This window comes from Gallibacterium genomosp. 2 (assembly GCF_000771895.1).
Taxonomy (GTDB): Bacteria; Pseudomonadota; Gammaproteobacteria; order Enterobacterales; family Pasteurellaceae; genus Gallibacterium.
Genome location: NZ_JPXY01000016.1, coordinates 1 through 57671 on the forward strand (window position 1 = coordinate 1; position 57671 = coordinate 57671).

Annotated in this window: 48 protein-coding genes, 3 pseudogenes and 1 riboswitch (1 of these 52 running past the window's edge); of the genes and pseudogenes, 23 read left to right on the forward strand and 28 right to left on the reverse strand. The window is 39.0% G+C overall.

Annotated elements, in window-relative coordinates:
- The first annotated feature begins 167 nt into the window (after positions 1-167).
- The 4 genes from P375_RS03345 (at position 168) to P375_RS03360 (ending at position 3985) form a co-directional block, all read left to right on the forward strand.
- Positions 168-692: a hypothetical protein gene (locus tag P375_RS03345; protein WP_039134368.1), complete on the forward strand. Its 525-nt coding sequence runs from the start codon at positions 168-170 to the stop codon at positions 690-692.
- Between the two features lie 100 nt (positions 693-792).
- Positions 793-2241 carry a porin family protein gene (locus P375_RS03350; protein ID WP_039134370.1) on the forward strand — a complete coding sequence of 483 codons (1449 nt, stop codon included), beginning with the start codon at positions 793-795 and terminating at the stop codon, positions 2239-2241.
- A 121-nt stretch (positions 2242-2362) separates the two neighbouring features.
- Positions 2363-3376 carry a porphobilinogen synthase gene (gene hemB / locus P375_RS03355; RefSeq protein WP_039134373.1) on the forward strand — a complete coding sequence of 338 codons (1014 nt, stop codon included), beginning with the start codon at positions 2363-2365 and terminating at the stop codon, positions 3374-3376.
- Between the two features lie 69 nt (positions 3377-3445).
- Positions 3446-3985, forward strand: coding sequence for a uracil-DNA glycosylase (locus P375_RS03360; RefSeq protein WP_039134376.1), 540 nt, complete (start codon positions 3446-3448; stop codon positions 3983-3985).
- Here the strand turns inward: P375_RS03360 and aphA are convergent.
- The 8 genes and pseudogenes from aphA to gloA form a co-directional block, all read right to left on the reverse strand.
- On the reverse strand, positions 3982-4689 hold the full coding sequence (aphA, locus tag P375_RS03365; RefSeq protein WP_039134378.1) for an acid phosphatase AphA: 708 nt from the start codon (positions 4687-4689) through the stop codon (positions 3982-3984). The two genes, P375_RS03360 and aphA, sit on opposite strands and share 4 nt — an antisense overlap.
- Positions 4690-4702: 13 nt before the next feature.
- Entirely contained in the window at positions 4703-5761 is a 1059-nt protein-coding gene (fbpC, locus tag P375_RS03370; RefSeq protein ID WP_039134381.1) for a ferric ABC transporter ATP-binding protein, read from the reverse strand.
- Between the two features lie 14 nt (positions 5762-5775).
- Positions 5776-7830, reverse strand: coding sequence for an ABC transporter permease (locus P375_RS03375; RefSeq protein WP_039134383.1), 2055 nt, complete (start codon positions 7828-7830; stop codon positions 5776-5778).
- A 234-nt stretch (positions 7831-8064) separates the two neighbouring features.
- A pseudogene (locus tag P375_RS03380) lies at positions 8065-9080 on the reverse strand (ABC transporter substrate-binding protein).
- A gap of 218 nt (positions 9081-9298) precedes the next feature.
- Positions 9299-9451: pseudogene (locus tag P375_RS12960) on the reverse strand (winged helix-turn-helix transcriptional regulator); the annotation flags it as partial.
- A 314-nt stretch (positions 9452-9765) separates the two neighbouring features.
- Positions 9766-11124, reverse strand: a complete 1359-nt coding sequence (locus tag P375_RS03385) for a Na+/H+ antiporter family protein (protein WP_039134386.1) — start codon at positions 11122-11124, stop codon at positions 9766-9768.
- 79 nt (positions 11125-11203) lie between these two features.
- Entirely contained in the window at positions 11204-11827 is a 624-nt protein-coding gene (gene rnt / locus P375_RS03390; RefSeq protein ID WP_026211128.1) for a ribonuclease T, read from the reverse strand.
- Between the two features lie 123 nt (positions 11828-11950).
- Positions 11951-12361, reverse strand: a complete 411-nt coding sequence (gene gloA, locus P375_RS03395) for a lactoylglutathione lyase (protein ID WP_013746868.1) — start codon at positions 12359-12361, stop codon at positions 11951-11953.
- A gap of 93 nt (positions 12362-12454) precedes the next feature.
- Between gloA and P375_RS03400 the strand changes: the two genes are divergently transcribed.
- Positions 12455-13258 (forward strand): hypothetical protein, encoded by an 804-nt coding sequence (locus P375_RS03400; RefSeq protein WP_039134389.1) that lies wholly within the window; start codon positions 12455-12457, stop codon positions 13256-13258.
- On the opposite strand, the gene P375_RS03405 is transcribed toward P375_RS03400, so the two are convergent.
- A complete protein-coding gene (locus P375_RS03405) occupies positions 13255-13764 on the reverse strand; it encodes a hypothetical protein (protein ID WP_039083525.1) in 510 nt (169 codons plus the stop codon). The genes P375_RS03400 and P375_RS03405 overlap by 4 nt on opposite strands.
- A gap of 177 nt (positions 13765-13941) precedes the next feature.
- Between P375_RS03405 and mpl the strand changes: the two genes are divergently transcribed.
- Positions 13942-15318 (forward strand): UDP-N-acetylmuramate:L-alanyl-gamma-D-glutamyl-meso-diaminopimelate ligase, encoded by a 1377-nt coding sequence (gene mpl, locus P375_RS03410; RefSeq protein WP_039134392.1) that lies wholly within the window; start codon positions 13942-13944, stop codon positions 15316-15318.
- Positions 15319-15420: 102 nt separating this feature from the next.
- Here the strand turns inward: mpl and sodA are convergent, their stop codons facing one another.
- On the reverse strand, positions 15421-16050 hold the full coding sequence (gene sodA, locus P375_RS03415) for a superoxide dismutase [Mn] (RefSeq protein ID WP_013746872.1): 630 nt from the start codon (positions 16048-16050) through the stop codon (positions 15421-15423).
- 113 nt (positions 16051-16163) lie between these two features.
- Positions 16164-16694 (reverse strand): ribosome biogenesis factor YjgA, encoded by a 531-nt coding sequence (gene yjgA, locus P375_RS03420; protein ID WP_039134395.1) that lies wholly within the window; start codon positions 16692-16694, stop codon positions 16164-16166.
- Between the two features lie 94 nt (positions 16695-16788).
- On the opposite strand from yjgA, the gene pmbA reads away from it, so the two are divergent.
- The 5 genes from pmbA (at position 16789) to tilS (ending at position 22567) form a co-directional block, all read left to right on the forward strand.
- Positions 16789-18138 carry a metalloprotease PmbA gene (gene pmbA / locus P375_RS03425; protein WP_039134399.1) on the forward strand — a complete coding sequence of 450 codons (1350 nt, stop codon included), beginning with the start codon at positions 16789-16791 and terminating at the stop codon, positions 18136-18138.
- A gap of 265 nt (positions 18139-18403) precedes the next feature.
- Entirely contained in the window at positions 18404-19348 is a 945-nt protein-coding gene (locus P375_RS03430; protein ID WP_039134401.1) for a bile acid:sodium symporter family protein, read from the forward strand.
- 83 nt (positions 19349-19431) lie between these two features.
- On the forward strand, positions 19432-20385 hold the full coding sequence (gene accA / locus P375_RS03435) for an acetyl-CoA carboxylase carboxyl transferase subunit alpha (RefSeq protein ID WP_039085678.1): 954 nt from the start codon (positions 19432-19434) through the stop codon (positions 20383-20385).
- 30 nt (positions 20386-20415) lie between these two features.
- A complete protein-coding gene (pdxY, locus tag P375_RS03440) occupies positions 20416-21279 on the forward strand; it encodes a pyridoxal kinase PdxY (protein WP_039134404.1) in 864 nt (287 codons plus the stop codon).
- 1 nt (position 21280) lies between these two features.
- Complete coding sequence (gene tilS, locus P375_RS03445) at positions 21281-22567, forward strand: tRNA lysidine(34) synthetase TilS (RefSeq protein ID WP_039134407.1); 1287 nt, start codon at positions 21281-21283, stop codon at positions 22565-22567.
- 121 nt (positions 22568-22688) lie between these two features.
- On the opposite strand, the gene P375_RS03450 is transcribed toward tilS, so the two are convergent.
- Positions 22689-23513 (reverse strand): glycerophosphodiester phosphodiesterase, encoded by an 825-nt coding sequence (locus P375_RS03450; RefSeq protein WP_039134410.1) that lies wholly within the window; start codon positions 23511-23513, stop codon positions 22689-22691.
- Between the two features lie 236 nt (positions 23514-23749).
- Between P375_RS03450 and P375_RS03455 the strand changes: the two genes are divergently transcribed.
- From P375_RS03455 to P375_RS03470, 4 genes are read left to right on the forward strand one after another with little or no spacing between them, the layout of a single operon-like run.
- The gene (locus tag P375_RS03455) at positions 23750-24823 is read left to right on the forward strand and encodes an ABC transporter ATP-binding protein (protein WP_039134413.1); all 1074 of its coding nucleotides are present in this window, start codon (positions 23750-23752) and stop codon (positions 24821-24823) included.
- The gene (locus P375_RS03460; protein ID WP_039134415.1) at positions 24820-25689 is read left to right on the forward strand and encodes an ABC transporter permease; all 870 of its coding nucleotides are present in this window, start codon (positions 24820-24822) and stop codon (positions 25687-25689) included. Before P375_RS03455 ends, P375_RS03460 begins: the two co-directional genes overlap by 4 nt.
- Positions 25686-26528, forward strand: coding sequence for an ABC transporter permease (locus P375_RS03465; RefSeq protein ID WP_039134417.1), 843 nt, complete (start codon positions 25686-25688; stop codon positions 26526-26528). The genes P375_RS03460 and P375_RS03465 overlap by 4 nt, the downstream gene beginning before the upstream one ends.
- A 23-nt stretch (positions 26529-26551) precedes the next feature.
- On the forward strand, positions 26552-27634 hold the full coding sequence (locus P375_RS03470; RefSeq protein WP_039134494.1) for an extracellular solute-binding protein: 1083 nt from the start codon (positions 26552-26554) through the stop codon (positions 27632-27634).
- A 564-nt stretch (positions 27635-28198) separates the two neighbouring features.
- Here P375_RS03470 and P375_RS03475 read toward each other — a convergent pair.
- From P375_RS03475 to malK, 3 genes and pseudogenes are all read right to left on the reverse strand, one after another.
- The gene (locus P375_RS03475) at positions 28199-29077 is read right to left on the reverse strand and encodes a MalM family protein (RefSeq protein ID WP_039134419.1); all 879 of its coding nucleotides are present in this window, start codon (positions 29075-29077) and stop codon (positions 28199-28201) included.
- A 150-nt stretch (positions 29078-29227) separates the two neighbouring features.
- Positions 29228-30498, reverse strand: a pseudogene (locus P375_RS03480) (maltoporin).
- Positions 30499-30552: 54 nt separating this feature from the next.
- Entirely contained in the window at positions 30553-31671 is a 1119-nt protein-coding gene (gene malK / locus P375_RS03485) for a maltose/maltodextrin ABC transporter ATP-binding protein MalK (RefSeq protein ID WP_039134422.1), read from the reverse strand.
- Positions 31672-32036: 365 nt separating this feature from the next.
- Between malK and malE the strand changes: the two genes are divergently transcribed.
- From malE to malG, 3 genes are all read left to right on the forward strand, one after another.
- Complete coding sequence (gene malE, locus P375_RS03490; protein ID WP_039134496.1) at positions 32037-33227, forward strand: maltose/maltodextrin ABC transporter substrate-binding protein MalE; 1191 nt, start codon at positions 32037-32039, stop codon at positions 33225-33227.
- 75 nt (positions 33228-33302) lie between these two features.
- On the forward strand, positions 33303-34859 hold the full coding sequence (gene malF, locus P375_RS03495) for a maltose ABC transporter permease MalF (RefSeq protein WP_052121782.1): 1557 nt from the start codon (positions 33303-33305) through the stop codon (positions 34857-34859).
- Positions 34860-34867: 8 nt separating this feature from the next.
- Positions 34868-35758: a maltose ABC transporter permease MalG gene (gene malG / locus P375_RS03500; RefSeq protein ID WP_039093719.1), complete on the forward strand. Its 891-nt coding sequence runs from the start codon at positions 34868-34870 to the stop codon at positions 35756-35758.
- Positions 35759-35948: 190 nt separating this feature from the next.
- On the opposite strand, the gene P375_RS03505 is transcribed toward malG, so the two are convergent.
- Positions 35949-36431 (reverse strand): type III toxin-antitoxin system ToxN/AbiQ family toxin, encoded by a 483-nt coding sequence (locus P375_RS03505; RefSeq protein WP_017806059.1) that lies wholly within the window; start codon positions 36429-36431, stop codon positions 35949-35951.
- A 227-nt stretch (positions 36432-36658) separates the two neighbouring features.
- Positions 36659-39337 (reverse strand): HTH-type transcriptional regulator MalT, encoded by a 2679-nt coding sequence (malT, locus tag P375_RS03510; protein ID WP_039134427.1) that lies wholly within the window; start codon positions 39335-39337, stop codon positions 36659-36661.
- Between the two features lie 175 nt (positions 39338-39512).
- Here malT and glgP point away from each other — a divergent pair, with 175 nt between their 5' ends.
- Together glgP and malQ are read left to right on the forward strand one after the other, a co-directional pair.
- The gene (gene glgP / locus P375_RS03515; RefSeq protein WP_039134430.1) at positions 39513-41909 is read left to right on the forward strand and encodes a glycogen/starch/alpha-glucan family phosphorylase; all 2397 of its coding nucleotides are present in this window, start codon (positions 39513-39515) and stop codon (positions 41907-41909) included.
- Positions 41910-41931: 22 nt separating this feature from the next.
- Entirely contained in the window at positions 41932-44004 is a 2073-nt protein-coding gene (gene malQ, locus P375_RS03520; RefSeq protein ID WP_039134433.1) for a 4-alpha-glucanotransferase, read from the forward strand.
- 43 nt (positions 44005-44047) lie between these two features.
- On the opposite strand, the gene P375_RS12100 is transcribed toward malQ, so the two are convergent.
- Positions 44048-44221 (reverse strand): YtfJ family protein, encoded by a 174-nt coding sequence (locus tag P375_RS12100; RefSeq protein WP_230588054.1) that lies wholly within the window; start codon positions 44219-44221, stop codon positions 44048-44050.
- 203 nt (positions 44222-44424) lie between these two features.
- Here P375_RS12100 and P375_RS12105 point away from each other — a divergent pair, with 203 nt between their 5' ends.
- Entirely contained in the window at positions 44425-44598 is a 174-nt protein-coding gene (locus P375_RS12105) for a hypothetical protein (protein ID WP_167333060.1), read from the forward strand.
- A 209-nt stretch (positions 44599-44807) separates the two neighbouring features.
- Positions 44808-45896 carry an ROK family protein gene (locus tag P375_RS03530; protein WP_039134436.1) on the forward strand — a complete coding sequence of 363 codons (1089 nt, stop codon included), beginning with the start codon at positions 44808-44810 and terminating at the stop codon, positions 45894-45896.
- Between the two features lie 138 nt (positions 45897-46034).
- Here P375_RS03530 and bioB read toward each other — a convergent pair whose 3' ends face one another.
- The 6 genes from bioB to metG form a co-directional block, all read right to left on the reverse strand.
- A complete protein-coding gene (bioB, locus tag P375_RS03535) occupies positions 46035-47045 on the reverse strand; it encodes a biotin synthase BioB (protein WP_039134438.1) in 1011 nt (336 codons plus the stop codon).
- Between the two features lie 39 nt (positions 47046-47084).
- Positions 47085-47747 (reverse strand): thiamine ABC transporter ATP-binding protein, encoded by a 663-nt coding sequence (gene thiQ, locus P375_RS03540; protein WP_039134440.1) that lies wholly within the window; start codon positions 47745-47747, stop codon positions 47085-47087.
- Complete coding sequence (gene thiP / locus P375_RS03545) at positions 47734-49356, reverse strand: thiamine/thiamine pyrophosphate ABC transporter permease (RefSeq protein WP_039134443.1); 1623 nt, start codon at positions 49354-49356, stop codon at positions 47734-47736. Before thiP ends, thiQ begins: the two co-directional genes overlap by 14 nt.
- Positions 49332-50327, reverse strand: a complete 996-nt coding sequence (thiB, locus tag P375_RS03550; protein ID WP_039134446.1) for a thiamine ABC transporter substrate binding subunit — start codon at positions 50325-50327, stop codon at positions 49332-49334. Before thiB ends, thiP begins: the two co-directional genes overlap by 25 nt.
- Before the next feature lie 47 nt (positions 50328-50374).
- Positions 50375-50474, reverse strand: a riboswitch (TPP riboswitch).
- 69 nt (positions 50475-50543) lie between these two features.
- Entirely contained in the window at positions 50544-51548 is a 1005-nt protein-coding gene (gene rsmC / locus P375_RS03555) for a 16S rRNA (guanine(1207)-N(2))-methyltransferase RsmC (protein ID WP_039134449.1), read from the reverse strand.
- An 80-nt stretch (positions 51549-51628) separates the two neighbouring features.
- Positions 51629-53671 carry a methionine--tRNA ligase gene (gene metG, locus P375_RS03560; protein WP_084598483.1) on the reverse strand — a complete coding sequence of 681 codons (2043 nt, stop codon included), beginning with the start codon at positions 53669-53671 and terminating at the stop codon, positions 51629-51631.
- Positions 53672-53871: 200 nt separating this feature from the next.
- Between metG and apbC the strand changes: the two genes are divergently transcribed.
- Positions 53872-54990, forward strand: coding sequence for an iron-sulfur cluster carrier protein ApbC (apbC, locus tag P375_RS03565; protein ID WP_039134454.1), 1119 nt, complete (start codon positions 53872-53874; stop codon positions 54988-54990).
- 99 nt (positions 54991-55089) lie between these two features.
- Here the strand turns inward: apbC and P375_RS03570 are convergent, their stop codons facing one another.
- From P375_RS03570 to P375_RS03585, 4 genes are all read right to left on the reverse strand, one after another.
- The gene (locus tag P375_RS03570; RefSeq protein WP_039134457.1) at positions 55090-55830 is read right to left on the reverse strand and encodes a glycosyltransferase family 25 protein; all 741 of its coding nucleotides are present in this window, start codon (positions 55828-55830) and stop codon (positions 55090-55092) included.
- Positions 55831-57060, reverse strand: a complete 1230-nt coding sequence (locus P375_RS03575; RefSeq protein WP_039134460.1) for an O-antigen ligase family protein — start codon at positions 57058-57060, stop codon at positions 55831-55833. It abuts the gene before it with no gap.
- Between the two features lie 73 nt (positions 57061-57133).
- Positions 57134-57352, reverse strand: coding sequence for a translation initiation factor IF-1 (gene infA, locus P375_RS03580; RefSeq protein ID WP_013746899.1), 219 nt, complete (start codon positions 57350-57352; stop codon positions 57134-57136).
- 121 nt (positions 57353-57473) lie between these two features.
- On the reverse strand, positions 57474-57671 hold the 3' end of the coding sequence (locus P375_RS03585; protein WP_039134463.1) for a hypothetical protein. Its footprint extends 378 nt past the window's final position; only the last 198 of its 576 coding nucleotides appear in the window; the start codon falls outside the window, past its right edge — the gene reads right to left on this strand; it ends in the stop codon at positions 57474-57476.

Below are 57671 nucleotides of genomic sequence, written 5' to 3' on the forward strand. Positions count from 1 at the left end.
AAAGAAAGGCTTTCCTCGTGTTGAAAGTAGAAATCTACCACTTGTTGTTTAAATGTTTGGTTATATTTAGTCATAAAAAATCTGCACCTCTGTATGTTGTTGGATAATAAGTCCAATTTTTGGGGTGCAGATCAAAAGCTGAAGGGGATGTTTTCACTTTCGTTGGAATGGATGGGGATTTTCGTCAAGAACGTCAAAAGAATACTGTACTCAGTTTTGATAAAACAGCAAATCCTGTAAGTGATATTGGTTATTATGGTTATTTTACTATGCCAGAAATGCCTTACCCTTACAATAATCATAAATATTATTTTTATGAAGTAGATCAGAAATATGTTTTAGAAAATCCTGCTCAAGCTGTTAATGCAATTTATAAAGGTTTGGCAAAAATGACAATTGATGGGCAAGAAAAAGATGGTTCATTAACGTTAGAATTAAAAGATCAGACAGTTTCAGGTAATATTGAGGTACAGGCTAATAATATTAAGCAAATTGAATTGAAAAATGTGACCTTAAAAGAGAAGCAATACTACTATGAAGGTAATGCTGTTGCTGCAGAATATGAGGGCAAGTATACAGGGGTGTTTGCAGGAAAAGAAGATAAAGCAGAGAATACACTAGGCGTATTTTATTTGAAGAACAAGGAAGGAGAATCTGTTATTTCTGGGGCATATCAGGCAAAAAAACAATAAACTTATTTTCATTTTTAAACGCCCAGTATGGGCGTTTTTTATTTATCATTAAAAAGACTAACGTAATAGGCAGAGTATTTAAATTTCTTATTGTTTTCTTATGATTTACAAGACATTAATTTTAATTTTCTGTGGCTTATTCACATTTTCTGCGATAGCAACAGCAAGTGATAATATTGCTCTTCAAACTTATAAAACAGAGCTACACTCACCTGTATTCAATGCAACATTAGATCACTTGGACAATAAAATAGCTAAAGTGATACAAGGTAAAATATCTATTTCTTTAAAAGATGTGGAGAAAGATCCTATCTTAGTAAAGAAATTGTTATATCAAGCGGTAATATATCGACATTTTAAAATAATTAAGATGTTATTGCCTATTTATCAGAAATATCAACAACAAGATAAAATACTCATCTTATTTGCTGAAGGTGCTTTAGCTGAATCACAGCAAAATTATTCACAAGCGATTGCAAAGTTTCGACAACTGTTAGCTATAAATCCTAAAATGAATCCTGCAAGAATTGCATTAGCAATAGCATTATTTAATGATAAGCAGCTTAGTTCTGCAAAGCAACAATTTGAAAAAGTGAAATCTGATGAAAATTTACCAATAGCAGTGGCGAAAATGGTAGAACAATATTTACGTTTAATTGACGATAATAGTGCTTGGCAAATTAGTTTCTCTGCAAATTATGAACAAGATAATAATGTAAATGATGCCTCTTCTGATCGTAATATTGAACAAACAGGATTTGTGAAATCTGATTCAATGTTGCCACAATCTGCTCATGGTATTGCTTATTCATTGATATTAGCAAAAGAGAAAAATATTAAAGATTCACACTATTTCTTTTTTGAAACTAATTTGTTTGGTAAGTTTTATTGGGATAATCGTGATTATAATGATACATATAACCGTAGTTATTTAGGTTATGTAAATAAAAACTCAAAACAGAGTGTGCGTTTATTATCTCTTTATGAAAGGCGTTGGATTGGGAATAAGCGTTATCAACAAGGAACGGGAATACGTGCAGAATATAATCGCTGGTTATCTATAAATTGGCAAATTTCTTCTGCTTTGGAGTATGTTAAGCAACGTTATAATGATTATGATTATTTAAATGGAGCAAATAAATTATTTTCGACAACATTATTTTGGATAAGAAATCCACAACAAACTTTTCATATAGGATTTAATCTAGAGCAAGAAAATACCAGAATCAAACAGTATAGCAATAATAGTTATACTTTACGTTTTGGTTGGGGGCAAGAGTGGGGAAAAGGCATTTCTTCACATATGAATTTTTCTATTAGTAAAAGACAGTATCAAGATCAATTCAAATTAGCTAACCGGTTTCCATTGGGTAAAAATCGAAGAGATCACATATATCATACTTATTTTGCTCTTTGGAAACGTGATTGGCATTTGTTTGGTATTACACCTAAATTACAGCTGATATGGAAGAAACAACAGAGTAATTTTCCATCACTTTATTCTTATCAGGAAAAACAATTTAATATTGTTTTTGAAAAAAATTTTTAAAAGAATAAGATATTCTCAGCCTTTAAAAAGAGGATAACGTATTTTAAGCATATATTCACTAATGTTAATTCATTATAATAGCTATCCTAACAGTATTTTTGATGAGTAAAGGAGCTAATGAATGACTCAACAAATTTTTTCACAATTTCCTGAACGTCGTATGCGCCGTATGCGTAAACAAGATTTCAGTCGTCGTTTAATGGCGGAAAATAAATTAAGTGTCGATGATTTGATTTATCCAGTATTTGTGATTGAAGGTGAAAATCAGCGTGAAGCAGTGCCTTCGATGCCGGGTGTGGAGCGTCTGACTATCGATCAATTATTGATTGAAGCAGCAGAATTAGTGAAATATGGTGTACCGATGGTTGCTTTATTTCCAGTTGTGCCACAAGAGAAAAAATCATTAATGGCGGAAGAGGCTTATAATCCGGATGGCTTAGTTCAACGTACCGTACGTGCATTGAAACAGGCTTATCCTGAGCTGGGGGTAATGACTGATGTGGCACTTGATCCTTTTACTACTCACGGTCAGGATGGAATTATTGATCAAAATGGTTATGTTTTGAATGATATTACTACTGAAGTATTGGTTAAACAGGCGCTTTCCCACGCTGAAGTTGGAGCTGATGTGGTTGCACCTAGTGATATGATGGATGGACGTATTGGAGCAATTCGTCAACAGTTCGAACAACAAGGTTTTATTAATACCTTGATTATGGCATATTCCGCAAAATATGCTTCTTGTTTTTATGGACCATTCCGTGATGCAATCGGTTCATCAAGTAATATCAAAGGTGGTAATAAATTTACATATCAACTTGATCCTGCAAATAGCGATGAAGCATTGCAAGAAGTTGGGTTGGATATTCAGGAGGGGGCTGATATGGTGATGGTTAAACCGGGAATGCCTTATCTTGATGTACTATGGCGTGTTAAACAGCACTTTGGTGTACCTACTTTCGCTTATCAAGTTTCTGGAGAATATGCAATGCAGATGGCTGCAATTCAAAATGGGTGGTTAAAAGAAAAAGAGAGCATTTTAGAAGGATTGCTCTGCTTTAAACGTGCCGGAGCGGATGGTATTTTGACTTATTTCGCTAAACAAGTGGCAATTTGGTTAGCGGAAGAAAAGTAAGGATAATTCTTCATTCATTATTTATTTCCGGATTACATTTATGTAATCCGGATTTTTTTGAAATAGGCTATGAACACAATTCAACAACAGTTTGAACAGTTACAACAACAATTCTTTCAATATCAATTAGTTCCAGCTTGGGGTAATTCTCAAGCTGAAATAATGTTTATTGGTGATGCTCCTGGGAAAGATGAGCTGAGTAAAGGACCTTTTGCTGGGACGAGTGGTAAATTTTTTGATCAGTTATTAGATTCTATTGGATTGACCAGAGAGAATATTTATCTGACCAATGTGGTTAAGTTTAGACCGGAAAAACGTGATCCTAACAAGAAAGAAATTACAGCATTTAACAGCTTACTACGTGCAGAAATTGCGAAGGTTAAGCCTAAAATTATTGTGCCGTGCGGACGTATTGCGTTGTCTGTATTTCTGCCAGAATTTAAAATCAGTGAAGTTCACGGGCAAGTTTACACCTTGATGCAGGATGAACACTGTTTTTTATTATTGCCGATGTATCATCCGGCAGCGGCAATGCATAATGGAAAAATGCGCCCAATGCTGAAACAGGATTTTCTCACATTGGGCGATGTTTGGAATGATTTGGATTAGTAGCTTGAGTTAATCAAAACTTCTTCACCGTAACCGCCTAAAGTAGGCATTGGTAAGTAGGTGGAGTTCGGTGCACGCATAATACGGATACCACGAATACCAGCTTCTTTTGCTGCTAAAATATCATCATCACTGTCGCCATAATGGATGCTGATTTTATGTTCTAAAATAGCTGGTGTTTTGTTGTATTTAGTATTACGAGGACGATCTCCCATAAAATCAACCGGATGCATATTTTTAACGCCTAATGCTTTTTGTAGAATTGGGGTTACACCATCTGTTTTACCGGCAGTTCTTCCGGTAATAAAATAAACGCTGTCGCCTCGTTCTTCGTGCATCTTAATTAATGCTTTTGCTACTTCTTTTGGAATTGAGTATTTGTCGCAGCCAGCATTAACTTCATTCCAGAAATCTTGATTTTTTAAATATTCAAAACCATTTGGTGAATATTTTTGTTGTCCGTAATAGAAACAAGGGCTGGAAAACAATACGGTATCATCAATATCGAAACTGACATTGATAGCAGGTTTACCTTCTAAACTTTTTTTAATCTGCTCAATTGAAACCCAATGAATTGGTGCTTGCTGTAACATTTCACGTGCATTTGTGCCTTCTTGAGTATAAGGTTCAGTTTTGGCAGCAAAAACATTAGTGGCGACACCGGCAATAATAGCCACGAGAGCTAATTTTTTCAAATTATGCATAGTTATATCCTTCTTAATTGTTTGATTTATTTAGTAAAAATATTCCTGATGGGGCAAGTTCTATATAGGCTTCTTGACAATTTGCCTCGAAGTGTTCGGGTGCTAAATTTACTAATAATTCATTATTGCCCCATAGCACCACAATTTCCCAATAATTTCCCATATAAACTGCTGATTTAATTTGACAACGGGTCTGCGGCGAACCTTGTGTCAATAGATGAATAGCTTCCGGGCGAATACCGACCAAACATTCACCGTTGTCGATATTAAATTCTTGAGCTTGATCCAGCGTTAATTGATAGCCATTAATGTTTAATTGATTATTTTCTAAATAGCCTTCAATGATACTGGCTTCACCCATAAATTTAGCTAAAAAGAGAGAGTTAGGTCGTTGATAAAGCACTTTTGCAGGTGCTTTCTGCATAATTTTACCTTTATTCATTACAATTACTTCATCGGAAACGGCAAAAGCTTCGCTTTGATCGTGAGTAACATAGAGAGAAGTAATATTAAATTTTTGCTGTAATTCTCTAATTTTTTCACGCATACTACGGCGTAAATTGGCATCAAGGTTACTTAACGGTTCATCAAAAAGTAAAACTTTTGGTTTTAATACTAAAGCGCGAGCTAATGCTACACGTTGTTGTTGTCCACCAGAAATCTGATCGACATAACGATCACCAAAACCGGCTAGATCTACCAACTCCAATGCTTCTTCAATGCGTTGTTTACGCTCTTCAGCATTAACTCCCAACATTTTTAAGCCGTAACCTACGTTATCTGCAATCGACATATGTGGGAATAATGCATAGGATTGAAATACAATACATATATCACGACTTTGAATGGAGGATTTCGTCACATCTTCACCATCAATAAAGATTTGTCCGCTGGTAGGGCGTTCCAAACCGGAGACCAAGCGTAGAATGGTGGTTTTACCGCAACCTGAAGGTCCGAGTAATGTGGTCATTGTACCACGTTTAATGGTTAAACTGAGATCATCGATCACAACAGATTTACCAAAGCGTTTTGTCACATTTCTTAAGACAAGAAAGTTATTATCGTTATTCATAAAACAACCTCAATTTAATTCATTTGTTTTGCTTTTGAACGGGAAATTCGAGTATCACCGACCATCCAGTCAAAGAATAAAATAATTGCCATCATCACTACAATCAGCAATGAACCATAAGCGATTGCAATACCGTATTCACCATCTTCTACACGGTTTAAAATATAGGCAGTGGCTACACGAGTATCGGCAGTTACCAAGAATACAATCGCACTTACAGTGGTCATTGCCCGAACGAAACTGGTAATTAATGCGGAAAGTAGTGCAGGTTTAAGCAATGGCAAAGTGACATAAATTAATGTTTTCCACGAATTTCCTTTTAAAGAAAGTGAAGCTTCATCTAATGATTTATCCAACTGCCCTAAACCGGCAATAGCGGCACGCATCCCAATCGGTAAATCCCTCATTACCATTGAGATAATAATGATGACACCGGTACCGGTGATATAGAGCGGAGCATCATTAAAGGCTAAAATGTAAGATACTCCGGCAACGGTTCCCGGTACGGCAAAACAGAGCATAGTTAAAAACTCTAATGTTTTTTTACCGGTGAACTCTTTACGCACCACAATATAGGCGATTAATAAGCCGAATAGTGCAGTAAGTGGAGCAGCAATACCAGCATAAATAATAGTGTTGATTAGAGATGGCCACGCACCGTCACTAAATCCTTGACCGAATAGAGAGGCATAATTTCCAAGGGTTAAAGTGTAATCAACACCCCAATTGACAGTGAAGCTACCGTAAAAAATACTGCCGTAAAGTGTGGCATTAAAAATAATCCAAATTGCTAATAAGGCAATAATGGCATTTTTTAATCCGGTAGGTAAATCCTGTACATCACCACGATAAGATTTACCAGAAACGGTAACATAAGAGCGATTTCCTATCCAAATATATTGCACAATAAAAATACCAAGTGAGAACAATAATAGAATTGTGCCTAATGTACTGGCGGAAGCATAATCAAGTTGTGAACCAGCAATATAGAAATAAATTTGAGTGGCGATAACATCGAAACTGCCTCCCAATACTAATGGGTTACTGAAATCTGCTAAAGATTGGATAAAAACCAACAAAAACGCATTAGCAAGAGCCGGTTTTAATAATGGAAAAATAACTTGAAAGAAGGTTTGATAACGATTAGCTCTTAATGTGTAAGAGGCTTCTTCAATGGACGGATGTGCTGATTTTAATGATCCTTCCAAAATCATAAAAGCAAGTGGCGTAAACGCTAAAATCTGTGCTATAGCGATACCGTTGAAGCCATAAAGCCAGTTTGTGTTAGTAAAGCCAAAGTGTTGTGCTAAAAATTCAGTTAAATACCCAGAGCGCCCTAACATCAAAGTTACTCCTAAACCGACAACAAATGGGGGTGTGACAATAGGCAAAATAGAGAAAATTTTGCCGATAAAGGCAGTACGTTTGGCTATTCTGGTAGTATAAAGCGCAAAAGCCAAGCCAAAAACGGTAGAAATAAAGCCGACAAATGCAGATAACCATACCGAATTGAGGATTACACGCAAAATATAAGATTGAGTGATAATTTGGATAAATTGGCTTGGATTAAATTCATTGCCATCATAAAACATTGAAATGAAGATGGTTAAAGTTGGATAAACAATAAAAAAGAAAATTAATAAGATAATGGCAAGCAGCGAAGCAATAATAAATTTATCGCCTTGCATAATTTTGAGCTTAGCTAAGGCATTAGTAGCGATAGCAGTTAGCGTAATAATTTGTACGATAACAGCATAACCTAAGCTCAAGTGATAAATATTGGCGGAAATAAAAGTAAATAAAGCGATAATACAAACCGCAACTAATTCAAATTTTGCTTTCTTTTCTTGAGATAGCCCAAGATGAGGGGAGAACCAGAAAATAGCCAAAGAGAAAAACCAAAACCAACTTAGATTAAACGAGTGCCATCCCATTGCGGCTAAAAATTCATCAGTAGTTGATTCTAGCAAGCCATAATCCAAAGCAAATGATGGCAGAATCGCAAATGCAAGAAAGCTAATCAAAATCCAGGTCGTAGTAGTATTTATTGAAAATTTTGTTGAGTCCATCAAAAATTCCTTAGTGGTTGAAACCTCATCATTTTCGGCGGTAGGATACATTTAATTTAGGAGAGGTTTAAGCTCTCATCAGGGCGATTCATAGAGCAATGCTTTATGGTCTTTCTGAGAATTGAAACATACAACCCTACAAAATAAAAATATACTCCCAAAAGATAGGAGAATAAATTATAAAAAGCAAATAGCTATGAGAAATAAATTCCCCATAGCTATTTTTTTGTTTTATTATTTGCTTAATTTGACGTCATTGACCAATTTGTTGATTAAACGTTTTCTTTCATCACTTGAGCCGAATTTTTCAAAATCATAATTGATTAATTTAAGTTTTGTCGGATCAAATGCATTAGGAGATTGTTCTGCGGTAGTGTTAGTTAAAGTCTGTAAAGCCTGACCTTTTTTCCACGCAAGTTCCTGACCTTCTTTAGATAACGCCCAATCAACGAAAAGTTTGGCATTATCTAGGTTTCTTGCGCCTTTTAAGATACTTACGCCACCAAGTTCATAACCTGTACCTTCACAAGGAACGACTAAGGCAAGCGGTGCGCCTTTCTCTTTTTCCAATGCATAATCATGTAAGAAGCCGATACCGATAGTGGCTTCACCACGTGCGGCGTTACGTGATGGTGTAATACCAGATTTAGTGTATTGTGAAATATTTTTATCTAAAGACTTAAAATATTCGAATGCTTTCGGTTCACCCCATAATTGTACAAATGTAGCAATAGCAGTATAAGCTGTGCCAGAGCTTTGAGGATCTGCAATTTGAATTTCGCCTTTTAAGCGTGGATCTAACAAATCACTCCAACATTTTGGTGTTTCTTTAATACCTAATTTTGCTAAACGGTCAGTGTTAACACCAAATCCTAAAATTCCCATATAAATGGCAGAGGATAGATTTCCTTTGACTTTGCCTGGATTTCGGAATTTTTCGATAATTTGCGACAAGTTTGCTGATTGATAAGGTTCTAATAAACCTAATTCCCCAGCTTGGGATTGAGGATCGAAAGTACCTCCATACCAAACATCAGCTTGAGGGTTATTTTTTCCGCTTCAACTTTAGCAAAAGTGCTACCGAAGCCGTTACGAATGAATGAAGTTTTAACATCATATTTTTTTGAGAATGCTTGTGTTTCAGTTTCACATAATTCATTGGTTGTACTGCAGTAAATGACTAAACGTCCGGATGCTTGAGCTGTAGAAGCTAATAAAATGGTACTAATGGCTAATGTAGAAAAGTTGATAAATTCATAGCTATAATCCTTCTATAATGAAAAATTTGTTCGTTATTATATGAAAAACTTTTATCTGGAAATGTGAGCGAATCCACAAAAATGAACTTATTTGATGAAAAGTATGAGTGAATAAGTAAATTTATTTTTCTGATAGATATAATTTTGTTCAGAAAGAAAACAACGATAATGAAGCTTTTGCATTAATCGCCGATGCATTGTTCTTGTGATTATTCTAATTTATCTGTAACAAACTTGTAATAAATACCGAACTGTTCCATAGATTTTAAAACTTGAAGTAACTCTTTGCCTAAAGTAGTTAGCCCATATTCCACTTTTGGTGGATTTGTTTGATAATCTTTTCTAAAGACAATTCCATCATTACATAACTGCCTTTGAAAGTGATTGGTTACGGATTTCGCCGGCTATTAGAAGACAATTTTTTGCAGGAAATGATATACCAATCACTTATGTATGTATCCAAGTAAAAGAACACTCTCTTGATTCATTCACAGCTGATGATGCTGAAATATTAGATTGAAGTTATAAGGATTAGTAGAAATTTACAACTTGTTGTTTAAATGTGTGACTGTATTTGGTCATAAAAAATCTGCACCTTTATATGTTGGATAATAAGTCCAACTTTAGGGGTGCAGATCACAATTCAGTCTTTTTTAATATTTTTTATTATACGATATTACAAAGTCATTGCCGCAATCCAACCGAAAATTAACAACGGAATGTTGTAGTGAATGAATGTTGGTACGACTGAATCCCAAATATGATCGTGTTTTCCATCCATATTCAAACCGGATGTTGGACCCAATGTTGAATCAGAAGCTGGTGATCCAGCATCGCCTAACGCAGCAGATACACCAACAATTGCAGCGGTAGCTAAGGGCGAAAAACCGAAACTAACACATAATGGCACATAAATTGATGTAATGATTGGAACAGTAGAGAATGATGAGCCGATACCCATTGTGATAAATAGCCCGATCAATAACATTAAAAATACGGCAAGCCCTTTGTTATCAGAACCAATGGTGCTACTGAAAGTTTGTACTAATTCAGTCACTCCTCCGGTTTCATTAATCACTTTGGCAAAGCCGGAAGCGGCAATCATCACAAAACCGATCATTGCCATCAAACGTAAACCTTGTTGGAAAACATCATTGCTCTCTTTCAGTTTAAAAATACCGCCTAAAGCGAAGATGATTAAACCGACCAAGCCCCCAACAATAGTGGAATCAGTGAAAAGTTGCAAAGTAAAGGCAACCACAATAGAAATAATACTGATCCAGATATGGAAAGGTTTAATGTTAGCGATACGTTGTTGCAAATCATCAGAAGTCGGTTCACTGCTGTGAACAATATATTCTCTCGGTTTGCGGTAGCTAATAAAAATGGCGGTCAACAAGCCTAAAATCATTCCGATAACCGGAATTAACATCGCTAGTGACACTTGTGCGGTTGAGGTTTGCAGACCGAATTGTGCACCTGCTTCATTGATATTTTTGACCAGAATATTTTCAATAAAGATTTTTCCGAAGCCGACCGGTAACAACATATAAGTTGCAGTTAAACCGAACGTCAAAATACAGGCTACAGCTCGGCGATCCAATTTTAATTTATTAAAAATACCGAGTAATGGCGGCACCACAATCGGAATAAAGGCAATGTGTACCGGCAACAGGTTTTGTGAGGAGATAGAGAACGCCAATAACACGGCAAGCAAGAGATATTTAAACCAGAAAAGTGTTCTATGGCTAGGCGTGTGACCTAAACGCACAATCACTTTGTAGGCAAGCAAATCGGTAATTCCGGATTTAGAAATGGCAACGGCAAAAGCACCTAAAATAGCATAATTCATTGCCACCGAAGCACCGCCACCTAAACCATCGGTAAAAACCGAAACGGTTTTGTTCAGATCCAAGCCTCCAACCAATCCGGCGGTAAGTGCGGAAATAATTAGGGCAATTACAACGTTGATACGCATCAAACTCAGTGCAAGCAGCACGAGAATGGAGATAACAACTTCATTGCTGAATAACATATGTTGTGTTCCTTAAGTTGATTATGAGAAGTTCCATAATTTACTAAAATTTAACCATTTATCAAGAAATTTTTACATCTCAAAGTTGTGGTGGGAAAATATTAGCTTGTTTTAATTTATTCACCATTAAGCAGAATAATTCCGCTGTTTTTTCAGTATCATAAAGTGCAGAATGTGCTTTGCTTGGTTCAAACGGAATGCCGGCATTGTCGCAGGCTGTACGAAGAACGGTCTGACCAAACATAAATCCGGCCAAAGTGGCGGTGTCAAAGGTTGAAAAAGGGTGAAACGGATTGCGTTTGATACCGGTACGATTAATGGCAGCCATCAAAAAATTGTAATCAAACATTGCATTATGGGCGACCAATATTGAACGTTTGCATTCTGCTGCTTTTTGACCACGTCTAACCATTTGAAAAAAGCCTGTTAATGCGGTGAGTTCATCAACGGCTTCTCTTTGCGGATCATCGGGATTAATACCGTTAATTTTTAATGAATTGGGATCAACATTTGCTCCTTCAAAAAGTTTAATTTGAAAGTGACATTTTTCATCGGGATGCAACAATCCTTGCTCATCCATTTTTACAGTGATGGCAGCTAATTCAAGCAGTCCGTCCGTTTGCGCGTTTAAACCGGAGGTTTCAACATCGACGATAACAGGGTAATAACCGCGGAAACGATGTTTTAGCAGCTGATAATTTATACTGGTTTCTGTAGCGTTATTTTCCGAGGTTTGAGAAAGCGTAGTATCCAAATTATGTTACCTTTAAAAATGACTCACTCCTCGAAAAAGAGGAGTGAGCAGAAAAATAGTGTAATAAGAGAATTAATGATTGCCTAAACCGTCTTTAGCACTCTTATTTTCGATAAATTCGATTTTGTAACCGTCAGGATCTTCAATAAAAGCGATTACAGTTGTTCCGCCTTTTACCGGACCCGGTTCACGTGTTACTTTACCACCGGCAGCTTTCACGGCTTCACAAGTGGCATAAATATCATCAACGCCGATAGCAATATGCCCAAAAGCAGAACCTAAATCATATTGGCTGACGCCCCAGTTGTAAGTTAATTCAATTACAGCGGTTTTATCTTCATCGTCATAACCAACGAATGCTAGAGAGTATTTATATTCAGGGTTTTCACTGCGGCGTAAAACACGCATTCCTAAAACTTCGGTATAGAATTTGATGGAACGTTCGAGATCGCCAACGCGAAGCATAGTATGTAATAAACGCATATTTCCTCCGAAAGATTAATTTAAAGAAAAAACCGAATGATTATGCCATAATATGCGACGTAAATCACAAAATTTTGTAAAGGTTATTTAAATATGTCAAATCAAGAAGAGTCAAAAATTAAAGTTATAGGTTTATCGATTTTACCTATCTTTATACTTGCATTAGCTGATTTTTTCTTATTAATAGCAAAACCGGCGGGGGAATCCATTATTTCCCATTTATTAATTGCGGTTTTAGTGGCACAAATGATCGCTCAGGTGATTTTTATCAAGGGGGAAATCTGCAACGGACAGCGTTCAAGGTTAAGTCGATGGAATCTTTATTTCTTAATCTTTTGGGTGGGTTGGTTATTGGTAACCTGTTTCCAAGTGAAGGTTTATTTGCCGATTAGATTGGCTTATTGCTGCGGTCTAGCACTCACTTTGACCACTTGGCAGCAGCCTAAAGAAGAGCAATTACGGCGTGCGATTTTATGGTTAGGCGTTGTGATGGGCACTATTGGCTTGATTTTAGCATTGATTCCTCTGTTTTTATTTGAATTGCAGACCAGCTTAACATTTAATCCGTTATTGCAAATTGTTGCCGGAATTGCCTTGGCTTATTGGGGGTTGCTGGTCTCTCGTAACAGATTAAATGGATTGATTGAAATTTTACCTTATTTGGTCTTAATTGCTCTGGTAGCCAGCAGTGTATTTGCTTTAGTTGCTATGACGATTATTCATATTGATGGGGTAAAAACGGACTGGAATGTTCTGCATCTTTCTTTCTATTTTATCTGCCATCTCTTGTTGTTGGCAGCTTGGGCTTATCCATTGATACGTAGAGAAAAAGCGCCTTATTGGTTGTTGGCAATCATAATTGTATTAGCTGCTTTTTCTCCGATCTTGTTGTTTTAATTATGTTTTATTGAAGTGGAACCGTCATCAAAAACAATGGATTTGATGATTGGCTTTACTTTTATATCAGAACTATCACTGGCAAATAGCTCCTTGCTGAAAGAGGGCATTTCATCTTCAGGCGTGAAGGTGAGCAGATAATATTGTTGATTCGGCTTCAGAATATTGAACTGTTTGAAGTTAATATGAGAAAGGCGATTATCAATAATACGATTATTAAAAATAAAAACAGCATACCAAGCTAACTGTTTGATATTTTGTGAAGATTTATTTTTAATCAAGTAGGTTGTTGAAAACATTAATTTGCCATTGTCCTGTTTTTGAATGTTTTGCGAAACAACTTGTATATCGACCAGTTTATAAGAGTCGAACGGTTTATTGGTAAATGAATTAGGTTGCACAGAAGCGGCAGCTTGAGTACTGAAAATGATGAAAAAAATCGCTAGAATAAACGCAAAGATAGGCATTAGAATACTGATAGAGTTGATGTGAGATTTACTATTCATATCTTGATCCTATTTGATCCTAATAGTGGCTTATATTATTTTCTACGGAATAATAACAGTTAGTCATATATGACGCAAATTGTGGGTCAGCACAAAAATGGAACGAGAATAGTATCATTTACAGATCAGCTAAAGGAACGTTTGATTTAAATAAAAATAAGTAAAGTAGGATATAAAATGGAACAGAAACATATTCATATTTTGGGTATTTGTGGCACCTTTATGGGCGGATTAGCAATGATTGCACGAGAACTTGGCTATAAAGTTACCGGTTCAGATGTCAATGTTTATCCGCCGATGAGTGTTTTTTTACAAAAAAGTGGCATTGACATTATTCCGAACTATGATGTTGAACAATTAAAACCGGCACCCGATCTTGTCATTATCGGTAATGCAATGAAACGAGGTAATCCTTGCGTGGAATATGTGCTGGATAATAATTTGCCATATATGTCCGGGCCACAATGGTTACACGATAATTTGCTGAGAAATCGTTGGGTATTGGCAGTTTCCGGCACACACGGCAAAACCACGACAACCGGAATGCTAACTTGGATTTTAGATCAAGCCGGATTAGAACCCGGATTTTTAATCGGCGGTATTTCAGGTAATTTCGGTATTTCCGCTCGGTTAGGTAAATCACCATTTTTTGTGATTGAAGCGGACGAGTATGACACCGCCTTTTTTGATAAACGGTCAAAATTTATTCACTACAATCCTAAGACATTGATTATTAATAATATTGGCTTTGATCACGCTGATATTTTTGATGATTTAAAAGCAATCCAACGACAATTTCATCATATGATTCGAACCATCCCGTCAAAAGGGCGTATTTTATCTTTTGCCGATGAAACCAGTGTAAAAGAAACATTAGCGATGGGATGCTGGAGTGAACAGCAGTTTATTGGTGAAGACAAAGAGTGGTTTGCAAAACGTCTACGCAATGATTGCACTAAATTTGAGGTTTATCATCAACAGCAAAAAGTGGCGGAAGTAGAGTGGAATATTGTCGGACAGCATAATATGTTTAATGCGCTAATGGCGATTGCTGCTGCTTATCACGCCGGTGTCGGTATCGAACAATCTTGTAAAGCACTTGCTACTTTTGTGAATGCTAATCGCCGTTTGGAGGTGAAAGGTGAAGTGAACGGTATCGCCGTTTATGATGATTTTGCCCATCATCCGGTGGAAATTTCAGCAACATTAACCGCTTTGAGAGATAAAGTCGGTGGCGGTGTGCGTATTTTGGCAGTGCTTGAACCACGCTCCAACACAATGAAAATGGGCGTTCATACCAAAGAACTTGCGCCGGCATTGGTCAGAGCAGATTATGTTTTCCTGTTGCAACCGGAAAATTTACCGTGGCAAGTGGTTGATATTGCTAATCAATGTATTCAACCGGCAGTGTGGACAGCTGATATTGATTTATTGGTGGATAAAATTGTCGAAGAAGCACAACCGACAGATCATATTTTAGTGATGAGTAACGGTAGTTTCGGAGGAATTCATCAAAAAATCTTACAGAAATTGAGCGCAAAAGCCGAACAGTAGTTGCCTAAAAAAATCTGTATTCAACAGTTTGATGAAATGAAAAAGCCGCAATGAATGCGGCTTTATTAACATTAACTAAAATGTGTATTCAAATTTTTTAAATTATTTTGCTAAATGTTCTTCGTAACGTTGAGCAACGAAATCCCAGTTAATAACATTCCAGAATTCTTTAATGTAGTCCGGACGACGGTTTTGGAATTTCAAATAATAAGCGTGTTCCCAAACATCAAGGCCAACAAGTGGGAAACCTTCGCAACCGGCAATGTCTTTACCCATCAATGGGTTGTCTTGGTTTGCAGTAGAAACGACAGATAATTTACCATCTTTTAATACTAACCACGCCCAGCCTGAACCGAAACGAGTTGCAGCTGCTTTTTCAAATTCTGCTTTGAAAGCATCAACAGAACCGAAATCGCGTTCGATCGCTTCTTTTAATTTACCTTGTAAAGTAGTACCTTTTTTCAATGATTTCCAGAAAAGGGAATGGTTAAAATGACCACCCGCATTGTTGCGTAAACCGGTACGTTTTTCTGCTGGCACTTTATCTAAGTTTGCAGAAAGTTTTCCTGGGCACATTGCTTTTAATTCTTCAGATAAGCCTTCAAGTAATGCATTCGCATTATTTACATAAGCTTGGTGGTGTTTTGAGTGGTGAATTTCCATAGTTAATGCATCGAAATGTGGTTCTAATGCATCGTAAGCGTAACCTAATTCTGGTAATGTGTAAGCCATAATTCCATCCTTCTTTGTTAAAAATGTTAATAAAAAGTATCATCGGTATTAAAACGCGAAGAAGTGTAACAAATTTTTTGAAAGAAAGCACCTCTATCTTTGATAACAAAAACCTATACATCCAAAATATGTGCTTTTAGATATTGGTAAATTTCCCGATAAGCTTTAGGTGGCGCATTTTTTTCTTTCTCTTTCAATGCATTACGAATTAAAGCACGTAATTTTTGACGTTCTAATGCCGGATAATCATTTAAAAGTTGATTAATTGTTTCATCGCCGTTTTCTAATAATGCCTCACGATAAGCCTCAATTTTATGCAACAGAATCTGTTGCTGATTATGTTTATTCTCGAGTTTATCCAATGCGGCTTGTAACGGCTCAACATCGCGTTGACGTAATAATTTCCCGATAAATTGAATTTGACGACGATAACTTTCACGTGTCAATTTTCTTGCCAAATTAACAGCATCGGCAAGTTGCTCATCCAATGGAAGCTGGCTTAAAGCACTGTCCGATAATGCAACAATTTTTTCTCCCATTTTCTTTAAGGCTTCAGCATCACGTTTAATTTCGCTTTTGCTGACCCAGATAATCTCTTCTTCATCTTCTTGCTGCCATTCAATCTCTTTGTTTTTATGTCGCATAACAGTTTCCTATTGGTAGTAAAATAATTCGCCATTGTAGCAGAAGTTGGCTAAAATTCCGAAAATCAAATCAGAGTGATTAGAGTGAACAAAAATGGAACAGATAAAAAAACAAGACATAGAACAACAACAAACCGCATTAAAAGATGTGGTTGCTTATGCGTTATCGTTGGCTGAAAAAGCCGGAGCCAGTGCAGAAGTGGGGATGACAAAAGTAAGCGGATTGAGCGTTTCTACTCGATTAGGCGAGATTGAAAATTTAGAGTTTAACAATGACGGTGCAATGGGAATTTCTGTTTATATCGGCAATAAAAAGGGCAATGCCTCCACCTCAGATTTATCGGAACAGGCGATTAAGCGGACTGTCGAATCGGCATTGTCCATTGCGAAATATACCTCGGAAGATCCTTGCACCGGATTAGCGCCAAAAGCGTTGATGGAGTTCAATCCACCAGATTTACAGCTTTATCATCCGGCGGATATTAGTGTGGATCAGGCGGTAGCATTGGCGTTGGAGGCGGAAAAAACAGCACTGAATTATGATAAGAAAATTGTTAACAGTGAGGGCGGCGGTTTTAATTCCAGTGAAGGCATTCGAGTTTATGGGAATACATATGGCGTATTAAATAGTTACCCTTCATCACGTTATTCGCTCTCTTGCAGTGTCATTGCCGCAGAAAATGATCATTTGGAACGTGATTATGAATACACCATTTCACGAAAATTCAATGAGTTAGCAACAGCAACTTGGGTTGGAGAACGTTGTGCCCAAAAAACATTGGCAAGATTAAATCCACAAAAACTGAGTACATTAAATGTACCGGTTATTTTCCTTAATGATGTTGCTACCGGCATTATCGGACATTTAGCTTCAGCCATCAGTGGCGGTGCGTTATATCGAAAATCCTCTTTCCTTTTGGATAAACTTGGTGAAACCATTTTGCCGGATTGGTTTGTGATTGAGGAACGTCCACACCTTTTAGCACAATTAGCCTCAACACCGTTTGATAGCGAAGGGGTGAAAACGCGTGATCATAATATTATTGTTGATGGTGTTTTACAGACCTATCTTTTAACCTCTTACAGTGCCAAAAAATTGGGAATGCAGACCACCGGGCACGCCGGCGGTATTCACAACTGGCTGGTTAAAGCGAACAGCGAGGGAGGGCTGAACGCACTGCTTAAACAGATGGGAACAGGATTATTGGTGACAGAATTAATGGGGCAGGGCGTAAATTTAGTGACAGGTGATTATTCACGCGGCGCATCCGGTTTCTGGGTGGAAAACGGCGAGATTAAATTTCCGGTTTCTGAAATTACCATTGCCAGCAGTTTACCGGAGATGTTTAAACAAATTGTTGCGGTTGGCGATGACATTGAATTACGTTCCAATATTCGCACCGGCTCAATTTTGATTGAACAGATGAAAATCTCCGGTGAATAACAATCTAACAAATGAGAATAATTCCTATTGACTCAATATTTTTATCTGATATGATAATTTTCAGGTCAGCATTGCAAGTGCAGTCCAAGCAGTAAAAGTAGAGTAGAAAGTAAATTTGTAGTAATAGAATGAAGGCGAGAAAGGAGTTCTCGCCTTTATTTTTTTAAATAAATCGACAAAACGATTGAAAATTTTCAATAGAAGGGTAAATTTATAGGCTTTCATTCAAACTTAACAATAAAAAACTGTATTTAGGACAAAATTTATGCAAACACTACAAAAAATCAGCCAATTTGCCGGCAAAACATTTTCCCTCTGGGTATTACTCTTCGCTTTTTTAGCCTATCAATTTCCAAACCATTTCTCCTCTTTAATTGCCTATGTGCCTTATCTATTAGGTATCGTAATGTTCGGTATGGGGATCACGTTGACAGTGAACGATTTTAGTGAAGTGGTGAAACATCCAAAAGCGGTAGTAATCGGGGTGGTATCACAATTTGTGATTATGCCTTTGATTGCTTTTGCGTTGGCAAAAGGCTTCAATTTACCGGCAGATTTAGCGGTCGGTATCATTTTGGTTGGGGCTTGTCCGGGCGGAACTTCTTCTAATGTAATGACCTATTTGGCGAAGGGCAACACTGCGCTTTCCGTTGCTTGTACTTCAGTTTCTACTTTATTGGCGCCATTCTTAACGCCGGTAGTTTTCTATGTTTTAGCAAGTCAATGGCTTGATATTGATGCCTATGCAATGTTTATTTCTGTGTTAAAAATCGTTTTATTTCCGGTATTTTTAGGCGTAGTAGCAAGAATATTATTGACAAAACAGATGACGAAACTAGGCACTTGCACACCATTAGTTTCTGTTATTGCGATAGTATTGATTCTTGCGGCAGTAGTAGCAGTAAGCAAGGACAAAATTATTGAATCAGGCTTATTAATTTTTATTGTGGTGGTGTTACATAACAGCTTAGGCTATTTGCTAGGTTTTTTTGTGGCAAAATTGTTTAAGTTAAATTTTGCAGATAGTAAAGCGGTGGCGATTGAAGTGGGAATGCAGAATTCCGGCTTGGGGGCTGCATTGGCAACCGCTTATTTCAATCCGATTGCTGCAGTGCCGAGCGCTGTGTTTAGTTTTTGGCACAATATTTCAGGCCCGATTTTAGCCACTTTTTTTGCGAATATAGATAATAAAGATAAGTTAACAAAATAGAAAAACACTGCAAACTGATAAAAAAAAGCATAGAATAAACGGCATTCTTGTGCCGTTTATCTCTAATGACAAAAGGAAACTCTATGAATCAAGATTTTTTAGATTTCGAACTCCCTATTGCCGAACTTGAGGCAAAGATTGATTCACTTCGTTCTGTATCAGGACAAGATGATAAAATCAATCTCGATGAAGAAATTACAAGATTAAAAAAGAAAAGCGAAGAGCTGACAAAAAAAACTTTTGCCGATTTAACGGCGTGGCAGGTTTCTCAAATGGCGCGCCATCCGCAACGTCCATATACTTTGGATTACATTCAACATATTTTTACTGAATTTGAAGAATTGGCAGGTGATCGCGCTTTTGCCGATGATAAAGCAATTGTAGGTGGTATTGCGCGTTTGGATGATCGTCCGGTAATGGTTATTGGTCATCAAAAAGGGCGTACTGTAAAAGAAAAAGTGATGCGTAATTTTGGTATGCCGGCACCGGAAGGTTACCGCAAAGCATTGCGTTTAATGCAGATGGCGGAACGTTTCAAAATGCCTATTATCACTTTTATTGATACTCCGGGTGCTTATCCTGGCGTTGGTGCGGAAGAGCGTGGTCAATCTGAAGCGATTGCCCGTAATTTGCGTGAGATGTCAATGTTAAAAGTGCCAATTGTTTGTACTGTTATCGGTGAAGGTGGTTCCGGTGGTGCATTGGCGATAGGTGTCGGTGATAAAGTCAATATGCTGCAATATAGTACTTATTCTGTTATTTCACCAGAGGGTTGTGCTTCTATTCTTTGGAAAAAAGCGGATAAAGCCTCTACTGCAGCGGAAGTAATGGGATTAACGGCGGATCGTCTTAAAAAATTGGAGTTAATCGACAGCATTGTTGAAGAGCCGTTAGGTGGTGCGCATCGTCACCCGGAACAGATGGCACAAAATTTAAAAGCACAACTTAATGCTGATTTAGAGGAATTATCCGTGTTGGATAGTGAAGCCTTGCTTGCTCGCCGTTATCAACGTTTAATGAGTTACGGTTATTGTTAAAATAAAAATGAATTAAAAGGAGAGATTGAAATGAAAAATGTTTTATCAATTCAATCACATGTGGTTTATGGTTATGCCGGTAATAAGGCGGCGGTATTACCAATGCAATTGCTCGGCGTTGATGCGTGGGCATTGAATACAGTGCAGTTTTCTAATCATACGCAATATCAGCGTTGGAAAGGAATGGTAATTCCTAAGGAGCAGATTGCTGAAATTACACAAGGAATTTCTGATATCGGAGCTTTATCTGAATGTGATGCGGTATTGTCTGGCTATATCGGTGCAGCGGAGCAAGGACAAGAAATACTCAATACTGTTAATACTGTCAAAAAAGCCAATCCGAAAGCTATCTATTTTTGTGATCCGGTGATGGGACATCCAGATAAAGGTTGTGTCGTTGCACCTGGTGTGGCGGAATTTTTGGTAAAAGATGCCATTAGCCAAGCGGATATTATTGCACCAAATTTAGTTGAGTTACGAGAATTAAGCGGTTTAACGGTAGAGAATTTCACTCAAGCATTAAAAGCAATAGAAGCTATTTTAGCTAAAGGTCCAAAAAAGGTATTGGTGAAACATCTCAGTCGGGTCGGTCAGAACCCGAATAAATTTGAAATGGTGTTGGCGACACAACAGGGAATGTGGCATATCAGCCGTCCGTTGCACGAATTTGTTGGGCGTGATCCGGTGGGTGTAGGAGATATGACCAGTGCAATTTTCCTTGCTAATTTATTAAATGGGAAATCGGAAGTAGCAGCGTTTGAGCATACTGCCAATGCAGTTAATGATGTAATGACCGTTACCAAAGAAGCAGGTAAATATGAATTGCAGATTATTGCCGCTCGCAATTTGATTGTAACACCGACCAGTCAATATCAAGCGGTGAAAATTGCTTAATATGGATTTGATTACTGTACTAAGACAACAGATAGAACAAAACGCCTTGCAAAACAAGGCGTTTTTAGTTGGTTTGAGTGGAGGTGTTGATTCAACAGTTCTGTTGCATCTTTTTGTGAGACTTTCGGAACAAATGCCTTTGAAGTTTCGTGCTATCCATATTCATCACGGCATCAGCAACAATTCCGATTATTGGTTAGATCATTGTCGACAACTTTGTCAACAGTTCAATGTTTCATTCTGTTTTGAAAAGGTGCAAATTCAGGATCACAGTAATATTGAAGCTCAGGCAAGACAGGTACGTTATCAAGCTATTCAACAACATCTCAATCACAATGAAGTGTTGGTTACCGCTCATCATTTGGATGATCAAAGTGAAACTTTTTTATTGGCATTAAAACGAGGTAGTGGGGTAAAGGGGTTAGCAGCAATGCCAACCTTATCTCAGCTCTTTTCTGTGCCGATTTTCCGCCCGTTGCTAAGTGTTACTCGGCGACAATTGGAGCAATATTTAGCGACAAATCAATTAACTGCTATTTTTGATGAAAGTAATGATGACTTGCGTTATGAACGTAATTTTTTACGTCACCAGGTTTTGCCGTTGTTGCGGCAACGCTGGGCAACGATTGATTTAGCAATTGTGCGTTCTGCACAACATTGTGCTGAACAGGAGCAATTGTTGGAAGAATTGCTACACCCTATTTTTCAACAACACCTAATGGAAGATAATAGCCTGAATTTGCAAGGATTTCACGACTATTCTTTGGCAAAACAGCGTTATTTATTACGTTATTGGTTTGCACATTTGCAACAACCAATGCCGAGTCTAAAACAGTTGCAGGTATTACTGAATGAAGTGGTCGGAGCGAAAAATGATCGTCAACCGGAATTACAGCTGAATCAAAAAGTAGTACGGCGTTATCAGCAACAGCTCTATTTAACGCCGATTTATCAAGATTTACGCACAATAAAGTTGCCAATTCAAATTGGAGAAACAGTGATATTGCCAGATAATTTAGGTGAGTTGTATTGTTATCAACAACATCATCATCTTTGTTTTGAGTGGCAACAGCAGCAATTAATTTTACCGTTACCGAAAGCGCCATACCAAATTACTATCGGTTTTCACTATTCTAAAACGGTAAAAATTAAAGCTAATACAAAACATACTGACATTAAAAAAGTATGGCAGATGCTTGCTGTGCCACCGTGGCAACGCAATCGTATTCCACTTATTTTTATCAACGAACAGCTGAAAGGAGCAGTGGGTTATTTTATCGTTGTTTGATTTTAAGGCATAGTGGACAGAATACTGGATCTTTTTAAGAACACTATGCCGGTTATTATATATTGGTTTTTACCTTCTGAGCTTTAACCTAAGAGAGTGCTTAGGTTAGATTTTATGACGGTTAATAAGGCACTTTCCCCGCTTTTTCAATTAATGATTTTAGATACGGAATATCATCGTGGCTGAGCATATCGATCAAGCCTTCGCTTAGCCATTGAATGATTTCACTTTCGGTATCGTAACCATATTTTTGGTTATACATTTCTAACACGGGGGTTTCTTTGGATTCGTGCAGATACATTCTCACTGACAGCCCTGCTTTTTTGTAAGCAATTAAATCTTCTTTGCCAACATAGTGGTATTCCACGCAAACACTGCTGGCGTTTGATCCCAACACGGCACTGAGCTGATCGTTATAGCGTGCGAGGGTAACCACTTGTAGGCGTAGGCTCGGTAACAGAGCTTTGACTTTATTAATTAAAACGTGATCAAAGCCTAATAGCAAAATTTGATCTACCGTGTTGGTTCGTTGCAAAATCTCTGCCAGCACTTCGGCAAAACGCTGATGGTTGCGGCGTTGTTTGGCTTCAACAATTAAACCCACGTTATTTTCTAATGCCCATTTCAACACGGTTTCTAATTCCACAATGTGCGTACCTTTGAATTCAGGTGAGAACTTTTCACCAAAATCATAGCGTTGTAGCTCAGCAAGAGTCATTTGTTCCACATAACCTTCACCGTTAGAAACGCGTTCGATAGAAAAATCGTGGATAACCACCATTTTTTCATCTTTCGTCATCGCAATATCTAGCTCAATGCTGTGCGTGCCTGCCTCCAACGCACCGACAAACGCAGGCATTGTATTTTCAGGATATTTTGCACTATAACCCCGATGACTATTTGCCAAAACCTGCCCTTTTTCTGTTACGTTAAACTCAAATGCCATTTTTCTCTCCTATTTTTTAATTTTCAATTTAATTTTTAAATTCATTTTAGGGTTGATAGCTTGTGTTAGCAAATTAAATTCGATTATTACTGGTTTATTTTACTAAAATTTGTGATCTTATTCACAAAAATGAACTCAATAGAGTTTAATTATTAAATTCTAATTGCGTAAAAATGAAGATTTGGTTTAGAGTAAGATTATCAATCTGGCAACCCACCTAGAGGAGCGAATCAACAATGGCAAAACTCGAATTACGCAATATCACCAAAAAATTTGGCGATTTTTATGCCGCCAATAATATTTCTTTCACCGCAGAAGAAGGGGAATTTGTTACCTTGCTCGGTCCGAGTGGCTGTGGAAAAACCTCGCTCTTAAAACTGATTGCGGGCTTTCATAAGGCTGATGAGGGCGAGATTATCATCGGTGATCGCCCCGTGAATAACATTCCGCCTGAAAAACGCAACACGGCGATGTGTTTTCAATCCTATGCCCTTTTTCCGCATTTGAACGTTTCGCACAATATTTGCTATGGCTTGAAACAGAAAAATGTGCCGATTGATGAGCAAATCGCCCGTTTAAATGTGGCATTGAAGCAAATGGATTTGGAAACACAAAAGTTGAAACTGCCCTCTGAGCTTTCAGGCGGTCAGCAACAGCGTGTGGCATTAGCAAGGGCAATGGTAACCCGTCCTGATGTAATTTTATTTGATGAGCCATTATCAAACCTTGATGCCAAATTGCGGGAAAGCGTGCGTTTTGAAATCAAACAGCTTTCTCATCAATATAATTTAACCAGCATTTATGTAACGCACGATCAGGCGGAAGCCTTGTCGATGTCCGATAAAATCATTGTGTTGAATAAAGGGCAAATCGAACAAATCGGCACGCCACAAGAGATTTATTACCAACCGAAAAATCGCTTTATTGCCGATTTTATTGGCGTGGCAAACATTACTAAAGCGAACGTCAAACATTTGCAAGATGATCTCTATCAAGTGGATTCCCTTTGGGGCAAATTTATTGTGCAATCCGCCCACAAGCCTGTGGCTGAGAATATTTATATTTGTTTTCGTCCTGAAGATGCCGTCCCTTGTGAGCCAAATAGCAATGTGGAGAATAAATTTAGCGTCAAAGTGCTACAAACCGCCTTTATGGGCAATATGACTGAAGTGCAAGGCTTGGTAACTTCAGGTTTGCCAAATGAGAAAGTGCGGTTGCAATTAACCAAATTTTCGCCGTTGTTAAATCAATCAGAAGAATTATTTTTCACCCTCGCACGCAATGCCATTCGTTTCTTGGAGGCAGTATGAAATCGGTAAAACAAGATCTCAAGGCTTGGCTACTGTTAAGCACAGGGCTTGGCACGATTTTATTATTAATGGGTTCAACCTTTTATTTAGTGGTGGCACAAAGTTTCGGCTTACAAAATATGTATGGCGAACCCTCGCATTTCACCTTAGATTACTGGCAAGAGGTGCTGAGCAACCCGATTTTTCATAAATCCTTTTGGTATTCCGTGCGGGTTTCCTTCCTCGGGGCGTTGCTGTCGATTTTGGTTGCCTACCCCATCGCTTTATGGCTACGCAACCCAATGAAAGGCAAAGAATTTATCATCACCTTTTTCCGTATGCCAATGCTCGTGCCGGGCTTAGTAGCCGCTTTTTTGTTTATGAATATGATTTCCTATCACGGTATTTTAAACGAAACACTGGTTTGGCTCGGCATTTGGCAAGAACCAAAATCCCTACAAAATGATAGCTTCGGCTGGGGCATTGTGATTTTGCAAATGTGGAAAAATATTCCCTTTGCGTTAATTTTGGTTGGCGGTGCGGTCAATTCACTAAAAAGCGATCTCTTTGATGCTGCGTCAAATCTAGGTTCAAACAGTTGGCAACGATTTATCTATGTGATCTTTCCTCTCACGCTCGGGGCGGTACAAGTGTCCTTTATTTTGATTTTTATCGGGGCATTGGGCGATTTTGCCTTTTACAGCATTGCGGGCCCGCGTGATACTTACTCCCTCGCTCGCTTTATGCAAATGAGTGCTTATGAGTTTGAAGAATGGAATCAAAGTGCGGTGCTGGCAATGGTGATAATGCTGACTTCTGCCCTTACCTCCGTTCTGATCACCTTAATTATTCGTCCATTATCTGTTAAACGAGGAGCGGTAAAATGAACAGAATCCAAAGTAACAACACCCGTTTAATTAACCGCATTGTGCTGATCTTTTTTGTGGTGGTAAATTTTGTCTGGCTGGTGCTGCCTTTCTTAATGGCTGGGCTGTGGTCGCTGGTTGATCCCCAACACCCTTGGAGCTATCCCGACATATTCCCACCTGTGCTGTCTTTTGAGCGTTGGCATTATGTGTGGGAAAACACCGCACTTAAAGAAGCAATGCTGAATAGCTATACCATTGCACCGATTGTTTCTTTAATCGCCATCACGCTTGCCTTGCCTACGGCTTACGCTTTTGGAAGGTTGGAATTTCGTGGCAAAAAAATCGCAGAGCTAATTACCTTAATCCCTCTCGTTATTCCAGGAATGATTATCGCCCTGTTCTTTAGTGCGGTGTTAATTCAGCTCAACATTAGCAACCCAATGATCGGCATTATCATTGGGCATACGGTGATGACCTTGCCTTATGCCATTCGCATTTTATCTTCGGGCTTTTCCGCCGTGCCACAAGATTTAATTGATGCCAGCCGTGATCTCGGTGCGTCAAAACTCACCACTTTTAAAGATGTGTATCTACCTATGCTCAAGCCTGCGTTTTTAGCCTCGATTATTTTCTGTTTAGTGAAAAGTATTGAGGAATTTAGCATTTCTTTTGTTATCGGCTCGCCTGATTTCATTACCGTGCCAACCATTTTGTATTCTTTCTTAGGCTATTCCTTTATCCGACCGAATGCGGCGGTGGTGTCGATCATCTTATTAATTCCGAATGTTATCTTGTTACTCATTATCGAGCGTTTATTGAAAGGTAACTATTTATCACAATCCACAGGCAAAGCCTGATTTCCACCAGAGGAGAAACAATGATGAAAACTCGTCTTATCAAAACCGCATTAATCAGTTTAGGGCTAACCACCGCCCTGTCCGTTTCGGCTTCCCAAGATCTCAGCCAAAAAAGCTGGGAAGAGATTGTGGCACAAGCTAAACAAGAAGGCTCGGTAACCTTTAGCGTGTGGTATTTACAACCGCAATTCCGTCTTTTTGTCAAAGATTTTGAAAAAACCTATGGCATCAAAGTGAAAATTCCTGAAGGCACTTTAGACGGTAATATGAATAAGCTGATCGCTGAAAAATCCCTTAGTAAAGGGAAAATGGACGTGATTGCCATTGCGGCAGATAACTATCCTATCGTGCAGAAAAATGATGTGTTACGAAATCTCAACAGCTTGCCTAATTTCGCTCAAGCCAACCACGCTTTGCAAGGAGTGAAATTTGGCAATCAAGCAATGGGCTTTTGGGGCAACCAAACAGGCTTTGCCTATGATCCATTACGGGTTTCAGAAGATCAGTTACCACAAAGCTGGCAAGAAACCGTGAACTATATTCAAACTCACCCGAAAAAATTTGGTTACGCTGATCCAAATGGCGGTGCTTCAGGGAAAGCCTTTATTTTCCAAGCCTTACTTAATGTAAGCGGTCAATACGATTATCAAAATACTCCATTTGATGCACTACAAACGAAAAATTGGCAAAGCACTTGGGATTGGTTTAATCAAAATAAACAAAATATGGTACGTACCGCCTCTAACGCCGACAGTTTAACACGCTTAAATGATGGCGAATTAGACATTGTTGCCGCTTGGCAAGATCATTTATTTAGCCTACAAAAACAAGGTGCGGTTACGCCTCGCTTAAAATTTTATGTGCCGAAATTCGGAATGCCGGGCGGCGGTAATGTGGTTGTTGTCGCACAAAATGCCCCACACCCTGCAGCAAGTTTAGTGTTTACCAACTGGCTAGTTTCACCTGAAACGCAACAAAAATTAGCCGACCATTTTGGTACCCGCCCATTAAATGCCGAAGTGGGCGAAGCGGATATTCCATTCTTCCCACTAGATTGGAGCAAAGCCGCTATTGCTGATTTCACCAAAGAAGTGATCGCAAAATAAACGGAATAAGCTAAGGTTCGCCTTAGCTCAGAACGTTGGCAAACCCTATACGAGCCGTATAGGGTTGCTTAACCTGAGTCACTCAGCGACTCTTCCATTCAGCCCCAGAGGGGCTGAATTCAACGAACCTAGCACGGCTCGTGCTAGGTTCTGAGCTTTGTCAGCAATCTAAGCTAAGGTTCACCTTAGCTTATTTTTTCGCTATTTACATTCAAAAAATGCGGGATTTGCTTCAGCTTGTTATTTTGAACTTAAACATAAGAAAATGAGATGAAACTTTTGCTAAAAGTTGCATTTTGGCTTCCATTCCTTTTTTGAGAAAATTCTTTTAGTAAATTTTTTCGTATTATCTTTTTTAAAAAGCCACCAATTTCAGAAAAATCAAGCTATAAACTAGCTTTATCGAATTCACTTTTATTGCCTGCAAAGATATATTCTTCAAAGGAGCTTGAACTTCTAATATAACTGTAATGTACCATTACACTTTTTAAATGAATTTTGAATTTGCTTATAAAAAAACTGCACTCTCTTGGTGCAGTAAATAATGAAAAAGACAAAGTAAGATTATTTCGCTGAAACCTGCTGTAAAAATAATTTTCGAGGCGTGCGTAGCCCTAATTTTTCCGCTTCATTGACTAGATTTAAGGCTCGGTTGAAGTCTTTTTGTTTTAACGCATTGAGGACAGCTTGATTAAAATAGGTCTCCGTTTCTTTCTCCACCTTAACATTTTTCTCATTCTCTCCCTTTTGGTTAGCAATCACGGCGGTGGCTGCGGGGGCGTTTTTCTCCATTGTAAAAATCTGATTTAAGCCGACAAAATGTGTGCCGTTAGCGGGTTGGAAATTAACGATGAGCTTGCCATTTAAACTATGCTTCACTTGAATATCCGCAATCGCTGGCGGTTGTTTGCCTGTGGCTTTGGCAAAAAGTTTTGAGGGGTGAGGGACGACAGTTTGCCCTGCCAAATCCGCTTTGGTGGTGTAAATCAGCAAGTATAATGCCCCTTGATTAATTGGCGTGAGATTTAGCGTCGCAACTAATCTATTCGGCTTTAGCCCACGTTCTTCTTGCAGTTTAAAGTAGGCGGAATCATAATGTGCTGCAACCTGAAATTGGCTATCCAAAACCACGACATTCGGGACAAAAACCTGCTGATTTTGCACCTCACTTTCAATTTCGATTTCCATTGTTCCTTGGCTTGCAGGAAGGCGATAAGCCGCAAAAGGGCTTTCAATCCCAGCAAAATAGAGCGTAAACCCTTGTTTTTGTGTGGCGTTAAGTTCGGTTTTCACCTGTTGCGGTAGTGCGACATCTTGCCAGTGCAACTGAGCGAGGCTTTGAGCAGGCAAAGACAAGGTTGCGGCGAATGTTGGTTGAGTGCTGAGAAGAGCGGTGGCAAAAAGTGCGGTCAAAAAAATGCGTGTTTTTTGGGTTAATTTCATTGTTACCTCACAAGAAGAAAGCCATTGTGTTGTTGAAGAGGCAAGCAAAAGTGCGGTGGTTTTTTAAGCCAGTTTTTTGCTTGCCTTGTCCTATGATTTACTTATGAATCAATGGGTTGCCTGAACTTGAGATCCATTTAATGGTTGGCATTACCACCAAGCTTCAAATTGTATGCCAGCGATAAATTCGCCATCTTTGGCTTTATAGCCTGCGTCAGTGCGTTTGCTGGTATTAAATTTATCGTTCCAATGAGCATAAGTGCCGAACACACGGATTGCAGGTCTTGCCCAAATACTGCTGCCTGCTTGCCATTGTTGGGCGAGGGTGTATTTCATTAGTTGATTTTTCAATCCTGTTTGCTGATCTTTAATGCGATCATAACCCACTTCAACCAGCGTACTCATTGTGTCAGTCCATTTGTACATCGGGCGAACGCCTGCGGAATACCACGTTTTCCCTTGATGATTATCTAAATCGGTTTTTTCGTAAATTAACGCATACATCACTTCCACTTTATCTGACGGTGCGACAACGCCTTGATTGATTAAACGTAGCATATGCCCTTTATTGGTATTTGAGCCGCCTTGAGAATGCCCCGTACTCCAAGAGGTCATCGCGTCTGTGGCGTATTGCACGGTAAATTTATTAAAACCGCCAAAAAATTCGCCTTGTGTGTGTTCAAGGGTGAGCATATACCCGTTTTTACTCGCACCCTCGACACGGCTGGCGTGATTTTTGGTGTGAGAGTTACCATAATCTAGCCCGATTTCTAATTTTCCGTTTTTATTCACTTCAAGATCGGCAAGACGCACATCAAAGACATCGTTATACACGTCTTTATCTAGATCACGAGTGGATTCCCACTTTTTCGTAATCGGGTTATAATTCCAGCCGTACGCTCCGCCTTGCTCGGTATTGCGAGTTACGGCAAAAGACAATTTCCCTACGCCCACATCAATATTCTCTACCCCTGCGCCAGGGCCTGAAATATCCCAATAATAGAAGTCATTAAGATGCACATCGTGGCGTTGATAAAAGCGTTTCCCTGCCCATAAAGTGGCATCGGGTAGGCTGTCGAGGAAATTTTTAAATTGCACATTGATCTCACGCAAGGCGGGCGTGGTGGTTTCCCAATCGCCTTGCTGATTAATGGAATAAGCAAGATTGGAATCTAAATAAATAGATTTATTGCCTTCATTGAAAAGGGATTGCCCTAGTTTAAATTCCGCATAGGTTTCCGCTTCGTTACCTAAGCGATATTTTGCCCCCCCCCATTCACCGTAAAGGCGGTTTGCTCACCACCGCCTGATGTCCAACCAATGCCCGAACGAGCATAGCCGTGAAAATCAACGGCATTCGCACTCAGTGCGATAAAACTGGCAGCGATAGCGGTTGCAATGCGTGTTTTTGCGTTTTTCATAAGCGACCTCACTTGAAAATAATTGACGTATGAAAGAGAAATGAAAAATGATGGTTACACCCCTTTTTCTTTAAAAAGCCTTGGGCAAGCCACCCCGTTTTCTTTGAATAAATGACAACGCTCTGGCACGATCCCAATATCAAATTCTGCCCCCTCATCAATCAACACCACATCATTTTGTCGATAGACCAAGGTTGGCTGTTTGATTTCAGGGATTTCAAGATGGATTTGGGTTTCATAGCCCAGCAGTTCCACCACTTGCACTTTGCCTCGTAGGGTAACTTCTGCTTTTTCAGAGGGGACAAGGTGTTCAGGTCGAATACCAAGTGAAAGGTTATCGCCCACTTTCACACCATCACCGCGGACAGGAATCCAAAAGTTATGGTGATTGGCATCAGGTAATTCGACTCTGACCCGCTCATTTTCAACGCCAGTTACTTTAACAGGCAAAAAGTTCATTTTTGGTGAGCCAATAAACCCAGCGACAAAACGATTAGCGGGATAATGATAAAGCTCAAGCGGTTTGCCAACTTGTGCGATACCGCCTGCTTTTAGCACCACGATTTTATCGGCAAGGGTCATTGCCTCCACTTGATCGTGGGTAACGTAAATCATAGTGCGGTTCAATTTTTTGTGTAATTTAGAAATTTCCACCCGCATTTGTACGCGTAATGCGGCATCAAGATTAGAAAGGGGTTCATCAAGTAAAAAGACTTCAGGCTGAGAAACGAGGGTTCTGCCAATCGCCACCCGTTGTCGCTGACCGCCCGATAAGGCTTTCGGCTTGCGATCGAGCAAATGGGCAAGTTGTAACACTTCTGCTACTTGATTTACCCGAGCCTCACGTTCCGCTTTGCTTACCCCAGCTAGTTTTAAGCCGAAAGACATATTTTCTGCCACATTCAAATGAGGGTAGAGGGCGTAAGATTGAAACACCATTCCTATGCCTCTTTTGGCTGGCGGCACATCATTCATTCTTTTTTCGCCGATGTATAAATCCCCTGTACTGATGTCTTCAAGCCCTGCGATCATTCTGAGTAAAGTGGATTTCCCACAGCCAGAAGGCCCAACAAAAACGACAAATTCGCCCTCATCAATTTCTAAATTAATGTCCGTTGAAATCTGTACATTGCCGTAGGATTTACCCACATTGCGTAAGGATACCTTTGCCATATTTAACCTCGTTTTGCATTTTTATCCGAAAGCTTAGGATAATTCAATGTGCCGTATCTTCCCCTATTCATTTATAAAAAAAATCCTCCTTGACGGATTTTTTTAAGGATTAGATAAAAAAATCGGCTGAAAATGATGTTGTGTGTTGAAAAGGACAATTTGGCGAGCTTTTGTGATAGCGATCACATTTTCTTCTTTCATTTTTGTGAGCTTGCTCACAGAAATAGAAAAAACTTGTCAGAACAGGCTGATTTTTTAAAAGGAGGAGATGGGGGGAGGATAACAAATTGTAAAATTTACGCATAATGAAGCAGAAATCCTTATTACCCACTCACAATCAGGAGCGTAGTATTATGAAAAAAGTGATGAAAAAAAACTTATTGGCTTTCACCCTAAGCACCATTGCCAGCCTTGTTTTCTCAGGGGCGGTAATGGCGAAAATGAGCGAAGGAAAACTGGTGATTTGGATCAACGGCGACAAAGGCTATAACGGCTTGGCTGAAGTTGGGAAAAAATTTGAAGCGGATACAGGCATTCCCGTGTTAGTAGAACACCCTGATAAACTAGAAGAAAAATTCCCACAAGTTGCCGCAACAGGCGATGGACCCGACATTATTTTCTGGGCGCACGATCGCTTTGGTGGCTATGCACAAGCAGGATTGTTAGCCGAATTGCACCCTAGCCCTGACTTTAAAGAAAAATTCGCCGATTTCGTGTGGGACGCACAAACCTATAACGGCAAGGTGATTTCTTACCCTGTTGCGATTGAATCCCTTTCATTAATCTACAACAAAGACCTGATCAAATCGCCACCTCGCACTTGGGAAGAAATCCGCGAATTGGATAAAACCCTAAAAGCACAGGGGAAAAATGCTATTATGTGGAACCTTGTAGAGCCTTATTTCACTTGGCCAGTGGTTGCTGCCAATGGAGGCTATGCATTCAAATTTGACAATGGACGCTACAACCCGCAAGATATCGGCGTGAATAACGCAGGTTCGCAACAAGGATTACAATTTGTCGTGGATTTGGTGAAAGATAAGGTGATCAATCCTGATATGGACTATTCCGTTGCGGAAGCTAGCTTCAACAAAGGAGAAACTGCCTTAACCATCAACGGGCCTTGGTCGTGGGGCAACATTGAAAAAAGTGGGATCAATTATGGCGTGGCAGTATTGCCTACCCTCAATGGTAACCCATCTAAACCATTTGTGGGGGTATTAAGTGCCGCGATCAATGCCGCAAGTCCAAATCAGGATCTCGCCGTTGAGTTTTTAGAAAATTATCTTTTAACGGACGAAGGGTTAGCCACTGTGAATAAAGATAAACCATTGGGAGCAGTGGCATTGAAATCTTACCAAGCTAAGCTCGCTGTTGATCCTAGCATTGCCGCCACGATGACGAATGCGGAAAACGGAGAAATTATGCCGAACATTCCGCAAATGTCCGCCTTTTGGTACGCTGAACGCAGTGCGATTACCAATGCGGTGAATGGTCGTCAAACGGTGCAACACGCCCTAGATGACGCACGAGCAAGAATTTTAAAACAGCAATAATTTGAGGGGAATTTCCCCCTTTTGTCTATAGCTAAAAGTGCGGTGCTTTTTTTTACATTTTTTTTGAGGTGTAGTATGCGATCATTTTTAAGCCCCAATCCTGTTTTAACCCCCAAGCTGAAGCAACGAGGTTTTGTCAGATACAGCCTAATCCTTGCCATTTTGCTCTTGGATTTTTATGCCGTAATGCTGATGTATTCGCAAGGCGAGTATCTTTTCGCCCTATTAACCCTCGTGATTCTCACCTCTGGGGTTTATATTTTTAGCAGCCCGAAAGCCTATGCGTGGCGATATGTGTACCCCGGCATCACAGGAATGATCATCTTTATTTTGTTTCCGTTGGTGGCAACCATCGCCATTGCGTTCACCAATTACAGCAGTACTAACCAACTTTCATTTGAGCGTGCGTTAAATGTTTTAACCACCCAGAAATATTTATCTGGCGAAAAATATGATTTCAAGCTCTACCCACAAACTGAAGGAAAATATCAAATTGGCTTATCGCATAACGGAGAATATTTTCTTTCCGAACCCGTACCGTTAGCCCCTGCACAAGTCAATTTAACGCAACAAGATCTGCCAAACATCAGTACCGCTCCGCTGAAAACCATTACCCAAAATCGCCAAACCTTGCAAGCGATGACCTTAATTTTACCGAATGGCTCATCATTAACAATGAGTTCATTACGCCAGTTTTCAGCTCAAAGCCCTCGCTATCATTATGACGAAGCGACACATCAGCTCGTTAATAACGAAAACGGCAAACGCTATGCTGCCAATTTTGACACGGGCTTTTTCCAACAAATTGATGCACAAGGCAACTGGCTGAAAGAAACCCTTGAACCCGGTTTCACCGTTTCCATCGGCTTCAGCAATTTTATTAAAATTTTCACCGATGAGGGCATTCAAAAGCCGTTTATCCAAATTTTTATCTGGACGATTGTATTTTCTGTGCTGACGGTGATTTTTACAGTGATCTTAGGAATGATTTTCGCCAGCCTCGTGCAGTGGGAAGCCTTAAAAGGCAAAGCGGTTTATCGTCTTTTATTAATTTTGCCCTACGCCGTTCCCGCTTTTATTTCGATTTTAATTTTCAAAGGCTTATTTAATCAGAGCTTTGGCGAAATCAATATGATCTTGCATCAGCTTTTTGGCATTCGCCCTGAATGGTTTAATGATCCGTTCTTGGCTAAAGTGATGATTTTAATTGTGAATACTTGGCTGGGCTATCCTTATATGATGATCTTATGTATGGGCTTATTGAAAGCCATTCCGCAAGATTTGTATGAAGCCTCCGCAATGGACGGTGCGTCCACTTGGCAAAATTTTAGCAAAATTACCGTGCCTTTATTGTTGAAACCGCTCACTCCCTTAATGATCGCCTCGTTCGCCTTTAATTTTAACAACTTTGTGCTAATTCAATTATTAACCAATGGGCGACCAGATATGATCGGCACAACAACACCAGCAGGGCATACGGATCTTTTAGTGAGCTACACTTACCGAATTGCATTTGAAGGCGGCGGTAGCCAAGATTTCGGGCTCGCAGCTGCCATTGCAACCCTCATTTTCTTATTAGTCGCAGGGCTTGCTTTATTAAATATCAAAGCCACAAAAATGAAATTTGACTAGGAGGAATTATGGCTATTGTTCAAGCAAAATCCTTACGCTATCGCCTATGGGCAACCCATTTATTTTTAATTGCCTTTATCGCTTTAATAATGTTTCCGCTATTAATGGTGGTTGGCATTTCGCTACGCCCCGGCAATTTAGCCCTCGGCGAGATTATCCCGAACGAAATCTCGTGGGAACATTGGAAACTCGCTCTTGGGTTTGATGTGGTACATTCTGATGGTAGCATCACTCCACCGCCGTTCCCTGTATTACTCTGGCTTTGGAATTCTGTGAAAGTGGCAACGCTGACTTCAGTGGGAATTGTCGCACTTTCCACCACCTGTGCTTACGCTTTCGCCAGAATGAAATTCAAAGGCAAAAAAACGCTATTGCAAGGAATGCTCATTTTCCAAATGTTCCCTGCGGTGTTATCCCTTGTCGCCTTATATGCCTTGTTTGATCGCCTAGGGCAATATATCCCATTTCTGGGGTTAAACACTCACGCTGGCGTGATCTTCGCCTATCTTGGTGGTATCGCATTGCACGTTTGGACGATCAAAGGCTATTTTGAAACTATCGACGGCTCATTAGAAGAAGCTGCAGAATTAGACGGAGCAACCCCGTGGCAGGCATTCCGCTTGATTTTACTTCCGCTTTCTGTCCCTATTTTGGCGGTGGTGTTTATTTTATCTTTCATCGCAGCTATTACAGAAGTGCCAATCGCCTCGTTACTTTTGCGTGATGTGGAAAGCTACACCCTCGCCGTGGGTATGCAACAATATCTTTATCCTCAAAACTATTTATGGGGCGATTTTGCCGCTGCAGCCGTCCTTTCCGCTATCCCTATCACTGCCGTCTTCCTACTCGCCCAACGTTGGCTAGTTGGCGGATTAACCGCAGGCGGTGTAAAAGGTTAATTCCTGAGGGGAAGAAAAAGTAAAAAAATAGCGAAAAATCTGACCGCACTTTGAATGATAAATCACGCTCTTAACACTTGTAGGGCGTGATTTTTAAGCCTGTAAAATATGATTAAAGAGAGTTAAAACCATTTCTGACTTTGCTAATAGTGGTGGAGGGGAAGAAGATTATAATGCACTAAAGTAATTTTTACTGCGTTTCATAATCTCTGTGCTTTTCTTCTAATTTTGCAAAGTTGCAACAAAATTTCTCAAAGCCAAAACGTTTTGTAATTGCATTGGTATATGTTTTGGTTGCGATCTCGTAAATGCGGGCTTTATGTTGATTGATATATAAATCTTCTTTGATGAGTAACGCTGTATATTTTAAATCTATCTCAAATTCTTTGGTATAATCAATCTCAATTAAAGCACTATCAACAATGGGGAACATATAAGCAAAGCGAATACTTGCCTTTTGTTCACCACTGCTTTTTACCTTAAAATCACTTTGACTTTTACAAATTTTAGAAGATAAAGGGGCAATATATTTTATACCGTTAATGGAAAGGACTATACCGACAAAAGGTCGCTTTTTTCCATTATCTTTATTGGCTGGAATTTTCGGTTCAATTTCTCTTAAAAAATCAAGATAGTGATCTGTTACACGATATAATTTTAATCTATCACTCATAACCATTTCCCCAATGAAAATACTGTGCAAAAAAAAGATGCCGATTAGGCATCTTTTTTCAGCACTTGTGGTAGCTTGCACCTAATTAAGTAGCACTTATGGCAGCTTACGCCCGATTAAATAGCACTTATGGCAGCTTACGCCTCAGCACATAATATAGCCATTTTTGAGTGGTATTTCAAGGTTTGTTATTGATTTTCCTTTTTTAGTCGTTTTTCGTTTTTAATTTAATTATACCCCATCAACTGCAAAAGTTCCCTTGTGTATTGAATGGCTTCGTTACGATTTGCTACGCCTAATTTTTGATATAAATTGCGGATATGGGTTTTAATTGTAGTGGTGGCAACTTGTAATTCATCTGAAATTTGGTCGTTGCTATATCCCGAATAAATTAAGCCTAGCACTTGCCATTCCCGTTGGGTAAGGGGGCTGATTTTTAATAAATCTGGCACTTGCGGATTTTTTAATAATTGTGCGACAAATTCTTCATCAAAATGAGCGAATTTATGTCGATAATATTGGTTGATGTGGCGTAAGATAAATTGAGCTTTATGAGCAACTAATTCATCGAGGCTGTTTTGGGCAAGTAATTGGCGGATTTGCTGTGCCATTATTTCCCCCTCCAACACGAAAACACTGATAAAGTTGGTTTGTTTGGTGAGGGCAAGAGCAAGCTGAAGATCTGCCATCGCCGCTGTTTTGTTATGTGTAAGAAAATGCAGCCGATTGCGTAAAATTAAGGCTCTGTTTAAGTCGCTGATAAATTGTAACTTTTCCGCCGTTTGGATCAATTTATCCAAAATTGTTTTGGCAGCCTCATAATCGCCAATCAGCATTTTTGCCCGCGCAATATTACGCCATTGTACTTGGCTGAAATGATTGGTATCCGTGCTTGGTGGTTGGTTTTGAATTAGCCAATTTTGAGCAGCTTGGTTATCGTTCGTCATTTGCCATAACACAATTTTGACCTGATCAGCATTGGCATTCCAATCGTTGTGATAATGATGTGCATTTTGTAGTTGGGTAATTTTTTCTAGCAGTCGGGCGGCGTTGTCTAAATCCCCGCGTACAATGGAAATTTTGCATAAAATCGCCAAACATTGTAGCCTTGCTTCTTCGCTATCCAACACAGAAATACCAGCGGTTGCCATTGCTTCGGCTTTGTCCAAATCATACCAATCCCATAAAATTTGCCCTTTCAAACGGAGCAAAAACTCATACATTGGAATTTGTTGTAAGTGGTTTTCTTTCACAAATAGCGTCGCTTTATTGAGCATATCGTACCCCGCTTGTAAAAAACCTTGGGCGATCAAAATTTCCGATTGTTGGAGTAATGTCCACAGCACATTGTGAGAGGTGTGATACTGACGAGCCATTTTTTCCGCTTTTTGTAACATTGTAATGGCATCGGCGAAATTGCCTTTAACGTGCCACGCCTCGCCAATAATGGAGGTGGCAACAATTTTGGCATAGTGGGCGTTGTCAGCAAGGCGATTTAATGCATTGGAGGCAAGTGAAAGTGCGGTGTTTTCATCGCCTGAATTTATGGCGACTTGGGCGAGCAACACGTCAAATTCCGCTTGATTTTCAGGGCTGAGATCGATGTTCTGTTGCTCAAAATGGGCAAAAATGCCAGTTACTTCACTATGCCGATGTTGGCTTTGGGCAAGCCACGCTTTTAATAACACCAGATTAGGGTAGGCGACAAGCCCTGTATCATCAAGATGTTCTAGGCTTTGCTCTAATAATTTGAGCTCCCCTTGGTGGAATAATTGCCAGCCGTTTTGTGATAAAATTTGCAACAATAATTGTTTATTTTCTAATAAGCTGGCGTGGTAGAGGGCTTCGGTAACATAGCCTTGAGCGAGCCAACCTTGTGCCGCTTGTTGGTGCAATGCGGGCATTTCATTTGCCAACTCACGCTGGCTACAATGAGCTAAGAAAGAGGCAAAAAGCGGGTGAAAACGCCACCAATTATCATCGCTTTCCATTCGCTGTAAAAATAGCCCTTGTTTTTCTAGCCGTTCCAAAATAAATCGACTCTCTGTTTCGCCCGTTACTTCAGCCACGAGAGTTTCGTTCATTGAACGCAGAATGGAGCAACGCAAAATAAATTGTCTGGTTGCTTTATCCACAGGGGCAAGCACTTCGTCGTTTAAGTAATCATTGATGTGAAAACTATGATGGGAAAGGCGTTTGGCAATATCTTGTAAAGTACTTTTCTGCTGTTTGGCAGAAAGGCTGATGAGTTGTAACGCCGTCGGCCAGCCCTCCACCTCATCACAAAGTGCGGTAATTTCTTGTTCCGTTAAGGGATCTTCTAAGCGAGATTGGAAAAATGCAATACTTTCTTGATGAGAAAAAGGCAGTTGATGGGCATTAATTTCTAATAATTGTTCTTGCACTCTTAAACTGGCTAAGCTCAATGGCGGCTGAGAACGTGAAATCAAAATGAGCGTCATTGCAGGCGGTTGGTGTTTGATCCAATATTTTAATGCGTCGTGAATTTCTTCGTTTTCAATTAAATGATAATCATCAATCACCAGATAAAATGGCTGTTCGTAGGAAGCAAGATTGACCAACAACTGATTAAACAGTGAAAACAAATTGGAATAGGGCGGATTGTCTTCATTGTGAATGTGGTTGTTGGTAGCTCTCGCTAATGCCGCACAAAAATAGCCTGCGAACCGCTCCGTTTGATTATCGCTTTCATCTAAAGAATACCAGCCTAGATGTGGTTTATCCTTTGCCCATTGGGAAATCAACGTAGTTTTGCCATAACCTGCGGGAGCGGTAATCAGCACTAAAGGATAATCTGAAGCCTGTTCTAGCAAGGATAATAAAGCGGTTCTGGTTACGCTATTTTGTAGGCGGTAAGAACAAATAAGTTTTGATGGAATTAACATTGTTAATAACCCTTTTGTTGATGAAAGATGTCTTTTGGAGTTCTCCTCCCCCAAATAAGAAATTACTTCCTACTCGTCATACTGACAAGATTATAACAAGGAGGATTTATTTTTTCTCCTGCCGAGCATAATAAAACAAGAAGAATGTTTAATTTATGCCTTAAAAGGAGTTTTTATGTCTATTTCTCATACAAATGAAATGGCGTTATTTGATAATAATGTACAAAAATACTGCCGTTTTTTTGAACTTAACTCACCACAACAATTTACCCTTGAGCAATGGTATCAGGTTATTGCCCATTCCGTTCTCGAGATTGCCTCGCAAAAACCACAAGGAAAAATTGAAGAAACGCGCCATATCAATTATCTTTCTATGGAATTTCTCATTGGTCGCCTCACGGGGAATAACCTGATGAATTTGGGCTATTATGAAGCGATCAAAGCCTATTTAGCCCAGTATCAGATTGAACTAGTCGATGTACTGGAACAAGAGCGAGATCCCGCTTTAGGCAACGGCGGACTTGGACGCTTAGCCGCCTGCTTTTTAGATTCAATGGCAACGCTAGGGCAAGCGGCGACAGGCTACGGGCTGCATTATCAATATGGGCTGTTTAAACAGGCTTTCCAAGATGGAAAACAAGTAGAAAGTGGCGATGAGTGGGGAAGAAATCAATATCCTTGGCATCGCTACAATCCAAGTAAAACTCAGCAAGTGCATTTTGGTGGAAAAGTGGTGGCAATCGAGGGAGATCGCTATGAATGGCAACCCAAATTAACCATTGAAGGCAAAGCTTTTGATCTGCCGATTGTGGGCTATCAAAATGACGTAATCCAACCGCTACGCCTCTGGCAAGCAGACAGCCCACAATCTTTTGATTTAAACCAGTTTAATGAGGGCAAATTTGTCGCAGCGGAAAAAACCTTAATAAAAAGCACCGCACTTACCCAAGTGCTATACCCGAACGATAATCATCGTGCAGGACAACAGTTACGCTTAATGCAGCAATATTTCCATTGTGCTTGCTCCGTGGCGGATATTCTTTCTCGCCACTTGGCACAAGGCTTCACCTTGGAAGAATTTCCGAAACGCCAAGTGATTCAGCTCAACGACACGCACCCAACCCTTGCAATCCCTGAATTAATGCGGATTTTGCTTGATGAGCATCAACTCACTTGGCAACAAGCGTGGTCTATTTGCCAACAAAGTTTCGCTTACACCAATCACACCTTGTTGCCAGAAGCACTAGAACAATGGGATCAACGCCTATTTAAACAATTATTGCCACGTCACTTTAAAATTGTGGAAAAAATTAATCACCTTTTCCATCAACAAGTGAAAGCACAATTTGGCGATGATGCCAAAGTATGGGAAAAACTGGCAATTTTGTTTGATTATCGTGTAAGAATGGCAAATCTTTGCGTCGTGAGCTGTTTTGCGGTGAATGGTGTTGCTCAAATTCATTCTGATTTGTTGGTTAGTCAGCTTTTCCCAGAATATCACCAACTTTTCCCAACAAAATTCTGTAATGTTACCAATGGCATTACCCCAAGACGTTGGATCCAACAAGCCAACCCTGCATTAAGCCAGTTGCTCGATCAAACCGTCAAAGGCGATTGGAAAAAAGATCTTGAGTTACTTCACCAAGTGGAAAATGTGGTTGATGATGTCAACTTCCGCGAGGCTTATTGGCATATAAAACAGCAAAACAAAGCGGCTCTTGCCAGAGAAATTGAGCAAACGCTTAGCTTATCAGTCAATCCAGATGCGATTTTTGATGTGCAAATTAAGCGTTTCCACGAATACAAACGCCAGCATTTGAATTTGCTCAATATTATTGCGACATATCAATGGCTAAAAGATAATCCAAATGAAGATTACACTCCGAGATTATTTATTTTTTCAGGCAAAGCCGCACCGGGCTATTATCTGGCGAAAAATATTATTCACGCCATTAACAATGTCGCAGAGATCATCAATAACGATAAACAGATGAAAGATAAGCTGCAAGTGGCGTTTTTACCTGATTATCGTGTATCGCTAGCAGAAAAAATTATCCCAGCGGCGGATATTTCCGAACAAATATCAATGGCAGGGAAAGAAGCCTCAGGAACAGGAAATATGAAGCTCGCATTAAATGGCGCATTAACCTTAGGAACCCTTGATGGAGCCAATGTTGAAATTGCTGAAATGGTAGGACAAGAACACATTTTCCTCTTTGGACATACTGTTGAAAGTATTCAAACACTATTAGCAGAAGGCTATTCGCCGAAAACTTACTATCGCAATGATCCTGTCTTAAAAAATGCGGTGGATTTTTTGGCCAAAGGCAAAGCGAGCAAAGGGGATAAAACGGCGTTCAGCTTAATGTTAGATAGTTTGCTTGAGCGAGATCCATTCCTCGTTTTCGCTGATTTTGAGAGCTATCGAAAAGCTCAGGAACGTATTGGCCAGGCTTATTTAGATCGTGATGCGTGGTTAGAAAGTGCCATTTTAAACACCGCACGGCTTGGCAAATTCAGCTCGGATCGTTCAATCCGTGATTATCAATCACGCATTTGGCTAAAAAAATAGCGTAAAGACAGAGGTTAGCACAATGAACAGATCAACCAAGCGATTTCAGCAAGCAGGCATACTGCCTTATTTTTACGATGAACGAGGGCTAAAAAAAGTTGCCAGCCTGCAAACCCAGCAGCGTTTATTTAAGGCATTTGCGGGAAATACGGGGACATATTCAGCGATGTTGCCACCAGTAAAAATCCTTTATGAAAACACACCGCACTTTTTAAAGCTCCATCGCACGGATCTCAAGCACAATGTGCAGGGCGATTGGCGGCTTCAACTGGAAAATCAGCAAGGGGAAATCAAGGGGAAAGTAAAACGTAATACCCTGCGTTTTCCTCATCATCTGCCGTTGGGTTATCACAATTTAACCTTAAAGGTCGGGACGAAAAACTATGCTTGCCGCTTGATCGTTGCCCCAAAACGCTGTTATCAACCACCAGAAATGGAACAAGGTAAAAAGCTATGGGGATCATTTATTCAATTATATAGCTTGAAATCTGAGCATAATTGGGGCATTGGCGATTTTGGCGATCTCAAACAATTTCTACGCCACATTGCGGCGACAGGGGCGGATTTCGTTGGGTTAAATCCCATTCACGCTCTTTTTCCTGCTAATCCTGAAAGTGCTAGCCCTTACAGTCCTTCATCAAGAAAATGGCTCAATATCCTTTATATTGATCTCAATACATTACCTGAATTTCAGCAAAATCCTGAAGCACAGCAATGGTTTCAGCAGCCACAAATTCAGCAAACCTTAGAAAAATTACGCACGGCAAGCCATATTCATTACACAGAAGTGATGGCATTAAAACTCAAAGGGCTACGACTTGCTTTCTCTTTTTTCCAACAACAGGCAAATTCTACTCGCCAAGCTGATTTTGAGCAATTTCTCCAACAAAAAGGGGAAAGCCTTATTATTCAAGCCACTTTTGATGCACTTCATCAACATCTCAGTGAGCAATGCCCTGAACAATGGGGTTGGAATTATTGGGCTACGCAATATCAGGATTATCATAGCGAAACGGTCGCCCACTTCCAGCAAACCCACCAAGCGAACATTCATTTTTATGCGTGGTTACAATTTATTGCGGAAACTCAGCTCAAAGAATGTAATGAACTCTGCAAAACCTTAAAAATGCCGATTGGGCTTTATCGTGATCTTGCTGTTGGCGTTTCCGATCAAGGCGCAGAAACTTGGTGTGATAAGCAACTTTATTGCTTAAAAGCCAGCATTGGTGCACCGCCTGATATTTTAGCTCCACAAGGGCAAAACTGGGGCTTATCGCCGCTCAATCCACATATTTTGCAGCAACGAGCCTATCAACCCTTTATTGATCTTGTGCGAGCCAATTTGAACCACTGTGGTGCATTACGTATCGATCATATTATGTCACTGCTACGACTGTGGTGGATTCCTAAGAATGGCCAGGCACAAGATGGGGCATATATTCGTTATCCTGTTGATGATTTGATCGCCATTCTTGCCCTAGAAAGTCATCGCCACAAAGCGCTTATTATCGGGGAAGATCTGGGCACAGTTCCGAAAGCCATCGTGAGTAAACTCAAAAACGCGGGGATTTTATCTTATAAAGTGTTTTATTTTGAGTTTGACGAACAAGGAAAAAGCCGAGATTTAGCCGATTATCCTTATCAGGCAATGACAACCTTAAGTACGCACGATCTGCCAACCATTGATGGCTATTGGCGAGGCTATGATTTTGAACTTGGACAGCGTTACGGCATTTACCCAAATGAAAAAATTTTGGCGATATTGCAACAGCAGCGTCAGGAAGCTAAAGCAAAAATTTTAGCTCGTCTAATAGAGGTGGGCGTTGAGCCTGATCTACCAAAAGATTTATCCTCTCCAATTAGTAAAAAATTTAATCATCAACTGCAAACCTATGTCGGCAAGGTAAACAGTGCCTTGCTAGGGCTTCAGCCTGAGGATTGGTTAAATATGTCTGAACCCGTCAATATTCCGGGAACAAGCACTCAATATCCTAACTGGCGAAGACGACTAAGCCAGAATATCACAGAGATTTTTAATGATCCTGAAGTTCAGCAACTTTTACAGAAAATAAATACTTGCCGAAAACCGCATTAACTCTATGAAAATAGCCGATTAATCGGCTATTTTTTCAAAATGATTACTGATTTTTCAACAGACTGTTGACTAAACTCAATACTTCATCAATCTGTCCAGAAGAAAGTTTCCCCTCGTGAACAAACTTCACTTTGCCGTTTTTATCCAACACCACGCTCAAACTTTCTCTCTCTTTTAATTTCCACGCATTTTTCACCGCACTTTGATTATCCAGCACAATTTGGCTATACGCATTTTCTTTGTTCGCCTTTTCGGTTCAGCTTCGCACAAAAGCACTTGTGCCGCAAATGGCGTTATCGGCGTTAATGATGTTGGTAGTTTAAATGTAACCCTTTGAAATGTTAAGTTTTAATTGCATCCATTAACGGCTGATTTTCTCTTTTGCTGCAATGTGTAAAACAACACGGCTTGATACAAAGTATGAGTCGTCGAGGAAATTGTTGGGATAATGTTCCGATGGGGCGTTGGTTTAGAAGTTTTAAATATAAATGGATGTTATATGATCGTATTCAACTTATCACAATCTACAAACAAAACCTGATTTTCACTAAAGCCGAATATATTAATCAAACAACGGCACAAAACTCTCTTTAACAAATCCGCCAAATCGTATAACCTTACAGCTTGAAGATTGCCCAACCAATGCACAGGGCTTATGTAAAATGGGCGATTTTTATAATGCGGTAAAAAATGCCTTAAAATAACACCGCACTTTACTCATAGCCGATCACGGCTTCGCTTTTGTATAATGTGAAGCCGTACTCCCGAACCATCGCAAACTGTGAACGAGGCGTGATCAAAAAATGACTGAAAGCAAAAAAGACAATGCTATTTTTAATCTCAAAGCCAGCGAAAAACTGTTACTACGGCTCATTCGCCAATATTCCCCCTCACGCAAAGAATTAAGCGCATTATCGGGTTTAACCCCTGGGGCGGTAACACAGTATTGCCGTAAACTGTTGTTTCTCGGGCTGATTAAAGAAACGGAGAAAATGGTAAAAAAACGGGGAACGCCTTCTTTTCATTTAACCTTAAATCCCAATGCTTGTTGCTCGATTGGCATCACCTTTTCAGATAACTCATTTCAGCTCGCAATCGTGGATTTTATTGGCAATAAAATTGCCAATGAACGCTATGTTTACCACAATAGCGTGCAATTTGATGAATTATGCCAACAAATTCGCACCGCACTTCAGCAACTTTTAGACAAAAAATTTCTCGCTGAAGCAAAAATTCTCGGCATCGGTTTTTCTCTTTCTGGCTACCTATTGGCCGATCAATCCATTTCCTCCCCTTGGTTTCCGTTATTACAAAATATCCCTAACTTAGCCAACGTATTCAGCGAAAAACTCGGCTACCCCTGCCATATTGAGAACAACATTAACACGGTGGCACTGGGGGAATATTATTCAGGTTTATGGAATGATATTGAAGATATGGTGGTCATCAGCCTTGATTTTGGCATTGGGGCGGGCATTATCTCGCAAGGCAAATTAATTCGCGGCGGTTTCGGTAATGCTGGTGAAGTGGGCTTATTGTTCCCTTATGATGCCCCTCGCCCAAGCTGGAAATATTTGCAAGACGCACTCGGCGAGTCTCAGTTGCAAGGAAATTTAATGGAAAATCCTCAAGTGCAAAAATGGCTCGCACACAGCCAAGAGCAAATCCATTCCCTTATGCTATCTGCCATCGCGTGGCTCGATCCCCGCGTTATCGTCCTCACAGGAATGTTGCCACCGCCGTTAATCAACCAGTTGATTGACTATGTCAAAAACACAAAAACCATACAAAATTTACACCGCACTTCCGCTCAACTCTGTGCTTCCAAAATGAAGTTTGAAGATATTTCCACCGCCGCCGCCATCGTCCCGATTTATCATTTTTTGCAATGACGGATTTACTCTATTAATGTATCTGAATAAGTATTTATATACTATTTTAACTATGATGCTAAGAAATAAAACAATAAATTAAACCCAATTACCAAAAGGTAATTGGGGTCATAAAAATAAGATTTCTTTAAATAGAAATTATTCCTCAGAAGTTAACTTATTCTCTAATGTTTCCGGTACTAAATCCAATTTGGTCATTAACATTTGATCGTGATCTTCTTCGTTATTACCAGTTACTAATAATTTGTCACCATAGAAAATGGAATTTGCACCAGCCATAAAACAGAGTGCTTGCATTGCTTCCGGCATTTTATGACGACCGGCGGAAAGTCGCACATAGCTGTTTGGCATTGTAATGCGAGCAACGGCAACAGTACGTACAAATTCTGTCCAATCCAATTCTTCCGCTTCCATCATTGGTGTGCCTTCCACTTTGACTAACTGATTTATTGGGACAGATTCTGGTTGTGGATCAAGATTAGCTAAATTGGCAATCAAACCAGCACGTTCTTTACGAGTCTCATTCATTCCAACAATACCGCCACAGCATACTTTCAAGCCAGCTTTGCGTACTTTGCCGAGAGTATTGATGCGATCATCAAAACGGCGAGTGCTAATGACCTCTTTGTAATGTTCCGGAGCAGTATCAATATTATGGTTGTAATAATCTAACCCAGCTTCTTTAAGCTGTTCTGCCATTCCATCTTGTAATAAACCGAATGTGCCACAAGTTTCTAGTCCGAGTTCTTTCACTGCTTTAATAATAGCGGAGACTTTTTCAATATCTTTTGGTTTAGGCCCTCGCCACGCTGCGCCCATACAGAAGCGCCCTGCACCTCGTTCTTTAGCAATTTTGGCTTTTGCCACAATATCTTCAATATCTAAAAGTTCTTCTTTTTGCACACCGGTTTGGTAACGGGCGGATTGAGGACAGTACCCACAATCTTCTGGACAACCGCCAGTTTTAATAGACATCAGTGTTGACAGCTGAATGGTTTGTGGATTGAAATTTTCACGATGAACTTGTGCTGCACGGTAGATTAAATCAAGAAATGGAGTTTCAAAAAGCGCTTCCACTTTGCATACTGACCAATATTCCACACTTGGATGTGGGGTGAGTGAAGATAGCTCAATCGTTGTTGTTGTCATATTCCTGTCCTTATCATTTTTGTAACAAAGTTCTGTATTCTAACGATTATTGTGGTGTTGCACCAAATAATTTTCAGTTATCTTGCCATTATCAATTCGAATAACGCGTTGCATAATATTAATTACTTCGCTAAGTTGATGTGTCACTAATAATAGACATAGCTGTTTTTGACAGCAGATTTTATCAACCAGTTGCAACATTTCTTGTCGTAATTCAGGGTCAAGCGCAGAAAAAGGTTCGTCTAGCAATAAGATTGGACGATTACGTAATAAGGTTCTAGCAAGGGCAACGCGTTGTCTTTGACCACCGGAAAGTTGTTGCGGCAGTCTTGCTAAATAATGTTCTAGCCCTACTTGCTCGGCAACATCAGTGACTTGTTTTTGCTCTGTTTTATTCAACGAAAGACTTGGTTTTAAACCTAAAGCGATATTTTCGGCAACGGTGAGATGATTAAATAGATTATTATCCTGAAACAACATTGATACTGGGCGTTGATAAGGTTCAGTGAAAGTGTGATTTTCACCGTTAAGCCAGATTTCTCCTGATTCTGCATATTCAAAGCCGGCAATAAGATTGAGTAGGGTAGATTTGCCAGCACCACTGGCACCAATAAGGGCAGCTTTTTCAGTTCGAGTAAGTTGTAAATCAAAATACATTGGCATTGGTGGATAAGTGTAATGCACTTGTTTAAGTGTAATCATTGGGTCGATTTTGTTCCGTAAATAAAAAAATGAAAAAATAAAACAGCAATAACACCATTGCGGTGACAGCGGCAGCATCGTTTTGGTAATGGCCTAATTGTCGATAAAGCAGTAGTGGTAATGAAGTGAAACCATTATTGCCGAAAAGTGCGATAGCAGTAAAATCGCCTAATGAAATTGCCATTGCTAAAGCAAATGCAGAGCGTAATGGACGAATTAACATTGCCTTTTCAACAATTTTCCAACGTTGCCAACCACGAAGATTTAATGATAAACAGAGCCGTTGATAGTTCAACATATTACTGTAAAAAGGTGCGGTTAGTAACTGTAATGCGAATGGCATTGCTACTAAAGCATTGCAAAGAGCGACTAAAATAAATAACGATATTGTATTGCTTTCCATTTCTACAAGAAAGAGAAATAATCCTGTTGCTAACACTAAGGTTGGGATAGCTAAAATAATTGTGCCGATATTTAGCATCCATTGACTACTTCGCTGTTTACCTAGCCAATAGAGATGGCGGGTGGTCAGCAGAAGAGAAATTGTTAGTATCAGACAAAGTAGTGCCGCAGTGGGTGCTAACAAGAGTGAAAAAGCAATGGCTTGCCATAACGCCGGATGTAACAACTGTTGCCATAAATGACGGGCATTTAATCCGGCAAATAGCGTTTCCAGCAGTGGAGCGACAATGAAAAGTGTTGCAGTGATTAAAATAAAATAGTGATAGCAACGCTGATAACGGTTTAAATTGGGTAAACAGCGCGCTTGAGGTGAAGTTTCGCTTTGTTGATAACGAGCGAAACGATTGTTGATACTGAACAGGGTGAAACAGAACAGAAATTGTAAAATCGCCAATAATGCTGCGGTTTCAATATCAAAATCAAAAGTAATAGCCTGATAAATTGCCACTTCCAACGTGGTGTATTTCGGCCCACCGCCCAGCGTTAAAACAATGGTAAAACTGGTAAAACAGAGCAAAAAAATAAGCCCGAACAGATTAAAACAGGTTGGACGCAAAAATGGCATTTCCACCCAACGGAAAAAACGCCAATGACGTAAATTCAGTTGCGCCGCCAATTTGAATTGTGAAGCAGGTAACTGTTGCAAGCGTTGATATAACACTTTTGCCGCTAATGGAATATTGAAAAAAAGATGGGCGATTAGAATACCGCTTAAACCGTAAATATCGGGAAGTTGCTGCCCGAATAGACGAAGAAATTGATTAATCCAACCATTGAAACCGTAAATACCGACAATACTGAAAATAGCAACCAGTGCCGGTAACACATAGGTCAGCGAGAAAATTTTTAATAGAAAGGTTTTGGCAAAAAAATCTAGATAAAACAGTGATCTGGCAACAATAATACCGAAAAATAGTGAGAAAGTAGCGGATAATCCGGCTTGATAAAAACTGAAAAAGATAACTTGTTGCAGGTAATCGTTTTGCAGTAAATTTAGCCATTGTGAGAAGCGACTATGTTGTAGTAATTGTTGTAAGCTGCCGCCATAAATAATGGTGAGCAGTAATAATATGACTAAACCCGGCAACAGAAAAAGTTGCCGTTTTATTTCAATATAACGCATTATTTTGCCAACGCATTTTGCCATACAGCAAGCCATTGTTTGGTTTGTTGATGGCTGATATTTGAAGTATCAATAGTTTTTTCAGATAGCACTCGATGACGCAATTGATCATAATGTGGTTCAATCGCTGCATCGGTAACAGCAAACATCACATTACTTTGGCTGATAATATTTTGTGCTTCCGGTGAGATTAAAAATTGTAAAAATTGATCTGCTAATTTCGTTTGTTTACTTGCTTTTAATTTTGCTGCAATTTCGATTTGTAAAATATTGCCTTCGCTGAATTCTGTTGCTGCATAGTTTTGTTTCTGTTCATTTAGTTGATGATAGAGTGGTGAACTACGGTAGCTCAATACTAAATCGCTTTCTCCTTTCAAAAAGGCACCGTAAGTTTCAGTCCAACCTTTGCCGACAGTGACGGTGTGCTTTGCCAGTTGTTGCCACGCTTGTTCTACTTGATCTTGCGGATAAACCTGATTGACCCAAAGTAATAAGCCACGACCGACAGAACTGGTGCGCGGATCTTGATAGATAATGCGTAGATCCTGACGTTCAATCAATTCTTTTAGGCTTTTTGGAGGATTGCTGAGTTTTGTTTTGTCATAAATAAAGGCGAAACTACCGAAATCATAAGGAATATAGGTTTGATTTTCCCATTTTAGTGGTAAGTGGAGATTGTTTAAACTGATGTCAGTTTTGGCAAATAGCTGTGATTGATCTGCGGCTTCAATTAAGCTTTGATCTAAACCTAACACGATATCAGCTTTGCTTTTTTTGCCCTCTAAACGCACTCGATTAAACATTGTGACACTATCTTCAAAAGGCACGAATTTGAGATCACAGCTGCACTGTTTTTCGAACATAGGTTCTAATTTTGGTGCAGGCCCCCAATCGGAAGCAAAAGAATCATAAGTATAAACGGTTAAGGTTTCAGCATTGGCGAAAGAAATGGTACTAACGGTCAATACACTGAGGAAAAGTGTTTTTTTTAACATAGTGAATTCCTATTTCATTATTGATAAATGCAAACAGGATTTTGAATAGCAAGCTGCTTCTCAAATCCCTCCGCTGCGACTAATCAGTTCAGGTTCGACGGGTATTATCTCAGCCTTACTTTTAGTAATGCACCCCGTTGAGAACGGCAGTTACTATACGAAATTGTAGCGATTTAGACAATGAAATTGTGAAAAGTTTATGAAAGATACCGTCATTTAAGCGTTTTTCACACTATAAACTTTAAATTTGCCTGTTTTCGCAAGAACCTGATGTGTACCGAAACTGCGATCAAGCAGATCCGGATAAGGCAGAAATGCATTAGCTACAATTCTTAATTCTCCGCCACGATTTAAATGTTGCTTGGCTTCAGTGATTAAGGTTTCTACTGCTTGATAAGCAGTATTCAAACCTGAATGGAACGGCGGATTGGAGATAATTAAATCGAATTTGTCATTAATTTGTGAAAAAACATCACTAGCGATAACCGTACCTTGCAGTTGATTTTGTTGCAATGTTTGTATTGTCGAGGCAATTGCCATAGCGTGAATATCGCTCATTGTCAGCTCAATTTGTGGTGAAAGGAATTTTAGATAAGCACCGATTACCCCAGCACCACATCCGATATCTAACACTTTTCCTTGCACAGGCTGTTGCATAGTTGAAAGCAATAAATCTGTACCTTGATCCAGTTCACTGGAGCTGAATACACCCGGCAGTGCATAGATAGTTAATTGTGGCAATTGTGGAAGTGTATATTGTTTCCACCAGTCGGATAATGTAAATTGCACCGGTTTTTGTAATTTAAAATAGTAAAGGCTACATCGCCGAGCGGAATCAATTTTATAAATATCGCCTAATTTGCCACAAAACTTCTCTGCGGATCGAACGCCTCCACGATTTTCTCCTACTAATAAAATTTTTTGTCCGATAGGCGCTTGCGACAAAATTTGAGTTAATTGGAATAGACACTCTTGTTTGTTTTTTCCCCAGTAAAAAATGATGAGAGATGCTTCTTGATAATCAGCTTCAAGCGTAAATTCAGTAGGATTTTTAGCGTGACATACATAATCAAAGTAATAACTGACTACATTAATCCGTTTGGCTAAGATACGACATTGTGATGGAAAATCATCCTGTATATTACCGAGAAAAAGTAAAGTTTCATTTTCAAACAGATTAAGGTGGCGTTGTAATAATTGGCTTTCGGGTGTGAGTGACATTGTTTTTTCTTAGAAAGTGAATTGATTGAATAAAAAGAAAGATGGAGCTAATAGAAGCCCCATCGCTATTTATGATGGTTTTATTTGACACGATAACCAGCTTTAGCACCGCTATCGACATCAAGTAGGAACAGATCTGCACCACCACTACCGGCAGATAAAATCATTCCTTCAGAAAGTCCGAATTTCATTTTACGAGGCGCAAGATTGGCAACCATAATCACCATTCTCCCCTCTAATTCTTCCGGTTTGTTGTAAGCCGCTTTGATACCTGAAAAAACCTGACGAGTTTCAACACCTAAATCAAGTGTGAACTTCAATAATTTTTTACTTTCTGGCACGGCTTCACATTTCAATACTTTTGCCACACGTAAATCCAATTTAGCAAAATCATCAATAGTAATAGTTTTTTCAAATGGCTCAATTTCACTGTCTGTTTCACTTATTTTTGCCGGCGCTGTTTGGGTTGCAAATTGAGCATTTTCTGCTTTTGAGGCTTCGATCAAAGCTTCAATCTGTTTCATTTCTAAACGACTAAATAATGCTTTGAATGGTGCAATTTCGTGTGCCAATAATGGAGAAGTTAAGGTTTCCCAACGCAATTCATCGTGCAAAAAGGCTTCTGCACGCTCTGCCAATTTCGGCAATACCGGTTTTAAATAGCCCATTAATATACGAAACATTTGAATACCCATTGAGCAGACCTCGTGCAACTCCTGCTGGCGAGTTTCATCTTTTGCAATTATCCAAGGTGCGGTTTCATCCACATATTTATTGGCTTTATCGCATAAAGTCATAATTTCGCGAATTGCTTTGTTGTATTCACGATTTTCGTAATGTTGAGCAATTTGTTCTGCTTGTTGGCTGAATTCTTGCCATAAGGCTTGATCGTGTAGGCGAGCTGCTAATTTGCCATCGAAACGCTTTTGAATAAATCCTGCATTACGGCTAGCAAGATTAACCAATTTATTGACAATATCGCTGTTCACACGTTGTACAAAATCTTCCAAATTTAAATCTAAATCATCAATACGACCACTTAATTTTGCTGCATAGTAATAACGTAAACATTCAGGATCAAGATATTCAAGATAGGTTTTTGCTTGAATAAAAGTACCACGGGATTTAGACATTTTTTCACCGTTTACAGTGACATAACCGTGTACAAAAATATTATTCGGTTTGCGGTAACCTGCACCTTCAAGCATTGCCGGCCAGAATAGACTGTGGAAATAGACAATATCTTTACCAATAAAATGATAAAGTTCGGTGTTGCTGTTTTGTTGCCAGAAATGGTCGAAATCAATATTTTTACGATTACATAAATTTTTGAAAGATGCCATATAACCAATAGGGGCATCTAACCAGACATAGAAATATTTACCAGGTTGGTTTGGAATTTCAAAACCGAAATAAGGCGCATCGCGAGAAATATCCCACTGCTGTAAACCAGATTCAAACCATTCCATCATTTTATTGGAAACTTCGGTCTGCAACGTGCCAGATTTAATCCAATCTTTCAACATAGATTCAAATGACGGTAAATCAAAGAAGAAGTGTTCGGATTCTTTCAGGATCGGAGTTGCGCCGGAAACGACAGAACGAGGATTAATCAACTCTGTTGGGCTGTAAGTAGCGGAACAGACTTCACAGTTATCACCATATTGATCTTCAGCTTTACATTTTGGGCAAGTACCTTTCACAAATCGATCCGGTAGGAACATTCCTTTTTCTGGATCATAAAGTTGAGAAATAGTCTTGCTCTTGATAAAACCGTTTTGTTTCAATTTGTTATAAATTGTGCAGGATAATTCTTGGTTTTCCGGACTATGAGTAGAGTAGTAATTATCATAACTGATATTAAACCCGGAAAATGAAGAAATATGTTGTTGTTGCACATCTGCAATCAATTGTTCTGGCGAGATACCCATTTGATCCGCTTTCAACATAATAGGTGTACCGTGAGCATCGTCTGCACAGACGAAATAAATTTCATTACCGCGCATCCGTTGAAAACGTACCCAAATGTCGGCTTGAATATGTTCAAGCATATGACCTAAATGGATTGGACCGTTTGCATAAGGCAAGGCACAAGTAACTAATATTTGACGGCGACTGGACATAATTTTTCCTTTTGATTAATTCGTTTTTAATTGTGAAAATAACCGCTAATGTTACTCTATTGACAGGCTATTTTCCAGTTTAACTACTACTACCAAATATGTATTAGCGCTGTTTTCGATTGATTTTACTTAACAGTTGCTTGTGGTCGTGGTTAAATAGACGAGCTAATTTAAACACTACCTAATTTAAGGACAGATAAATGCGTAGTCTTAATTTTACTTATACTCATCTTGATGAAAATGTTGTGCAACAAATTGCCGACAAATTGGAACAATTTCAACATCCTACCTTACAAAAAGATCTGCTGACACTAAAAGCAGTGAAAAAAATTAGTTGTGAAAACAACAAATTGCAAATTGAGTTAACAATGCCATTTGCTTGGAACAGCGGTTTTGCCGATTTGAAAGCATCATTAAGTGAATCGTTGGCACGGTTGGCGAAGGTTGCATCAACCGAATGGAATCTTAATTATCAAATCGCTACTTTAAAAAGAGCTAACAATCAACCGGCAGTAAACGGAGTGAAAAACATTATTGCGGTGAGTTCTGGTAAAGGTGGAGTAGGAAAATCGACAACTGCGGTTAATTTGGCATTAGCATTACAAGCACAAGGTGCGAAAGTAGGTATTTTAGATGCTGATATTTATGGCCCATCCATTCCTTATATGTTGGGGGCTGAAGAGCAACGCCCTACTTCGCCGGATAATCAACATATGACACCGATTGTGGCACACGGTTTGCAATCTAACTCAATCGGCTATTTAATGGATGCGGATAGTGCAACTATCTGGCGCGGGCCAATGGCAAGCAGTGCTTTGAGCCAATTATTGAATGAAACCTGGTGGACGGATTTGGATTATCTTGTGATCGATATGCCACCGGGAACAGGTGATATTCAATTGACATTGTCACAACAAATTCCGGTAACTGGTGCGATTGTAGTTACTACACCGCAGGATATTGCATTATTGGATGCGATTAAAGGTATCACGATGTTTAACCGAGTTTCTGTGCCAGTATTGGGCGTTGTGGAAAATATGAGCGTTCATATTTGTGCAAATTGCGGTCATCACGAAGCGATTTTTGGCACTGGCGGTGCAGAAAAAATTGCTAAACGCTACAACATCAAATTGTTGGGTCAATTGCCACTACATATCCGTTTACGCGAGGATTTGGATCAGGGCAAACCGACTGTGATTGCCGCGCCTAATGATGAAATCAGCAAAGCCTTTTTAGATTTAGCACAAAATGTTGCTGCTGAACTTTATTGGCAAGGTGAAACCATCCCGGCAGAAATTATGATTCGAGAAGTGAAATAGCATTGTTAAATTGACAAAATTTTTTAGAACAGATTTTAAACAGCTTTATATCTTTGATATAAAGCTGTTTTTTAGATATATACTTAAATTTTTATTTAATTAATCTTTTAATTTAAAACAAAAATTATGCCAAGCACGGTGACAGTGATCTTTTAGATTAAAATATTCACGTCTAATCTTAGATGTTAATGAGAGTTTTTTCTTACCTCTTCTATCATCACCAATAAGAGATTCCATACTAGTGATATGATCAATGCAAGCGGGATAAACAGCGTAATTTTCTATTTTATTTTCATAAAATCTAGCCATTTGATCATCAACAGGATAAACCCATTCTTCACAATAGGCTAATAACTGTTTAGCAGCTTTAGGAGTAATGAGATAACCTTGAGTACAAAAATAATCTTTATAGAATTTAACAATTGAAAATGTATCTATTGTTTCAACAACTACTTTATCATCATTACGATGGTTTTTGTGAAGCCATAAAAAATCATATTTTTGTATTATTCTTTCGGCATTCGTATAAATGTCTTTAAAATTTTCTAAGATAGTTACATCGTCTTCAAGTACAATAATTGGTTGATTTAATTCGAGACATTTTTCCCAAGTCGAGTAATGACTTGCATAACATCCTAATTCACCTAAAGATAAATTTCGACCTTTCCTTTGAAAATGCTTTTTCGCATTATAATGTGAAAATAAAGGATGATTTGGCGTTTCTTTAGCATTTATAGCTGGAAAAAACTCAAACTTAATTTTCAGATTATCAAATTGTTGCTGTATAGAATCCTCTCTTTCAGTTGCAGAGTCAATATGAATAACATAAATAGGTAGCATTTAATCCTCTTTATTTTTATTTGGAAGTGTCATTGCATAAAATATTATATTACTAATATAAAAGAACATTGCATATTCTTTTCCTCGGAGTAATGCATCACTTAAACTAAATGAAAAAAGAGATAGAATATTAATAATACCTAAGAAAGCAATAACTTTGTTTTTTTCATTGCAAGAATTTCTATAGGTAATAATAAAATAATAGGAAATTATACAAAGAAATAAGAGTAAGACAAATAGCCCTAAAAATCCTCTATAAAAAGTTTGTTCAATAAATAGATTATGAGTATGAGGAAAATTTTTAATAATTGTAGGATATTTGCCTTCGGTAGACTGTTGAAGTCTTTTCTCATCCATACCATCTTTTCCCCAACCCAATAAAGGTTTTTCTTTAATACCATCTAAAGCACTGCGCCAAAGTTCAAAACGCATACCAATAGATGTTTCTTTTTTAGTACCATTAAAATATAGCGTAATATCACTAACGGCAGCGTGATAACGTTGTTGTATTCCGCTTTGTGGTATCAAACCGGCAATAATGATTAAAGAGATAAGGCTAACAGAAAAAGGAATAATAAAGCGTTTAAGTGATTTAGCATAAATCCAGAATAAAAGAATAATTGCAACAGGGAAAATTAACCAAGTGCCACGAGAACCGGTAAGAATATTCCCGGCTAATCCTATTGTTGCGGCAATAAGCAGGAAACTAGCTATTTTTATGTTACCTTGTCTGAGGAAATAGAAAGCAAGTGTTATACAATATAAAACTAATGTCATAATCACGGCGGCAACAGGAATAGGGTGTATTGATTCAAAAGCTCGCTCAATACCAAGAAAAAATTTATTATATATAGCCAATAATCCGGACAAAATAGCTGCTGTTGCAAAAGTAAGGGATAAGCCTTTCAGACTAGGTTTATATTGAATAAATAATAATAACAAAGGAATAGATAATAATAAAAAGTGGTCTGGTTTAAATGAATGTGGAATAGAATCGTGGTTGATAATTGCAACTAAAAGAGAGACTGCATAATAGGCTAGTGCTGCAACAATGTAATACTTAACAGATTTATCAATATAAATTGTTTTATAGTGAGTTATTAAATAAACAATCGCTATTAAAACCAAAATGAGTGGAGCAATATAGTAAGCATTTTTTATGGTAATAACAGTGATAAAAAAGAGAAAAATAAATAGATTAATGATAGGGGATAAGCGATCGATTAGCATAGAATAAACTCTTATTTAAAAGGGATTTACCTCCCCCCCCCCTTGCCATTTAAAACAAGGGGGAGTATGGAGATCAACGACTACGGAAAACGATACGACCTTTGCTTAAGTCATAAGGTGTCATTTCAACAGTCACTTTATCACCGGTAAGGATACGGATATAGTTTTTACGCATTTTACCGGAGATATGAGCGGTCACCACGTGACCATTTTCCAATTCAACACGAAACATTGTGTTTGGTAAGGTTTCCAAAATGGTACCTTGCATTTCAATACTATCTTCTTTTGCCATGTTTCCTCTAATAGTTAACAACTTTATTGATAATCAAACAAAAAGCTACCGAAGTAGCTACTTTAAACGGCGTAATTATACACACTAATAAGATAATGGAAAAGGATAGCGTACTTAAATTTTATTGTTTTGCTGGATTAATAATTTCATAAGTACAACTAAAAGCTGCTTTTGCAATTCGATAAGTATCTTTATGATCATTAGGTGCCCTTACAATAACATCTCCAGGATAAGCGATCATTTCTTCACCCCAAGGAGCTATAAATTTTAAGTTACCGTCTTGAGGGCTAACAATAAAATATTCCATCTCAATTCCTTT

Bases quoted from the DNA above. Each gene is read 5' to 3' on its own strand.
- P375_RS03345 (WP_039134368.1), top strand. From the start codon at position 168: ATGGATGGGGATTTTCGTCAAGAACGTCAAAAGAATACTGTACTCAGT.
- P375_RS03350 (WP_039134370.1), top strand. From the start codon at position 793: ATGATTTACAAGACATTAATTTTAATTTTCTGTGGCTTATTCACATTT.
- hemB (WP_039134373.1), top strand. From the start codon at position 2,363: ATGACTCAACAAATTTTTTCACAATTTCCTGAACGTCGTATGCGCCGT.
- P375_RS03360 (WP_039134376.1), top strand. From the start codon at position 3,446: ATGAACACAATTCAACAACAGTTTGAACAGTTACAACAACAATTCTTT.
- aphA (WP_039134378.1), bottom strand. From the start codon at position 4,689: ATGCATAATTTGAAAAAATTAGCTCTCGTGGCTATTATTGCCGGTGTC.
- fbpC (WP_039134381.1), bottom strand. From the start codon at position 5,761: ATGAATAACGATAATAACTTTCTTGTCTTAAGAAATGTGACAAAACGC.
- P375_RS03375 (WP_039134383.1), bottom strand. From the start codon at position 7,830: ATGGACTCAACAAAATTTTCAATAAATACTACTACGACCTGGATTTTG.
- P375_RS03385 (WP_039134386.1), bottom strand. From the start codon at position 11,124: ATGTTATTCAGCAATGAAGTTGTTATCTCCATTCTCGTGCTGCTTGCA.
- gloA (WP_013746868.1), bottom strand. From the start codon at position 12,361: ATGCGTTTATTACATACTATGCTTCGCGTTGGCGATCTCGAACGTTCC.
- P375_RS03400 (WP_039134389.1), top strand. From the start codon at position 12,455: ATGTCAAATCAAGAAGAGTCAAAAATTAAAGTTATAGGTTTATCGATT.
- P375_RS03405 (WP_039083525.1), bottom strand. From the start codon at position 13,764: ATGAATAGTAAATCTCACATCAACTCTATCAGTATTCTAATGCCTATC.
- mpl (WP_039134392.1), top strand. From the start codon at position 13,942: ATGGAACAGAAACATATTCATATTTTGGGTATTTGTGGCACCTTTATG.
- sodA (WP_013746872.1), bottom strand. From the start codon at position 16,050: ATGGCTTACACATTACCAGAATTAGGTTACGCTTACGATGCATTAGAA.
- yjgA (WP_039134395.1), bottom strand. From the start codon at position 16,694: ATGCGACATAAAAACAAAGAGATTGAATGGCAGCAAGAAGATGAAGAA.
- pmbA (WP_039134399.1), top strand. From the start codon at position 16,789: ATGGAACAGATAAAAAAACAAGACATAGAACAACAACAAACCGCATTA.
- P375_RS03430 (WP_039134401.1), top strand. From the start codon at position 18,404: ATGCAAACACTACAAAAAATCAGCCAATTTGCCGGCAAAACATTTTCC.
- accA (WP_039085678.1), top strand. From the start codon at position 19,432: ATGAATCAAGATTTTTTAGATTTCGAACTCCCTATTGCCGAACTTGAG.
- pdxY (WP_039134404.1), top strand. From the start codon at position 20,416: ATGAAAAATGTTTTATCAATTCAATCACATGTGGTTTATGGTTATGCC.
- tilS (WP_039134407.1), top strand. From the start codon at position 21,281: ATGGATTTGATTACTGTACTAAGACAACAGATAGAACAAAACGCCTTG.
- P375_RS03450 (WP_039134410.1), bottom strand. From the start codon at position 23,513: ATGGCATTTGAGTTTAACGTAACAGAAAAAGGGCAGGTTTTGGCAAAT.
- P375_RS03455 (WP_039134413.1), top strand. From the start codon at position 23,750: ATGGCAAAACTCGAATTACGCAATATCACCAAAAAATTTGGCGATTTT.
- P375_RS03460 (WP_039134415.1), top strand. From the start codon at position 24,820: ATGAAATCGGTAAAACAAGATCTCAAGGCTTGGCTACTGTTAAGCACA.
- P375_RS03465 (WP_039134417.1), top strand. From the start codon at position 25,686: ATGAACAGAATCCAAAGTAACAACACCCGTTTAATTAACCGCATTGTG.
- P375_RS03470 (WP_039134494.1), top strand. From the start codon at position 26,552: ATGAAAACTCGTCTTATCAAAACCGCATTAATCAGTTTAGGGCTAACC.
- P375_RS03475 (WP_039134419.1), bottom strand. From the start codon at position 29,077: ATGAAATTAACCCAAAAAACACGCATTTTTTTGACCGCACTTTTTGCC.
- malK (WP_039134422.1), bottom strand. From the start codon at position 31,671: ATGGCAAAGGTATCCTTACGCAATGTGGGTAAATCCTACGGCAATGTA.
- malE (WP_039134496.1), top strand. From the start codon at position 32,037: ATGAAAAAAAACTTATTGGCTTTCACCCTAAGCACCATTGCCAGCCTT.
- malF (WP_052121782.1), top strand. From the start codon at position 33,303: ATGCGATCATTTTTAAGCCCCAATCCTGTTTTAACCCCCAAGCTGAAG.
- malG (WP_039093719.1), top strand. From the start codon at position 34,868: ATGGCTATTGTTCAAGCAAAATCCTTACGCTATCGCCTATGGGCAACC.
- P375_RS03505 (WP_017806059.1), bottom strand. From the start codon at position 36,431: ATGAGTGATAGATTAAAATTATATCGTGTAACAGATCACTATCTTGAT.
- malT (WP_039134427.1), bottom strand. From the start codon at position 39,337: ATGTTAATTCCATCAAAACTTATTTGTTCTTACCGCCTACAAAATAGC.
- glgP (WP_039134430.1), top strand. From the start codon at position 39,513: ATGTCTATTTCTCATACAAATGAAATGGCGTTATTTGATAATAATGTA.
- malQ (WP_039134433.1), top strand. From the start codon at position 41,932: ATGAACAGATCAACCAAGCGATTTCAGCAAGCAGGCATACTGCCTTAT.
- P375_RS12105 (WP_167333060.1), top strand. From the start codon at position 44,425: ATGAGTCGTCGAGGAAATTGTTGGGATAATGTTCCGATGGGGCGTTGG.
- P375_RS03530 (WP_039134436.1), top strand. From the start codon at position 44,808: ATGACTGAAAGCAAAAAAGACAATGCTATTTTTAATCTCAAAGCCAGC.
- bioB (WP_039134438.1), bottom strand. From the start codon at position 47,045: ATGACAACAACAACGATTGAGCTATCTTCACTCACCCCACATCCAAGT.
- thiQ (WP_039134440.1), bottom strand. From the start codon at position 47,747: ATGATTACACTTAAACAAGTGCATTACACTTATCCACCAATGCCAATG.
- thiP (WP_039134443.1), bottom strand. From the start codon at position 49,356: ATGGCAAAATGCGTTGGCAAAATAATGCGTTATATTGAAATAAAACGG.
- thiB (WP_039134446.1), bottom strand. From the start codon at position 50,327: ATGTTAAAAAAAACACTTTTCCTCAGTGTATTGACCGTTAGTACCATT.
- rsmC (WP_039134449.1), bottom strand. From the start codon at position 51,548: ATGTCACTCACACCCGAAAGCCAATTATTACAACGCCACCTTAATCTG.
- metG (WP_084598483.1), bottom strand. From the start codon at position 53,671: ATGTCCAGTCGCCGTCAAATATTAGTTACTTGTGCCTTGCCTTATGCA.
- apbC (WP_039134454.1), top strand. From the start codon at position 53,872: ATGCGTAGTCTTAATTTTACTTATACTCATCTTGATGAAAATGTTGTG.
- P375_RS03570 (WP_039134457.1), bottom strand. From the start codon at position 55,830: ATGCTACCTATTTATGTTATTCATATTGACTCTGCAACTGAAAGAGAG.
- P375_RS03575 (WP_039134460.1), bottom strand. From the start codon at position 57,060: ATGCTAATCGATCGCTTATCCCCTATCATTAATCTATTTATTTTTCTC.
- infA (WP_013746899.1), bottom strand. From the start codon at position 57,352: ATGGCAAAAGAAGATAGTATTGAAATGCAAGGTACCATTTTGGAAACC.